Below are 55,375 nucleotides of genomic sequence, written 5' to 3' on the forward strand. Positions count from 1 at the left end.
CGAGCCGCAGATGATTGGAGGAGACATGATCGAGCAGGCGGCCGGGCGTCGCGACGAGAACGTCGAGCCCGCCGGCGAGCATGCGGATCTGCGGGCCATGGGCCACGCCGCCGACGATGACGCCGATGCTGATGCGGGCGAATTGCGCATAGGCGCGGAAGCTGTCGGCGATCTGCGCGGCCAGCTCGCGCGTCGGGGCGAGCACCAGAGTGCGCGTCGTGTTGGGGGCCGGGCGGCGGCGGTCCTCGAGCAGCCGTTGCAGGATCGGCAGAGCGAAGGCGGCGGTCTTGCCGGTGCCGGTCTGCGCGATGCCGAGCAGGTCGCGGCCTTGGAGGAGAGCGGGAATCGCCTGAGCCTGAATCGGCGTGGGCGTCGCATAATTTTCCTGCGCGAGCGCGCGCAGAATGACCTCGGCGAAGCCGAGATCGGCGAAATTGGTCACTGCGTAACTTTCGAAATAGGCCGCATGTGCGCGAGAATGTCTCCCGTGCGAGGCCATGCAGCGATGGATGGGAGACCTGCCCCGCGTATCGGGCCGTCATCGTGATGAGGACCCGCTCTACGGCTCCGATCCCCTGTGGGAAGCGATCCACGCGGCCGGAACGAGTCACGCTGCATTGCAGCAATAACGTAGGTAAAGAGAATTCAAGGCTCTGTCAATCGGCAATTGCGCCGTTTGCGTCATTGCCGCGGTTTGGCCGCGCTCGGCGGGCGGGGCCGCGGGCTATGCTTCGCGCGTTCGCCGCCATATAGAACGTAAGGATATTCCGAACCCTCGAAGGCCGCGATCATGCTCGAAGCCCTCCGCGCTTTTCTCGATGAGGTCGCCGCGCCGGCGCGCCCACGGCCGCTGGAGGCGTCCGATTATCGGCTCGCCGCGGTCGCGCTTCTGGTGCATCTCGCCTCCATAGACGGGGAGTTCGACGACGGCGAGCGGGCGCTGCTGCTTAAGCTCGTCGAGAGCCGCTTCGGCCTCGACCACGCCGCCGCCCGCGCGCTGATCGAGGCCGCGGCGGAGAGCGAGCGCGAGGCCGTCGATCTCTACCGTTTCACCCAGGTGCTGAAGCGCCGGCTCGACGAGGACGGCCGCCGCGTCGTCATCGGCATGTTGTGGGAAATGGCCTATGCCGATGGCGAGGTCCATGAATTCGAGGAGAATGTGATCTGGCGCGTCGCCGAGCTGCTCGGCGTCTCCACGCGCGATCGCGTCGCGCTCCGTCAGGCTGCGAAGGACGCGGATAAGCCGGTTCCGCCCGGCCCCTGGGGAGGCTGAAGACATGAGCGACGCCGCGACCACCACCATCGTCACCGGAGCCTCGGACGGCATCGGCCTGGAGCTGGCCAAGCTCTTCGCCCGCAAGGGCCATCATGTCACCCTGGTCGCCCGCCGCCGCGAGCGGCTGGAGGCTTTGGCCGGCGAGATCGAGGCGGCCGGCGCGCCGGAGCAGCCGCTGGTCGTCGATCTCGACCTCTGCGAGACGGGCGCCTGCGAGAGTCTGGCCGAAACTTTGAGCGCGGCCGGGCGCAAGCCCGAGATTCTCGTCAATAACGCCGGCTTCGGCCTCGTCGGCCGTGTGGCCGAGCTGGACGCCGCCGAGCAATTGGCGATCGTCGATCTCAATATTCGCGTGCTGACGGCGCTGACCTTGCGCTTCCTGCCCTCGGTCATAGAGACGCGCGGCGGAATCTTGAATGTCGCCTCCGTGGCCTCCTTCATGCCGGGGCCGGGCTTCGCCGTCTATTACGCCAGCAAGGCCTATGTCCGCTCCTTCAGCGAGGCCTTGGCCGAGGAGCTGAAGCCGCATGGGGTGCGCGTCACCGCGCTCTGTCCCGGTCCGGTGCAGACCGGTTTTCAGGCCCGCGCCGGCTTCGACTATAAAGGCGAGATGAAAGCGGTGAAGCCCGCGCTATTGCCGGCCGAGGAGGTCGCGCGGCAGGGCTATGAGGCGCTGTTCTCCGGCCGGCGCGTGGTGGTGCCGGGCTTGGTGAACAAATTCTTCGTCGCGGCGGGACGTGCGGCGCCGCGCGCGATTCTTCTGCCCCTGCTGGCCAAGGCGCAGCAGGCGCGCTGAAGATTGTCATCGTTGAAACGCCGCGAGCCCGACGGCGCTTTCGCGCGTCGGGCTCGCAAATTCCTGCCGGCTGAAAAGATCAGGCTTCCTGAGCCTTGACCTTCAGCACCTGCCGGCCGCGATAAATGCCGGTCTTGAGGTCGATGTGATGCGGACGGCGCAGCTCGCCCGAATCCTTGTCCTCGACATAGGTCGGCGCCTTGATCGCGTCGGCGGAGCGGCGGAACCCGCGCTTCATCGGGGAGGTTTTTCGCTTCGGAACGGCCATTTGTCTCGATCTCCAACTCCCCGCATCGGGGGCGGGGTGAAAACTCGTGCGGGCCGCATACACCAAATCCGCGTGCATGGCTAGCCTGGACCGGACTCCGCTTCGCCTCGCTCACGGCGACGATAGCGCTTCGCCGATCCGATCCGTGAGATTTTTCTCGATTGCGGCGAGGTCCGGCTCGTGATCGGCGTGGCGGAGCAGGAACAGCGACCGTCGCCCCGGAGCCTGCTCGAAAAAATCCTTCAGCAGGAGCTGAACATGGCGCTCGAGATGTCGGTCGCGAACGAGGCCTTCCTTCAAAAACAGCTGCTCCCACCAGCGTGGGCTCGCCCACACCAGATGACCGTGCATCGGCCATCCCTTGGCGTCGCAGTCCATGTGACGCCAGAAGGATTCGGCGCCGGCCTGTCGCCACTCCGGCAAATAGGGATCGAAGGCGAGGCCGAAGATATCGTCACTTCCGATCATCGGCGAATTGATCAGCGCGAAGCCTTCGGGGGCGACGATCTCGCGGATGCGGCGAACATATTTCGGCAGCTCGATCGGGTTCAGATGTTCCAGAATATCCATGCCGACGAAAACATCGAAGGCTCGATCGAAGGCGATGTCCAGAAGGTCGCCATATCTCAGCTTCCGCAGCACATTGGGGAAAGCGAGGATGAAGGCGATATGGCTGAGCTCGACGCCGCACACATCGACGCCGCGATCCGCGAGCACGCTGAGAACCGGACCGCTGAAGCAGCCGAGCTCCAAGCAACTCCTCGCGCGGAGGCCCAGGGCGATCGCGGCGGTCACGCGCTTGTCGCGGTCGATCGTCGGCGACCAGACTCCGAGATGATCGTAATATCGATTTTCATCGATCATGCGCGCCATCCAGGCGAAATCTTCGTCTCGGGAGGCGTGGAAGATCGTCCGCTCCCCTTGCGAGCGGACATATTTGCGCGGAGCGACTTTGGTGAGGTCCGGAAGCTCGATCGCGCCGACCCGCAGGAGGCTGTGACGGGAGAGAAATTCTGGGCTGTCGGCCACTCCTCGCGCGATCGAGGCGAGCGACTCGCCATTGCGCATCGCCAGCATATAGCCGTTGAAGCCAATCTCGTCCGGCTCGCGGCCGAGCAGGCCAGAATAGAGCGCGCGGAGCGCTTCGCCGCGGGTCAAGGAGCCCTCGACGCTCGCATCGGCGTCCGATCCGGCAGCGGTCTCTCTCGACACGGCTGCGTCCTCGCTCGCCGCGCTCTGAGCTAGGCCGAAAAGTCTTTGATGAAAACTGACTTTTTGCCTATCTTCATCTGGATATACGGTCATTCTATCCATCCTGTATCAAATATGATTTTCAAATATTTCAATGTTGAAACGGATAGGCTCGCCGCTTGCGCGAAGCAAGACTCGAATTTGACGGATAGCCACGCGCCGCCCCGCTTGATCGTGTCGAGCTTCGGCTCCATATACCGCCCCGAGGCGCCGACTCCGGGCCTCGCAGATTCTTCGCAAGAGAAGCGCCGCGAGGGCTTCGTTATGGCACGACTGCCGACGCTGAATTCCCCCTTCCTCCTGGGGTTCGACGAGATTGAACGCGCGCTGGATCGCGTCACACGCTCGGGCTCCGATGGTTATCCGCCCTATAATATCGAGAGGTTGCCGGGCGGCGATTCCTGCCCGGATCGGCTGCGGCTGACGCTGGCGGTCGCCGGCTTCACGCGCGAGCAGCTGGAGATTTCGCTCGAGGAGAGCCAGCTCGTCATTCGCGGCAAGCAGGTGGACGATCGCGAGCGCCAGTTCCTGCATCGCGGCATAGCCGCGCGGCAGTTTCAGCGCGCCTTTCTGCTCGCCGAGGGGATGCAGGTGCTGGGCGCCGATCTCGTCAACGGGCTCTTGTCCATCGATCTGGCGCGGCCGGAGCCGGAGCGCGTCATTCGCAAGATCGAGATAGCGACGCCGGAGGAGCCGGCCAAATGAAAAGGGGCGCCTCGCGGCGCCCCTTCGTCTTCGCAGGTCTTTTCGAGAGAGACCTCGGGGGGATGGCTCAGCCGGTCGTCTGCTCTTCCTGCTCGCGCACGGTCATGGCGTTGCCGTGCCAGACGAAATCGTCGAAGAGGCAGGCGTCCACGAACATCACCGGCAGCAGAATGTCGCGCGTCAGCAGAGTGACAGGCGTGCGCCAGGAGAGCCGCCAGCCGGCGATGCGGGCGAGGAGGCACTCGGCGCCATAGAGCGCGGCGAGAATCGCGCCCGCCGTCAGCGCCACATTGGCGTCGAGCAGATGCGCCGCATAGGCGCCTGTGATGACCGGCATGAAGCTGCCATTCATGAATTCCGGCGCGAAATAGGCGGGGAAGGTGACGCGGCGCAGACGCGCCCAGCGCACATGGCGGGAGTAGACCTCATGCGCCGTGCGATGGCCGAGCGGCTGCTCGAAGGGCATGTCCACGAGCCGCACCTTCATCTTTTGCGCGCGGATGATCTTGGTGGAGGCGGCGTCCTCGGCGATCTCGGCGCCCAGAGCGCGAATGCCGCCGGCGCGCTCCAGCACCTCGCGACGCCACATCATATTCTTGCCCTGCGCGAAGCCGATGCCGACCGCCTCCGCGCCATATTGCCAGCGCGCCTGGAAGGTGTTGAGGAAGGCGCATTCCACTTCCGCCCAAAAGCCCTTGGGGCGAGAGCCGATCGGCATGGAGATGGAGAGCGCCGTGTCGTCGCGGAAGGCGGCGAGCATGGTCTGAATATAGTCCGGCGGCAGCAGAGCGTTGGAGTCGGCGAGCACGACCCAGGAATGGCGCGCGGCGTCCCAGCCCTTCACGCAATTGTTGAGCTTGGGATTGACGCTCACATAATCGTCGCCGACGAGCAGCCGAGCGGAAATATGCGGATGCGCGGCGATGAGCCGCTCGACCAGCGGAATCACCGGATCATTGGCGCATTGCACGCAGAACAGCGCCTCATAGCTCGGATAGTCGAGCGCGAAGGTGGAGCCGATCGTCTCCTCGCTGAAGGTCTCGAGCCCGCGCAGCGGCCGCACGATGCTCACCGGCGGCGCATGGGCGGGAACGCGCAAATTGCGGGGGCGGGCTTTGCAGCGAAAGGCGGCGATTGCGATGCTGGCGAGGTTGAGCGAGAGCAGCGTCGCGCAAAAGGCGGCGCACACATAGGCGATGATCATGCGTGTTCCCTGCCTGTCACTTTCGGGATTCGAGACGGGCGGCGGCCTGCGCCTGCGCCAGCGGGCGGCGACGGCTGCGCAGCCCCGGAGCGGGCCAGACCGATATTCCGCCTGACAAGGAGCTCAGCTCTTGGCAAAAGGGGGGCGGCGCGAGAATCTTGTCGCGTCGCGCGGTCCTCGCACTCTCCTCCTGCCGAAGTTTGCTCATGACCACTCCGATCGTTCGCTTCGCGCCCTCGCCGACCGGCCGCATCCATATCGGCAATGCGCGTCCGGCCCTGCTGAACTATTTGTACGCCCTCTCCCACCATGGAAGATTCGTGCTGCGATTCGATGACACCGATTTGGCCCGCTCGAGCGAGGAGTTCGCGCAGGCGATCGAGGTCGATCTCGCTTGGCTCGGCGTGCGTCCGGATATGGTGGTGCGGCAGTCGCAGCGCGTCGCGCACTATGAAGCGGCGGCGGCGCGTCTCGAGGCGGCGGGCCTGCTCTATCCCTGCTACGAGACGCCGGAGGAATTGGAGAAGCGCCGCAAATTGCAGCAGGCGCGCGGCCTGCCGCCCGTCTATGACCGCGCCGCGCTGAAGCTTTCGGCGGAGGAGCGCGCGCGGCTCGCGGCGGAGGGACGCAAGCCGCATTGGCGTTTCAAGCTGCCGGCGGGCGTCGTGGAATGGCGCGATCTCGTGCGCGGCGATTGCGCGATCGACTGCGCCACATTGTCCGATCCGGTGCTGCTGCGCGAGGACGGCAGCTTTCTCTACACGCTCCCTTCAGTGGTGGACGACATAGAGCTCGGCGTCACCCATGTGATTCGCGGCGAGGATCATGTGACCAATACGGCGGTGCAGATTCGCCTGTTTCAGGCGCTGGCGCCGGGGCATGCGCATCCTGTTTTCGCGCATCACAATCTTCTCGTCGGCGGCGCGGGCGAGGCGCTGTCCAAGCGCACCGGCTCGCTCGCCATCGCCTCGCTACGCGAGGAGGGCTATGAGGCACTCGCCGTGGCGGCGCTGGCGGTGCTCACCGGCTCGTCGGACAGCGTCCATGCGGTGCGCTCGCTCGGCGATCTCGCGCATTCTTTCGATCTCGCGCATCTCTCGCGCAACGCCGCGCGCTTCGATCCCGCGGATCTCGGTCCGCTCACTCATCGCACTCTGGCGATATTGGAATATGACGATGTGCGCGAGCGCTTAGAGGCGCATGACATCGTCGGCTTCAAGGCCGAGCCCTTCTGGCGCGCCGTGCGGGGGAATGTGGCGAGCTTCGCCGATGTGCTCGACTGGTGGCGCGTCGTCGAGGGCGAGATCGGGCCGATCCGTGAGGATGCGGAATTTTTGGCCAAGGCGCAGGCGCTGCTGCCCGCCGAGCCCTGGGACGAGACCACATGGTCGGCCTGGACCAGCGCGGTGAAGGCGGGCACGGGCCGCAAGGGCAAGGCGCTGTTTCATCCATTGCGCGTCGCGCTCACGGGCGCGGAAAATGGACCGGAATTGTCGCTGCTGCTGCCGCTGATCGGCCATGCGCGGGCGGTCGCGCGACTCTCGGGGGCGTGAGGGCGCGCGCCCTCAGAAGCACCGCACCTGCGCTTCCGCCTGGGCGCGGCGCAACTCCTCCAGCGCCTCCTTGGCGAGGCGCGAGTTGCGGAACAGCGAGCCGATCTGCCCCGCCTGCTGATCCATGCTGGCGACCGTCTCGGCCGAGACATAGCGCTCATAGGGCAATATGGAGGCGACGATGTCGATGGAGCAGGAGCATTGCTCCAGCGCCTGCCGCGAATCGCCATTGGCCTTCATGCAGCCGAACACATAATCCGCCCGCGCCGATGTCGGATAATCATTGAGATCGGCGGCGCGCGCGGGAATCGTGGCGGCGAGGGCGAAGAGGCAAGCGACGGCGGCACGGAGCATAGGTCGATCCTGTGATGGGCGACGGCCCCGTTGGCCTAGCGCAAGCGCATGGCCAATCGCAAGCGTTCCTACGCTTGACAAAAATAAATAGGAGTCCTAATAAAACTCCATGACGCCCTTCGACGCCATCACCACGCCTCTTCCCCGCCGACTGCGCGAGGGGCTCGACCGAATCGCCGCCGCCATGCGCGCCGATGAATGGGGCGTCGCCGAGGAGGCCGGGCTCACCCCCACGCAATTGCATGCGCTCACCTTTATCGCCGGCCGCGGCGAGGCGGGGCTGCGCCTACGCGCGGTGGCGGAGCATTTGGGCGTCACCCAGCCCACCGCGACCGATTCCATCGCCGCGCTCACGCGCAAGGGCCTCGTCACCAAGCTCGCCGATCCCACCGACAAGCGCGCCATCGCTATTCGCGTGACGCCGGCAGGCTGCGACGTCGTTCGCGCCATCGGCCTCGCCATGACCTCCGCCGAAAGCGCGCTGGAGACGCTGACGCCGCAAGAGCAGCAGACGCTGCTCGATCTGGTCATCAAGACGATCCGCGCCTTGCAGCAGGCCAAAGCCATTCCGCCGCAGCGGCTCTGCGTCAGCTGCCGCCATTTCCGCCCGCACGCTCATGCCGACGCCGAGCTTCCGCATCATTGCGCGCTCGTCGACGCGGCTTTCGGCGGCCGCCATTTACGATTGGATTGCCCGGAGCACGATCCCGCGCCGCCCGCGGCGAGCGAGGAGGCTTGGAGCCTCTTCGCGCATCGCGACGCGCAGCAGGCCGGCGCCTGAGATGCGCAAATCTTCGAGCCGCTCCGAGAGGGCGCGCCCGAGCAAAAGAGAGGAGGACCAAGGCCATGGCGACGAAAGCGACTTTCTATCACGCCGGATGCCCGGTTTGCGCGGATGCGGAGACCGCCTTCGCCAAAGCGCTCGACCCCAAAGTCTTCGACGTCGAGATCGTGCATCTCGGCGAGGACAAGACGCGGCTCGGCGAGGCCGAGGCCGCCGGCGTCAAATCCGTGCCCGCCTTCGTCATCGACGGGCGCGCTTATCACATTAATTTCGGCGCCGATCTCTCCGCGCTGAAATAGACCACTGACGACCCCCGCCGTTGTCACTTCGGCGACTCCGAACTGCCTCGCCGAGCAATGCTCGCGCGAGGCCTTTTTTCAGCGAACTCTGTCCATGAACCTTATGATCGAAACCCTATTCGCGGCGCCGGCGCTCATCTCTCTGGGTCCGCGCGCGGCGCCGAGCGGCATCGCCAAAAGCGCAGCGCCGCCGCCTTGGCGCATATTGAGCGACGGTCTCTGCGGCGATTGTCAGGGCGATTTGCGCCACCATGGCGGGCCGGAGAAGGCGCTGCATCACTATCCGCGCGATCATTACGACGCCTGGGCGAAGGAGGAGCCGGAACTCGCCGATGCGCTCGCGGCGCCGCCGGCCTTCGGCGAGAATATTTCGACTCTGGGCGTGACCGAGCGCGACGTCTGCATCGGCGATGTCTTCACATTCGGCTCGGCGCTGCTGCAGGTGAGCCAGGGCCGCCAGCCCTGCTGGAAGCTGAATGTGCGTTTCGCGCGGCCGGATATGGCGCGGCGCGTTCAGACGAGCGGTCGCACTGGCTGGTATTACCGCGTGCTGCGCGAGGGCGTCGCCGAGCCGGGCGCGTCTCTCCAGCGCGTGGAGCGGCCGCTGCCCGATTGGCCTTTGTCGCGGCTCAATGAATTGCTCTATCTGCGCATGCTCGATCGCGATGCGCTGGCGCAAATGGCGGAGCTGGCGTCGCTGGCGCGCAATTGGCGAGAGCTGGCCGCGCGCCGTCTCGCGCGCGGCGCGGTGGAGGACTGGTCCACGCGCCTCGAAGGCGCGTGAGAGCCTCGCGCGGTTCTGAACGCAGGCGGCGCGTCAGGCCGGCAGCAGGCCCTTGCGCAAATTCTCGCCCGCGAGCGTGATGATGCGGCCGACGGCGGCGGGATCGGCGAGCCACGCCTCTATGCGCGGATGGGTGAGCTGCGCCGGCGTGCTGCGGCGATAGACCTTGTAACATTCGGACAGAAAATATTTCAGCGACACGAATTCGCCGACCTCGCTCGAGAGATGATAATTCTCGAGCTTGAATGTGTAGCTACCCTGCACGCCGAAATATTCGCCGATCGGCGGATAGATGGGGAATATCTCCGCGCGGCCGAGATCGTCGATCGCGTAATAGTCGCCATTGACGGGCGCCGGAGTCGGCAGGCCGGCATGGGCGAAAAATTTCTTGGCGAGATCGAAGAGCACGAATGGCCGCGGATGCACCAGCGAATACATGAACACGCCGCGGCGCGACCAATTGGCGATCTCGCCGGAGAGATCCATGCCGTATTTGCTCTTGCCGGTCTCGACCAGCTCGTTCACGGCGTCGTTCCAGACGTCGAAATAGCCGAGCGCCTCGAACACATTGCGATTGAACAGCGCATGCGCCTCCTCCACTGAGAGGCCGCGGCGAAAGGCGAAGACGGCGAGCGCCGAATGATAGGGGCCGACGGGGCCGAGGGTCGGCGCATGGCCGCGCGTCGCGTCGAGCAGATAGACGAGATCGGGATGGAAGGCGGAGAAGGTGATCGCCGGGATCATGATCACTTTGTCCAGCAGCTCGCACAGCTCCGCCGAGCCGCCGCCGCGCACATGCCCGTGCAGAAACTCGTGGCTGAACACATAGTCGTAGGTGGCGAGCGTCTTGGCGAGCAGCTTTATGTCGGCGCGCGTCTTGGCGATCGCCGAGAAATGCGAGACGCGCGCGGAAGGGTCGAGCAGCTTCATCGCATAGGCCAGACCGAAAGCCTGGCAATTGCCGATGACGGCGATGCGCGGCCCGGTGAGGCGTGGCCCTTTCGAATAGAAGGGCGCGAGCCGCGGCTCGACGAGATGATTGTACCAGGAGCGGATGATCTGCCGGTCGATCTGAGACAACATGCGCGCGTTATGCCATTTCGTCGCGGCCCGAAATCGAAGTCGGCGCCGAAGGATGACAAGCGCCCGGTCGCCGTTTATGCTCCCGGCCGCATCGATGAGGCCGCCGCATTCATCCCATTCCGGCGCGCTGTTCTCGCCTTTGTGAGGGCGGACCGCGCGTCTTAGATGAACCCGACTCGACGAGCCATACGGCCGGCGGCTTTCCAGGAGACCGACAATTGGCGGAACATCCCTATAGCTCCCTACCCGACCATCGCTTCTGGCGCAAGGCGGTGACGCAGACGCCGCCCTTCGCGATCGACCCCATTCTCTCCACGCCGTTCAAAATCTCGCTGAAAGACAAAGTGGCGACCGGCGGGAGTTGTTTCGCGCAAGAAATAGCCCAGAAACTAAAGGCCAGCGGGTACCACTATTATCTCGCCGAGCAGCCGCCGGAGGGCATGTCCGCCGCCGAGGCGGAGCGGCGCAATTATTCGATGTACTCCTGCCGCTACGGCAATCTCTACACCACGACGGCGCTGCTCCAGCTGTTCGACCGCGCCTATGGGAAGTTCCAGCCAGAGCTCGTGCATTGGGTGCGGCAGGAGGACGGCCGCATCGTCGATCCTTTCCGCCCGAGCATAGAGCCGGACGGCTATGACACGATCGACGACATGCTGGCCGAGCGCGAGCGGCATTTTGCCGCCGTGCGCAAAATGTTCGAGACGCTGGACGTCTTCGTCTTCACCTTCGGCCATACCGAATCCTGGCGCTGCCGCAGCGATGGCGCAGTGCTGCAGCAGGCGCCCGGCGTCGCCGGCGGCGTGTGGGATCCGTCCGTCTTCGCCTTCCACAATATGACCGTCTCGGAAGTGGTGCGCGACTTCCTCGCCTCCGTCGATCGCATTCGTTCCGTCAATGCGAATGCGCGCATCATTCTCACGGTCTCGCCGGTCGGCATCATCGCCACTTATGAGGATCGCCATGTGCTCGAGGCCAATTCGGCGATCAAGGCGATTTTGCGCGCGGCGGCGGACGAGGTGGTGCGCGCGCGGCCCAATATCGCTTATTTCCCCTCCTATGACGTCGCGACGGCGCCGCCCAATGTCGCGCGTTTCTATCGGGAGGATGTGCGGCGCATAAATCCCTTCGGCATCAGCCAGACGATGCGCCTCTTCTTCGACCATTTCACCGAGCGCGAGACGCAAACGGCCAAGATCGAGCCGCTGAAATTCGACGTGGCGGCGGAGGCGGAGAGCAATTCCCGCATCGTCTGCGACGAAGAGGCGATCGAAACCGCGTGACCTCGGCGCGTTTCCCGCCGCATCGGCGGGAAACGCGATCTTCGTTTCCCGAAACTAGAGCTTATATATCCTCTGTCGCAGTTCGAACGGAGGATCGCCTCATGGTCACGGGCTCGCTCGCGCTCGCCGTCGCCGGCGCTTTCACGGGGGCGTCTCTCTACGTCAATTTCGTCGAGCAGCCCGCGCGGCTGAAGCTCGACGACAAATCGCTCATGAAGGAGTGGGAGACGTCCGATCATCGCGGCTTCGCCTTGCTCGCCGGCCTCTCGCTCCTCTCGGCCGTTCTCGGCTTCATCGACTATAAGACTTCCGACGATGCGCGCTGGCTCGCCGGCGCCGCGGTGATCGTCGCCGCCTGGCCTTTCATGTTCTATGCGGTCTCGCCGCTCGACAACCGCATTCTCGCCTTGATCTCGGCCGAGGACGGCGCTGATGCGCGCAAGGCGATCGAGCTGTGGGGCAAGGTTCAGCTCGCGCTCACAGCGCTCGGCGCGCTCGCGGTCGCGCTCTTCGTCTTCGCCAACGGCTGAGGCGTCGCGGCCGAAGATTCGACATCATGCTCGTCGATCCTCCCTCTCCAACAGAAGGAGGATCGACATGACACGCTCTTTCGCCCTCGCGCTTCTCGCGCCTTCGGCGCTGCTGGCCGCGGCCGCTCTGGCGTGCGGTCCTGCGGCCGGCGCCTCGTCCAATGATCCGCGCGGCGTCTGGCTGCGGCCGGAAGGCGGCGTGCGGTTCAGCTTCTATGATTGTGAGAACGGCAAGCTGTGCGCCAAGGTCGTCGCCGCGCAAAACGCCGAGGATCGCTCCTCCATAGGCGCGGTGATTCTTCGCGGCGCCACGCAGACCGGCCCCAATCATTGGGCCGGCCAGATCTTCAATGTCGAGGACGGCAAGACCTATGACGGCTTCGTCACTGTCGACAGCCCGACGCGATTGACGCTGAAAGGTTGCCTCTGGGGCATGTTGTGCAGCGGCGAGACATGGACGCGCGTTTCCGCTCCGCCCGCCGCCCATGCGATGGTCGATGATGATCTGAGATAGGCGCCTCTCACGCGGAGCGATCACATCTCGTTGGAATAGACGCGGATCGATCGAATCTCGAAGCGCGCCGGCAGCGCGCTCTTGTCGATCGGTCCGCCCCAGGAGCCGCCGAGCGCGAGATTGATGCGAATACGCATCGGCTGGCGCAGCGGATCGTCGGGGCCGCGCGGCGCGACGGCGAGCACTTGCCGGCCGTCTATGGAGACGGCGATGGTCTCCGCGCTCCAATCCAGCCGATAGACGTGCCATTGCGAGGACAGAGTCGGCACATTGGTCTCGGCCGACCAATTGGTCAGCTCGTCCAGCGTTGGACCGGCATGGGCGCTGGTGAAGACGATGTTCGGATGCTTGCCGACCGCCTCCACTATATCGATCTCGCGATAGGGCGGGCCGTCGTCGCCGCCGAGCATCCAGATCGCCGGCCATGTGCCCGCGCCTTTCGGCGCGCGCGCGACCACCTCAACGGCGCCATAGCGCATCGAAAAGCGTGAGAAAATGCTGCCGGATGTGTATTCCGAAGTGAGCGTCGAGCGTGTCCAATCCTTGGAGGCGCCATCGTAGCGGGCGTTCAGCACGCCTTCCGCGCGGCCTTCCAGCGCCAGCGCGCCATTGGCGACGAAGACATTCTCGGGGCGATAATATTGCGCCTCGTGATTGCGGATGAAGCCGATCTCATAGGACCAGAAATTTTGATCGAGCCCGCCGGCGCGCGAGAAATCCTCCTCATGGACGAGACGCGGGGGCGCGCGTTTCGGCTCGGCGGCGAGGCTTCGCTCGGCGAAGGCGATCGTGGCGACGCCGAGCGCGCAGAGCAGCAGCGCGGCCATGCGCCGGCCGGCGCGCGTCGTGACGAAATCGAAGGACGGCGCGGCCTCGCGCGCATCGGCGCGACGCAGCAGGCGGCGACGCAGAACGGCGAGCAAAGGCTTCTCGATGAGGAGATGCACGACGACGCCCGCGGCGATGGAGAGCGTCAGCGTCGCAATGACGGCGATGACGCCGACGACCGGCCGCTCGACCGGCAGATGCAGCGCGCGCGTGGCGACGCGCGCCAGAGTCAGCACGATCGGATGCGCGAGATAGATGGAATAGGAGGCGTCGCCGAGCAGCATCAGCAGGGAGGAGCGCCCGAGCTTGCCGTGCGCTTCCGTCGCCAGCAGGCCCAGCAGCAGCCCGGCCGAGGCGAGACCCACCGTCTGCACGCGGGCGACATCATCCGCATCGAACATGGCGACGATGACGAAGAGGCCGCCGACGATGAGCGCCGCCGCCGTGGGCAGCGAGATCTTCGCTATGTTTCCGCTCACATAGAGATAGCCGACCGCGGCGCCGATGACGAATTCGAGCGCCATCGGATTGCAATAGATGTGCAGGAACGGATCGCGGGGCAGAAAGGCGAGATAGAAGGCCGTGGCCAGCGAGAAGAAGCCGGCGAGAATCGCCAGCCGCAGGCGCGGCGAGGGTATGACGAGCAGCGCCGCGAACACGAGATAGAAATAAATCTCGTAGTTCAGTGTCCAGCCCAGCTTGAAGAAGGGCGTGTAATTGCTCTCCAGCGGATTGAAATGCGGAATGAACAGCAGCGACAGCGCGACATGATCGAAGGTCACGAGATTATGCAGCATGGCCGTCGGCCAAGCCACGCAGACGGCGAGTATGGCGAGGGTGAAGATCCAATAGAGCGGCGCAACGCGAATGATGCGGCGCGCCAGAAACGCGCGCGGCGCGATCGGCCGCTCCGTGGTGACGACCATCATGATGAAGCCGCTGATGACGAAGAAGAGATCGACTCCGCCGGCGCCGAAGGCGCGCGGCGTCGGCCAATAGAATTGCTCGGTGTAGACGCCCGTATGAATGAAGACGACGAGGATCGCCGCGGCCGCCCGCAAATATTGGACGGCGCGGATTTCCGCGGTTCCGTTCACGCTGCTGCCGGACAACGCCGCTCCTTTCGAGACAATTCGACGCCGCGGCCGCGGGGGCCACGGATATGCTGTGCCAATCGGGGACGCTCCCGATAGCTCGCGAGATCGGTTGAAGGAAACATGCCAATCGGCCCCGCAGGCGATCGGCTTTTCGCGGGCTTTTAACGGCTGGCTTGGGCGGCGGCGCTTTCGGCGGCGGCGCGCGCGGTCTCGGCCGTGAGCGGGCCGATGAGGATGAAGGCGAAGCCGGCGGCGCGCCATTCCACCGCGGCGAGGCCGGGCAAGGTCTTGGGCGGAGCCGAGGGACGCTCGCCGCCGGCGCGCTCGAAATAGAGCGCCGCGCGGGCTCCGGCGGCGGACTGATAGATCAGCAGCCCCGCCGGCGAGATCACGCCCGGAACGAGCCTGCCGCCGATGAACTCGAGGCCCACATCGGCGAGGTCCGGCAGGCGGCCGAAGCCGGCGCGCTCGCCGAGCCAGGTCGCGAGCTCGGCCTTGCGATCGGCGCCGATCTCCACCGGCCGCGAATCCTGCGCGAAGGTCAGATAGGCGAGCTGGGCGTGGGCGACGAGCCCCGGCGGCTCGATCATGGCCCGTTGCGGGGCGGAGGGCGGCGAGGCGGGGCCGGTGAAGGCCAGCAGCGCCGCTCCCGCCACCACCGCGCCGGCGAGCAGCGTCAGCAGCGACATGATGATCGCCGGCCGGCGCGGCGGCCGGCGGCTGGTGTCTGAGCGTCGCATGGCGCGCAGCGAGGCGCCCTTGCTGGGGCTGAAGCGCGCCCAATTGACGCCGGAGCCGAAGCTGCGCGTTAGGCTCGTCACCGAGGCCGTCCGCAGCCCGGCGGGCACGGGCTCCTTCACCGTCTGGGCGAAGGCCGCGCGCAGCGCCGCATTCTGCCGGCGCCAGCCCTCGACCAGCGCGGCGTCCTCGGCGTGATTGTGCAGATGGTCCTCTATGCGCCGGCGATTCTCGGCGTCGAGCTCGCCATCGACGAAAGCATGCAGATCGGACTCGTCGACATGCTCCCGGGGGCTCGTCATTTGCGGCCTGTTTATTTCACGACGCGCAGATGCGGACCCGGCCGGCGGCCGGCGTCGGCCCCCGGCGAGGGGTGGCGGTCCAGCGCGGTCAGCGCCGAGCGCGCGCGCATCAGCCGCATCAGCGCCACTGGCCGATCGGTGCGGGTGATGCGGGCGACCTCCTCGTAAGTAAAGCCCTCCAGCACCACGAGCAGAAGCGTCTCCCGCTCCTCGAAGGGGAGATCGGCCAAGCGATGCATGATCGCCGGTTGCCGCAGGGAGGGACGATGCGGCGCGGCGGAGCGCAGCCGACGTTGCGCGGCATGGGTCAAGGATGCGTAGAGATCGACGCGAAGGTCGAGAACGGCGCCGGTCGACTCGCGCCCGGCTTCGTTGGCCGTGGTCTGCAGCGCGGTGTGGACCAGCTCGTCGGCGAGATCATTGGCGGCGCCGGAAAGCAGCGCGCGTGCATAGCGGCGCAGGCCCGGCGTGAGCCTTTCCAAGGTCTCGTCGAAATCCTCCGCCTGTCCCATCGCTCGGCCCGTTTCGCGCGGTCCTCGACGCCTCGTCCGCGCGGCGCTGGTTCGGTTTCTTTCCCCACGGATATTATGCCAGTCCGGCGCGATTGACTATCTCCGCGCCCTGAGATTTATCTGTTTTTGTATGTCGGGCCGCGAGCGACGCCAAAGGCGTCTCCGCTCGGGCGCCCCGCCTCACGTCCCGAGCCCGCGCGCCCAAATGCGCGCGCTGAAGCGCCCGATGTGCGCGCGCTGAGCGCGCATGTTGCGCGTAGCCCTCCAACGGCGTTGCCGACAGGCGGCGGAACCCCGCCTCTCGATCGCAGATTTATGGACCATTGCTCCCATGTCGCAACCGGAACCGACGTCGAACGGCAATATTTTCAGCGGCGTTCTCGCAGGCAAGCGGGGCCTCGTGCTCGGCGTCGCCAATAATAAATCCATCGCCTGGGGCATAGCCAAGGCCGCGGCCGACGCCGGCGCGCAGCTCGCCCTCACCTTCCAGGTCGAGGCGCTGGAAAAGCGCGTGCGCCCGCTCGCGGCGGAGATCGGCGCGACCGTCGTCGGCCGCTGCGACGTCTCCGAGCCGGAGACGATCGACGCCGTCTTCGCCGAGGTCGAGAAGCTGTGGGGCAAGATCGATTTCGTCGTCCATTGTCTCGCCTTCTCGGACAAGGATCAGCTCGACGGCCGCTATGTCGACACGACGGCGGAGAATTTCACGCAGTCGCTGATGATCTCCTGCTTTTCCTTCACGGCCGTCGCACAGCGCGCCGAGAAGCTGATGAAGGACGGCGGCTCGCTGCTCACCCTCACCTATTACGGCGCCGAGAAATGGATGCCGCATTACAATGTGATGGGCGTCGCCAAGGCCGCGCTGGAGGCCTCCGTGCGCTATCTCGCCGCCGATCTCGGCGAGAAGAACATTCGCGTCAACGCCATTTCCGCCGGGCCGATCAAGACTTTGGCGGCCTCGGGCATCGGCGACTTCCGCTATATTCTGCGCTGGAACGAATATAACGCCCCGCTGCGCCGCGTGGTGACGATCGAGGAAGTGGGCGAGACGGCGGTCTATCTGCTCTCGCCCATGGCGCGCGGCGTCACCGGCGAGGTGCTGCATGTGGACGCCGGCTATCATGTCGTCGGCATGATGAATCCGGGCGCCGCTCCAAAAATGGCCTCGCTGCTGGCCCTGCTGCCGCAGCACACGACAGAGGCGAAATAAGAGGCTCCGCGGCCTCGATCCCGACGCGCGCAGAGCGCGTCGGGATTCGAATGTTTCAGCGGAACTTTACGGTGAGATCGGTGCCGACGGCGCCGGTCTCAGAGCTCGGGCCTTGATCGGAGATGATGATCGAGCCGCCGAGCCATAGGCGATCGGCGATCTGCTGGCGCACATCGTCCGAGAGCTCGAGACGGTCCAGCGCCTCGGCGGCGCTGGAGGCCGCGCCCAGCGGGGCGGCGCTGCGCTCCTCCACCAATCCTTTCTTCTTATGCGCGGCGCGCGCCTCGGCGATGCGCGGCGGCATGGACAGCACCGACCATTTCAGCGCGCCATTCTCGCCGGTCGCAGTCGCGATATAGAGATGCGAGCCCAGCGGGCGTTCCGGCTCGCGGATCGTCGCCGGCGCCTCGAAGATCGGCGTCAGCCCCTGGCGCACATAGATGCGCTGATTCTTCTTGCTCACCAGAATGGAGATCGGCGCGGCGCGCAATTGCGCGTCCTTCTCCGCCTTGGCGGCGGCGGCCGAGGCTTCCGCCGCCTCGCGGGAGCGGCGGCCCGCCTCCACGACTTCCGCGTCGCTGGCGTTATAGGCGGTCTTGGCGGCTTCGAGCCGGGCCTTGGCCTCGGTGAGGGCGGCGTCCGCTTTGGCCTTGGCGGCCTCGGCTGGGCTGGCGCCGTCATTGGTGGGCAGGTCCGGCTTGGCGGTCGCCACATCCTGACGCTTGGCGGCGGCGGCCTCGGCGGCCTTGGCGGCGGTCTCCGCCTTGGTCCGGGCGCTCGCCTCGGCCGCTTCGGCCGATCTCAGCTCGGCGGAGGCGCGGGCGGCCTCCTGCCGCTTGGCGTTGAGAGCGAGCGAGGCCTCCGTCGCCGCTTTGGAGGCGGCTGCGGCGTCGGCTGCGGATTTCGTCTTCAGCTGCTCGGCGTAGCGCCGCGGATTGAGCAGCGGCGCCGCGCCGGCGTCGGCGAAGCCGTCGCGCAGTCCGGCGTCGGCGAGCGTCGCGGCCGAGGCTTCCGTCGGCGAGCGCATCTTGGGCGCGGGCAAAGCGGGATGCGAGATTTCCGTGGGCGAAAGATCATAAGGCGCGATGACGACGCGCTCGCCGATGCGGGTCATGCCCCACAGCTTCTGCGCGAAGCCGCCCGGCAGGCGGATGCAGCCATGCGAGGCGGGATGGCCGGTCACATGGCCCGTATGCATGGCGACGCCGGACCAGGTGATGCGCTGCATGAAGGGCATGGGCGCGCCGGAATAGAGATTGGAGCGGTGGAAGCGCTCGCGCCCGAGAATGGTGAACATGCCTTCCGGCGTCGAATGGCCGGGCACGCCGGTGGAGACGACCGAGCGATCGACGAGGCCATTGTGATTATAGATGGAGATGTGCTGGCCGCTGAGCGACACCACCGCGAATAGCGGCCGCGCGAGGCTCACATTCTCGGCCGGCTTGGCCTCGGAGGAGGTTCCGCGCTTTGCACGCTTGCGCGGCGCCTTGGGGGCCTCTGCTTCGGGAGATTCGGCGGAATAGCCGAGTGCGGCTGCGGGCCGCGCCTCGAGGGCGAGAACCGAGGCGGCGACGCTTGCGGCGCAGGCCGCGGAAAAGGCGCGAAGGCAGACCCTGCGGCTGCGGGCTACAGCAGCGACTTCCGACATGACGCGAAAACTCCTGACACACACGAACACATTGCTCGAGCACATAACGCTCTGGTCCGAACTGGACAGAGCCTCGCCCTCGCCTGCATTGCTCTTATTGGTTAATGTCGGCTGAAATCTATGCGCTCGCGCACGTCGAGAAGAATTGCGGGGAATTTTCCCATTCGCCGCCATAATGCCTCGAGGCCGTTCGCCGCTTTTCGCCCGCGGCGCGCGCCCTCGCCTTTCGGCCGCCTATCTCTTCCGAGAAGAATCAATCGGAGAGGAAGATGGCTGCAATGTCTTTTCGTCGTGCATTGGGGCGGCTCGCGCTCGCGCCGCTCGCTCTGGCTCTCGCGCTCGCGCCGGCGGGGGCCTGCACGAGCTTTCTCTTGAAGGCCGCCGATGGCGCGCGCGTCTATGGCCGCACGCTGGAGTTCGGCTTTCCACTCGAATCGGAGGCGATCGTCATTCCGCGCAACTACGCCGCGCGGGCGACGGGGCCGGAGGGCAAGCCCGGCTGGGGGTGGAAATCCCGCTATGCGATCGCCGGGCTCAACGCCTTCGGCCTGCCGGTCGTCGTCGACGGCATGAATGAAAAAGGCCTCGCCGGCGGCATTCTCTATTTTCCGGGCTTTGCCGGCTACGCCGATTCCAAGACCGCCGATCCCGGCCATGCGCTGGCCCCTTGGGATTTCCTCACCTGGGCGCTGGGCAATTTCGCCAGTGTCGAGGAGCTGCGCGCGGCGCTGGACACGATCGCCATCGTCGATGTCGTGCAGCCGACCCTCGGAATCGTTCCGCCTTTTCATTACACGCTGCATGACGCCAGCGGCGCCTCTCTGGTCGTCGAGCCGATCGGCGGGCGGCTGAAAATCTATGAGAATCCGCTCGGCGTCGTCACCAACGCCCCCTCCTTCGATTGGCACCTCACCAATCTGCGCAATTATGTGAAGCTCTCGCCGGTGGATGCGCCGCCGCTGAAGATCGCGGGGGAGAGCTTCGCCCCGCTGGGCGCCGGCTCCGGCCTCATCGGCGTGCCGGGCGACCCCACCCCGCCGTCGCGATTCGTGCGCGCCGTGGGCATGACCCTCTCCGCCGAGCCGCAGAAGGACGCCGCCGGCACGGTGCGCCTCGCCGAGCACATCCTCAATAATTTCGACATTCCCATGGGCCTGGTGCGCGTCGCCCCGCAGGAGACCTCGCGCTTCGAGTTCACGCAATGGTCGTCGATCGCGGATCTTTCCAGCCGCGTCTATTATGTGAAGAGCTATGACAATCAGACCCTGCGCAGCATCGATCTCAACAGGTCGGAGCTCGAGGGCCGCAGTGTCCGGGCGGCCCCCTTGCGGCCCTCTTCCCGGGTCGCGCCTGTCGAATTTCCAAAACATTGAGGCGAAGCGCCTTGTCATGGGGGAGGGTTTTTGTTAGACGGGCCGCCTGCCGGCGCTTTGGTTTCGATCAGCGCCCCGGCGCGGTCGTGGCGGAATTGGTAGACGCGCTAGCTTGAGGTGCTAGTTGGGCAACCAGTGGAGGTTCGAGTCCTCTCGACCGCACCAAGCCTCTCGAAGTCGAGGCTCCTGACAGATCGGCTTTCGCCTCGGGCGGCCTGCCGAAAGCCCTCCCCCGATCCGAAGTTCGCCTCGCGCGAGCCGTCGCTTGCCGCCGCCCGAAGAGGGTAGGAGCGCGCGGCCGGCAAAAATTCGGACAATTCCTGTTTCTCGCTCGCTGCTAAGATAGAGTCTCTGGGCGTCGGCGTCGAAAGACGGCGGGCGCTCGAGCGGGCATGGAAACGAAAAATGTCGGGTCGCGGATTCGGTTTGGACAGATTGCTGAAATTATTCGAGCGCAAGGAGCGGACTTTCGATCGCTATGTCGACGCGCTCCCCACGCATCAGAACGCCATAGACGCCATTCCCGGCTGGAGCACCGCATTTCCCGAGGCCTGCGCGGTGAAGGCCGGCATCGTGCCGACCTATTATGATTCGCGAATTTTCTGGGCCGTCGAATGTTTCGGCGCGCTCGAGGGCCGCGAGGTGCTGGAGCTCGGCCCGCTGGAGGCCGGCCACACCTATATGCTGGAGAATGCGGGCGCGGTGGTGGACGCCGTGGAGGCCAATCAGCTCGCCTTCATGCGCTGCCTCGTCGCCAAGGAGATCCTGCGGCTGCAGAAGGCGCGCTTCTGGCTCGGCGATTTCGTCAAATGGCTGGAGCAGACCGACAAGAGCTATGATCTCATCGTCGCCTCCGGCGTGCTCTATCATCAGCATGATCCGCTGCGGCTGCTGGAGCTGATCGCGCAGCGCGCCTCGGCCGTGTTCATCTGGACGCATGTCGTCTCGGACGCCATGCCGCTCTCCGATCCGCGGCGCAGCGTCATGGCGAAGGAGCCGGAAATCCTCTCCTTTCACGGCGTCGAGGTGCGCGCCTATCCGCGCAGCTATGTGAAGGCGCAGGCCAATCCGGCCTTTTGCGGCGGCATGCGCGACGATCATCGCTGGCTGGACAGGGACGATCTTCTCGCCGCGCTGCGGGCGCTCGGCTTCGACGACATTCGGACCAATCACGACGATCCAGACCATTTCTTCGGCCCGGCCATATCGATCTTCGCGCGGAAGTCATCGTAAGTGGTGGGCCGACGGCCGGAGCGGGAAGGCGATATGAGAGTTATGCTGCTCGGCGGCTCCAACGCCGGGGTCCATTTCGGCTGGGCCGCCCAATTGCAGGGGCTCATGCCGGAGCATGAGATCACCAACCGCTTTCTCGGCGCCGTCGGCTCACTCTATGGCCTCGCGCGGCTCATCGAGGCGGAGCGGCGCGGCGAGGCGGCGCCCGATCTCGTCGTTTTCGAATATGCGCTCAACGACGTCATTCTGCTGGACGCCGGCTTCACCACCGCCGCGCTGGTTCACGATGCGCTGGCCAGCGTCGCGCAGCATTGCGCAGAGCGCGGAGTCCCCTTGCTGTTCCTGTGCCTGCGTCCGCGCCCGACGGGCGGACGGCGGGTCTCCGCCTGCGTGCGGCGCATCGACCGCATCTATCGCCGCATCGCGAAGGCGCATGGCGTGGCCCCCTGCGTGACGCATGCGACGATCTTCGGCGAGGAGCGAGCCGAGCAATTCGTCGATCCGCATCATCTCACCGCGGAAGCCTCGGTGCGGTGCGCGAAGGTCGTGGCCGATCTCATTTCCGGCGGCGCCATTCCGGTTCCGCGGGCGAGCCGGCTTCACGCGCCCATTTTCGATTATGTCTCCGCGTCGCAGGCCGAGCCGCAGGGACGCTGCCGCAGAGTGGAGATCGCATCCACGGTCTTCGCGGGGAGCTTTCTGGAGATTGCCCGGCCGGGGGCCAGCCGCTGGCCCGGCCGTGGCCGTCTCGCCGGCCTGCTGCTGCGCTCGACCCATGAGAGCGGCGTCTATCGCATCACGGCGGGCGCGCGCGCTTTCGCCCGGACGGCGCAATCGAGCATGCGCGAGATCGTGCCCAATCTCATTCTCCTCCATTATTCGCGCAGGCGTCCGCGCGCCGATTTCGATCTCGAGATCGCCATGCCGGACGATGAGAGCGCCCTCGCCGCTCTGCCTCAGGAGAAAACGCTGCTGCCGGCCGAGCCGGGCGCGCCTTTCGCGGAGCAGAGGCTGCAGATCGCCGCCGTCATGTTCTGGAGCCCGTCTTTCTGGCGGCGCTGGCTGGCCCTGCTCTCGCTACGCTTTCGCCAGGAAAAGCGAAGCTTTCGCTAGAACAAGGCGCTCGAGGCGTTCGGCCAAGCCGCGACCACAATTGGGCGGCAGTGTCCGCCGCAACCGATGCGACAAACCAGAGGTTCCGCCATATCATGACCGACGAGACGAGCGATCATACGGTCGATCTGAGTGACCCTTCCGAATATGAGGACATCGTCTCTCAGCGCGCCATCGCCTTCTGCCACCTCGCCAAAGTCGCCGACTCCGTCCGCGACGAGCAGGTCAAGGAGCAGTGCCTCATCATGCTGCGCAAGCTCAACGCCAGCATAAGGGCGCCCTCGACCGCGGAGGTGCGATCGATCGATGGCGGCCAGCTCTGACGCCTCACCGACCGAGCCGGGACGCGATCGCCAGCTGCGCCTCGGCCAGCCGCGCGCCCAGCGCCCGCCGCCGCTCTGGCTCCGTCAGGGCGGACTCATAATCTTCGGCCGCGTCGCCGAGCGCAAAGGCGCCGATGGCGCGCGCCGCGCCCTTGAGCGTATGGGCGAGGTCCAGGCGCGCCTTGTCGGAGGCCGCCGCCGCCAGCCTGCCGTCGAACTCGCCCGCCTGGGTGAGGAACAGCGCCAGCAGCTCGGCTTCGAGCTCCGTGTCGCCCATCGTCTGGCGCGAGAGATACGCCCAATCGATCGCGTCGGGCGCGCCTTCGGTGTTTCCGCCATCCGTCATTCTACGTCTCCGATCGGCCCTTCGCGGAAAAGTCTCGCTTTTCCTGTGGATTGCGCCGAGAGCCTGCGCGTGGCCTCGGCGATTGCGCTCGCCGGGTCGAATCAGGCGTCGTATTCTTATTCGAATCAATCTTATGTAAGCATTGCTTCGGATTCGCGGCCAAGCTGCAGGTCGCCCCTTTTGCTCCGCTCCGGGCGGAGCGCCGAGCATCTTCCCCCAGTCGCGTTAACGACGATTTCGATTGGCGGTCCGCGCCCGTTTCATTTGCGGGCCGACGGCGGTAATATTTGGTTAATCTTTTCTGCTCGATGTGAACGGCGAAAAAGCGTGAGCGGCGTCATAAAGCGGAACTATGACCGCTCGGAGAGGTGACGATGGCGAAATCGGGCAAGCCCCAGGACGCGGCTATCGCTGCGCTGTCGGCGGTCGAAGAGGCGTTGAATCTGGGCTTGGAGCCCACCGCCGAGGCCGCGACGGAAGCGGGCGAGAAAGCCGCGTCGCCGGCCGATGCGGGCGCCAAGCCCGCCGATAAGGCCGAGGGCAAGGGCCAGGCCAAGACGGCCCCCGGCTTCAACTTCAGCCTTCCCTCCTCGCGGCGCCAAGATGCGCGCGATGCGGCGCGGGATTCTGCGCGCCCCACGGAAGGCGCCGCGCCCGTGGCCGGCCGCTCGGCGGCCAAGCCGCAGGTGGCCCCCGCCGGCGCGCCGGCCAATGACGATCGCCAGACCGTCGGCGAGCTGCGCGCCGCGCTGCAGGTCCGTCCCAACACCGCCATTCTCGGCTACACTTTCCTGTCCATCGCCGCCTGGGCGGTGCTGTGGACTCTGTTCGTCTATTTCAATCAGGGCGAGATTCTCGACCACGAGAACGGCTCGTTCCTCGCGCCCAAGCCGGTGCTGACGCTGCTGGCGCTGCTCGCCCCCATCGTCTTCATCTTCGTGACCGGCGTGATGGCGCGCCGCGCGCATGAGATGAAGCAGGTCGCCAATTCCATGGCGGAAGTGGCGATAAGGCTGATCGAGCCGGAGGCCATCGCCACCGAGCAGATGGTGACGCTCTCGCAGGCCATTCGCCGCGAGGCCGCCTCAATGGGCGACGGCATAGAGCGCGCGCTGGCGCGGGCCAGCGAGCTCGAGATCATCGTGCGCACCGAGGTCTCCAATCTCGAGCGCTCCTATTCCGAGAATGAGCGCCGCATTCGCGTGCTCATCGATGAGCTGACGCGCGAGCGCGAGGCGATCCTCGTCAACGCCGACAACGCCCGCACGGCGCTGCTCGGCGCGCGCGAGTCGCTGTCGGCGGAGCTGCAGACCAGCTCCTCCCATCTCGCCGAGACGGTGAGCGAGGCCGGCGGCCGCGTGACCGCCGCGCTCGGCTCCAAGGGCGAGGAGATTCGTCTGGCGCTGGAGCGCGTCGGCGACGGCTTCAATTCCACGCTCTCGACGCGTGGCGAAGACATGGTGCAGCGTCTCTCCGTCGCCGGGGAGACGATCGCCGTCAGCCTCACTCTGGCCTCGGAGGAGGTCACGCGGCGCTTCTCCGACGGCATAGCCGAGGCGGATCGCAAGCTTCAGGAGCGCGGCGACGCGCTGGCGACCGATTTCGAATCGCGCGGAGCCTTCGTCGTCGATCGGCTCGATTCCATCGGCGGCCATCTCGTGCAGGCGGTGGGCGAGCGCGGCGAGAGCTTCGTCGATCGTCTCGCGGAAACCAGCGGCCGCGTCGATGACGCGATCGAGACGCATGGCGGCGCGATCGAGCGCTCGCTGCTCTCGGCTTCTGAAAATCTCGCGACGCAGCTCGCCGAGAAAGTGGCGGCGACCGAATCGGCCTTCCGCACCGCCGGCGACCGCCTCGCCGAGCTGCTCGAGGAAACGCGCGAGCGCGCCCGCACCGAGCTGGAGGCGCATGGCGGCGGCCTCAACGAGCGTTTCGCGCAGACGCTCGCCGAAAGCGCCAGCGCCTTCACCGAGCAGGCCGACGCTCTGCACGAGCGTTTCGCCGCCGTGGCCGGCGAGGCCATCGCCGCCATCGCCTCGCATGGCGATCGCGTCACCGACACGCTCGCCGATCGTCTCGGGGCCTTCGAGGAGAATGTCGTCGTCCAGGGCGGCGAGATCGCCTCGCGTTTCGCTGAGCAGAGCGAGCGCATCGGCGCCGCGCTGACGCAGGGCGTCGCGGAATTCGAGCAGAGCGTCGCGCAGCGCAGCGCCGAAGCGACGGCGCGCCTCGCCGAAGAGGGCGCGCGTCTCGGCCAGACGGTGGCCGAAGGACTTGTCGCCTTCGAGGAGCGTGTGACCGGCCACAGCGACGAGGTCGCGGCGCGTCTCGTTCTGCATGGCGACGCCATCGGCTCGGCCGTGGCGGAAGGTCTCGCGGCCTTCGAGGAGCGCGTCACCGGCCGTAGCGACGAAGTGGCGATACGCCTGCTGATGCAAGGCGACGAGATCGGTTCGGCCGTGGCCGCCGGCCTCGCCTCTTTCGAGGAGCGCGTCGTGGGCCGCAGCGAGGCGGCGGCGGAGCGTCTTTCGGTCCAGGGCGAGACGATCGGCTCTGCGGTGGCCGCGGGTCTCGCAGCCTTCGAGGAACGCGTCACCGGCCACAGCGAGGAAGTCGCGGCGCGTCTGGTTCTCCATGGCGACGCCGTCGGCTCCGCCGTGGCGGAAGGTCTCGCGGCTTTCGAGGAGCGCGTCCTCGGCCACAGCGAGGAAGTGGCGACGCGTCTCGTCACCCATGGCGACGCGATCGGCTCCGCGGTGGCGGAAGGCCTCGCCGCTTTCGAGGACCGCGTCGCCGGTCGCAGCGAGGATGCGGCCGCGCGTCTTTCGACGCAGGGCGACGCCATCGGCGCCGCATTGGCGGCCAGCCTCGCAGCTTTCGAGGAGCGCGTCACCGGCCAGAGCGAGGATGTCGCGGCGCGGCTCTCGGCGCATGGCGACGTCATCGGCTCGGCGGTCGCGGAAGGCCTCTCGGCCTTCGAGGAGCGCGTCATCGGCCATAGCGAGGATGTCGCCAATCGTCTCGTGTCGCATGGCGACGCGATCGGCTCCGCCGTCACCGAGGGCCTCGCGGCCTTCGAGGAGCGCGTCGCGGGTCAGAGCGAGGATGTCGCGGCCCGGCTCGCGGCCCATGCCGACGCGGTCGGCGCGGCCGTCAATGACGGGCTCGCGGCTTTCGAGGAGCGTGTCGCCGGCCAGGGCGCCGCGGCCGCCGAGCGCCTCATCGAGGAAGGCGCGCGCATCGGCCTCTCCGTGTCGGAAGGCGTCGCCGCTTTCGAGGCGCGTGTGCTCGGCCACAGCGAGGTGGTCGCCGATCGTCTCGTCGCGCAGGGCGACGCGATCGGTACCGCGGTCTCGGAAGGCCTCGCGGCCTTCGAGGAGCGCGTGACCGGCCACAGCGCCGAGGTGACGGAACGTCTCGTCGCTCATGCGGAGCAGATCGGCTCCACGGTTTCCGGCAGTCTCGCCGTCTTCGAGGAGCGGGTCCTCGGCCAGAGCGAGCAGGCGGCCGAACGTCTCGTCGCCCATGGCGACGCGATCGGGGTCGCGGTCGCCGAGGGCCTCGCGGCCTTCGAGGCGCGCATTGTCGGCCATGGCGAGGATGTGGCGCAGCGCCTCGTCGCCCATGGCGAAACGATCGGCGGCGTCGTCACCGATGGCCTCGCCAAATTCGAGACGCGCGTGCTCGGCCAGAGCGAGGAGGCCGCGGCGCGGCTCACCGCTCATGGCGACGCCCTCGGCCTCGCCGTGGCGGAAGGCATCGCCGCATTCGAGGATCGGCTTTCGCAGCAGCATGAGGCGACGCTGTCGAGCCTCGAGGAGCAGAGCGAGCGCGCCACGACGGCCGTCGCCGGAGGGCTCGAGGCCTTCCGCGAGGCTGTCGTGCAGCAGAGCGAGGAAACTGCATCGCGCTTCCTGCAGCAGGGCGAGCGCGTCGGCCAGGCCATCGCCGAAGGGCTCGCATCCTTCGAGGAGCGCATCGCCGGCCGCAGCGACGAGACCGTCCTGCGTCTGGTCGAGCGCGGCGACGAGATCGGCGCCTATCTCTCCCAGGGCCTCGCGGCCTTCGAGGAGACGGTGGTGCGCCATGGCGACGAGGTGGCGACGCGCGTCACCGAGCATTCGGATCGCATCGCTTCCGTGCTCTCCGAGCGGCTCACCGCTTTCGAGGAGCAGGTGGTGCGGCAGAGCGGCGACGTCGTCGCCCGCGTCACCGAGCAGGCGGAATGGGTCGACGGCGTGCTGGTCAATCGGCTGGACGCGCTGGAGGAGGCGACCGCGCAGGTGTCCCGCACGCTCGAGGACACGCAGAGCCGCGCCGAGCAGGCCTTCACGGTCGGCGGCGCCGCGCTCGAGGCGGGCCTCGCCGCGAGCGTCGCCGATGTCGCAGCGACCCTCGCCGAGCAATCCGCCTCGCTGCAGGAGCGTTTCGCGGTCACGGCCAGCGAGGCGGCGCTCGCCATCGCCACGCAGGGCGAACGTATCGAGGAAGCGCTCGCCGGTCGCATCGCCGCTTTCGAGGCCATGGCGCTCGATCAGGGCGGCGCGCTGGCCTCGGCGCTGGCGGCGAGCGGCGAAGGTCTCGCGCGCGACGTCGCCGAGCGCCTCGCTTCTCTCGACGAGACTTTGCGTGGCCATTCCGCGCGTTTCGCGGCGCAGATCGACGAGCATTCGCAGCAGCTGGCGGCCGAGCTCACCGAGCGCCTCACGGCGGTCGATTCGGCCATTGTCGAGGAAGGCGCCGCGCTGGTCTCGGCCATCGCCGCCAATGGCGAAGGATTCACGCGCGAGATCGGCGATCAGCTCGCCGCTTTCGACGAGGCGCTGCGCAATCGCGGCGGCGAGCTCAACGCGCAGATCGGCGAGCATTCGCAACGGCTTTCGGCCGAGCTCTCCGAGCGGCTGGCGGCCGTCGATTCGACGATCGTCAACGAAGGCGCGGCGCTGGTCGCGGCCATCGCCGCCAATGGCGAAGGCTTCACCCGCGACATCGGCGATCAGCTCGCGGCCTTCGACGAGGCGCTGCGCAACCGCGGCGACGAGTTCGGCGCCAAGATCGGCGAGCATTCCGAGCAGCTCGCGGCCGAGCTCACCCAGCGTCTGACGGCGGTCGATTCGGCCATCGTCAACGAGGGCGCGGCTCTGGTGGCGGCCATCGCCGCCAATGGCGAGGGCTTCTCCCGCGACGTCGGCGAGCAGCTCGCCGCCTTCGACGAGGCGCTGCGCAATCGCAGCAATCTCATGGCGGCGCAGATCGGCGAGCATTCCGATCAGCTCGCGGCCGCGCTCACCGAGCGGCTCGCGGCGGTCGATACGACCATCATCGACCAGGGCGGCGCGCTGGTCGCGGCTCTGGCGGCGAGCGGCGACGGCGTCGCCCGCGGCGTCGAGCAGCAGCTCGCCGCTTTCGACGAGCGCCTGCGCCATCACGGCGGCGAGCTCGCCACGCAGATCGGGGAGCGCTCGCAGCAGCTCGCCTCGGCGCTGGCCGAGGGGCTTTCGGCGGTGGATACGTCGATCGTCGATCGCGGCGGCGCGCTGGTCGCGGCGCTGGCGGCGAGCGGCGAGGGGGTCACGCGCGGGGTAGAGCAGCAGCTCGTGGCTTTCGACGAGCGGCTGCGCCATCAGGGCGGCCAGATCGCGGCGCAGATCGGCGAGCATTCGCAGCAGCTCGCGGCGACCTTGGCCGAGCGTCTGGCCGCGGTCGACGCCGCCATCGTCCAGGAGGGCGGGGCGCTGGCCGATCGTCTGGCGGAGCGCGCCGACGAGATCGCGGCGCGCATCGGCGATCAGTCGCAGCGCCTGTCGGAGGATGTCGGCCAGCGGCTGGCGGCCATAGACAAGACGATTTCCGGCGACGGCACCGCGCTGGTCGAATTGCTCGGCGCGCGCGCCGAGGAGATCGCCGCGGTCATGTCGTCGAAGATCGAGAGCTTCGAGACCGTCTCCAACGCCCGCACGCGTCAGGCGGCGGACCGCATAGACGCGCTGGTCGGGCGCGTCGATTCCGGGCTCGATTCGGCCGGCAAGGCCTTTCAGGACACGCTCGCCCGCCATGCGGTGGAGGTTGCGCGCGCCATGGGCGAGGGCGGCCGCGAGGTCATTCGCTCGCTGGACGAGAAGGTCAAGGATATCGATGCGGTGCTGCTCGCCCGCTCGACCCAGCTCACCGAGACGCTCTCCTCCAAGGCGGAGGAGATCAATTCCACGCTCGGCGGCCGCGCGGAAGAGATCGCCGGCACGCTGGACGGGCGCATTGGCGTCTTCGAGAACAATGTCGTCGGCCGCCTGGACGCGGTCTCCGGCGAGATCGGCGAGCGCAGCCGCGTCGTCGTCGAGACGATCAACGCCCGCATCGAGGAGATCAACGCCACGCTGGCCTCGGCGCGGCGCGATCTCGACACCACTCTGCACGCCCGCACCGGCGATCTCGGTCAGGCGCTGACCGAGCGCGTCGGCGAGATCAGCTCGACGCTGGAGCAGCGCCTCACGCAGATCCAGACGACGCTCGGCGATCGTGGCGGCGAGGTGACGCGCGAATTGGCCAATGTCGGCGAGCTGGTCGCCCATGCGATCGAGAGCCGCGGCTCCACCATCGTGCAGCATCTCGGCGAGAAGCGCGTCGAGCTGGCGGCGGCGATCGACCAATCGGCCGAGGAGCTGAAGAAAGCGCTCACCGAGGGCGCCGAAGGCTCCGTGCGGGCGCTGCTCGACGTCAATGAGAAGCTGCGCTCCGAGCTGCCCGAGGTGCTCGACCGGCTGGGCGAGACCAATTCCTCGCTGCAGACGATCATCTCGGCGGCGGGCGGCAATCTCTCCAATCTCGACAAGGAGCTCGGCGGCAAGCTGCGCGAGTTCCAGGGCGCGATCGAGACGGTCGGACAGCATATCGCGCAGATCGGCGAAGTGTCCGGCGGCGTGATGCGCGACGCCGGCTCGATGGTCGGCGCGATGGAGACGCATCAGCAGAGCCTGACGCAGAGCGCCGAGCGGCTGGCGCAGAGCCAGTCCGAGCTCGACGCGGCGCTCGACGCGCGCCGCCGCTCGCTGGAAAATCTCGTGCTGCTGGTCGAGGACAAGCGCAGGGATTTCGAGGACACGGTCGCCAATTTCTCCGGCCTGGTCGAGGAGAATTTCCGCCGGGTCGAGGAGCGCGCGCGCGATGTCGGCGGCTTCATCACGCAATCGACGCAGGAAACAGCGGAGCTGGTCGACGAGCGCTTCGCCGCCGTGCGCGACGCCGCCTCGCGCGAGCGTGAGGAGACCGCCGCGGCGCTGCGCGCGGCCTATGATCAGGCCAATGACGAGCTGGCCGATATCTTCGGCCGGGCGACCGAGAAATTCGCCGCCGCCGCGACCGAGATTCGCGGCATGTCGGCGGAGATTCAGAGCGAGCTGGAGCAGACCCGCGCCGAGCTGCGTCGCGGCGCCCAGGAATTGCCGCGCGAGACGGCCGAGCAGGCCGCTGCGCTCCGCCGTGTCGTCGGCGAGCAGGTGAAGGCGCTCAACGAGCTGACCGACATCGTCGCGCGCTCGGGCCGGGCCTATGATATCGCCGAGACGGTTCCGGCGGCGGCCCCGGCCGCTCCCGCGCGTCGCGGCTTCGAGGCCCAGCCGCAGCCCGCGCCTGCGCCGGTCGCGCCGCCGCCCCCGCCGCCGCCGGTGGCTCCGCCCGCCCCGCGCGCGCAAGAGCCGAGCTGGACCAGCCGCGCCCCGCGCGAGGAGCCGCAGCGCGCCGCCCGGGCGATCCAGCCTGCGCCGCCCCCGCCGCCGCCGGCTCCTCCGGCGCGGCCCGTCGCCTCGGCGACGGAGGATGGTTGGCTCACCGATCTATTGGCGCGCGCCTCCCGCGATGAGGCTCCCGCCGCCGCTGCGCCGCCGCGCGCCAATACGGCGGCCGGCCGGGCCAAGGCCGCCGGGGCTCTGGATAATCTCACGCTCGATATCGCCCGCATGGTCGATCATGCCGCGGTCGGCGAGTTCTGGGATCGCTTCCAGCGCGGCGAGAAGGGCCTGTTCACCCGCCGGCTCTACAGCGCCCAGGGCCAGCAGACCTTCGAGGAGATTCGTCGCCGCTACCGCGTCGATCCGGATTTCCACGCCACGGTCGATCATTATGTTCAGGAGTTCGAGCGGCTCGTCGCCGAGACCAGCCGCAATGATCGCGAGGGCGCGCTGACGCGCGGCTATCTCACCTCCGACGCCGGCAAGGTCTACACCATGCTCGGCCATGCGGCGGGCCGTTTCGAGTGAGGCTTCCCGCCCCGGCGCCGCAAAAGCAGGCGCCGGGGTGGGCCATGGCGTCGTGATCGGTACCCCGTAACCTGTAATCCGTGTCCGCTTTCCGCCGGGTCGCCTCAGGGCCGGACAAGACGCGCCTTTTTCTTGTTCCAAATCGACAAAAATTGTCGGTTTGCGTACTCGATTGTGACATTTTCGCCACTCTCCAAAGAGAAAAAGCGCCGAAACCCGGATTCTGCTCGAGATCTAGGCAATTGCTTCCCTGTTCCGCTTGAGTGCCTACGCGCTTTATCGCAACAATCGCGACGAGAACGATTCCAGTATCGGGGAGCCTAAGACTATGAAATCCGTCCTGTTTGCCGGCGTCGCCGCGCTCGCGCTCTTTGCGAATGGCGCCTATGCCGCCGATGATGCGAAGACCGCCAAGCCCGAGCCCGCCAAGCCGCTGGTCGCTTGGCCGGAACCGAATCTCGACGTTTTCGACGCCGGCTTCGACTACGCCTATGGCGCGAAATTCATGTCGGACTATATTGTCCGCGGCATTTCCAATAGCGCCCACCGCCCGGCCGGCAGCGTCTATGAGGAGCTGCGCTACGGCTGGTTCTACACGGGCCTCGCCGCCACCAATGTGACGCTGGCCACGAGCCCGCTCGCCGAGATCGACATCACCGCCGGCATCCGCCCCACCTGGGGTCCGCTGACGCTGGACTTCGGCGCGATCTACTACGCCTATCCGAGCAACCATCAGCAGTGGTTCATCGGCGGCGCGATCCCGGTCACGACGTTCAAGAACTCCTACACCGCCCTCCCCACCACGGCTTTCGACCCGAGCTATGTCGAGATCTACTTCAAGCCGAGCTGGGCGGTGAACGACTATCTGACGCTCGGCGGCCAGATCGCCTATGCTCCGAACTGGAACAATTATAGCGCCCACGCGCTGTATTCCGAGATCAACGCCAAGGTCGTTCCCTTCGCCAACACCGATTATTCGGGGCTGTCGCTCTCGGGCGCCTTCGGCCACTACTACATCGGCAATTCGAGCCCGGCCTATGGCGGCAGCTATATCGATCCGGACTATGCCTTCCTGGCGACCGGCATTCTGGGCACCAAGGGCTTCAAATTCGCCAGCTACAACACCTGGAACGTCGGCGCGTCCTATAATTGGAACGTGGTGACGCTCGACCTGCGCTACTACGACTCCAATCTGACCCGCGCGGGCTGCTTCCTGAACACGTCCGACCCGGCCGGCAATTACGTGGCCTCGGTGAACACGCTCACCGGCCAGAGCTCGTCGAGCTGGTGCGGCGCGCGCTTCGTCGCCTCGCTGTCCATCGACTTCAGCTCGGCGACCTTCAAGTAAGGCCGTCGAACTCTTTCGACTTCATCCTTCGAAAGACGGACCCGCGGCCACGCGGGTCCGTTTTTTTGTCAGTCATTGCGTGAGGATTTCGACGTCGCGATCCTGCGTCGAGGTCACTTTGAACGTCGTCTGAAAGGTCTTGCCTTCGCGGCGGGCGATGGCGACATATTCGCCCTCGGCCAGCACCAGCGACGGAAAGGCGCCGATCAATTCGCGGATCACGTCGCCGCCCGGCGTCAGCACGGAGAAGGAGGTGTTGGCCAGCGCCTCGCCGCCCGGCGCCTTCACCAGCTTCAGCGTCATCGTCGCGGCGTGATGGCGCAGCGTCGCCTCCGTGACCTTGCCGGCGGGAACGCGCAAATCGGCGGTGACGACGGAATTGGTCGTATTGTTGTCGCCCTGCGACCCCTGGCTCACATCGAGCAGCGTCGAGACGATGTGATAGGCGCCCTCGGGCAGGCACAGCACCTCGCCGGATCGGGCATTGGCGAGCACCAGCTTGGCCTCGGAGTTACCCCGTTCCGGCACATAGATGGAGATGGCGAGACGCTGCGCCGGCAGCTGATTGTCGCCCAGAGTGTCGATGAGCTTCAGGCCGCCGGCGTTGAGCGCCAGCCTCTCGCTGACATTGCGGCCTTCCATGACGACCCGGCGCGTCGCCCCGGCGAGGCCGAAGGCGACATGGACGATATAGGCGCCATCGGGCAATTGCTCGGAAAAGCTCGCCTCGCGCGATTCCGCGACGAGCTTGCGGGAGCCGTCCGGCTGCGCGGCGTCCTCGAAAATCCGCCAGACCAGTCCGCTGCGCAGCGCGGCGGAATCGCTCTGCGTCAGCACGGCGGAGAGGCGCAGCGTCGCGCCAGCAGCCGGCTTCTCCTCCTCCGCCGGGGTGGATGAGGGTGCGGGCGCGGCGGGCTTGGCCGAGCGGCCCTTCTGCTGGGCGGGCGGAGCGGCGGTCTGCGCGGCGGCGCAGCCGGCGCCGGCGACGAGCATCGTCGAGGCGAGCAGCAACCTCGAGGTGTGGAGGATGAGAAGCTTCATGCGCCGCAAATTGGAGGGGGCGAGACGCCCGGATTCGACGGGCTATTGTGACGTCCGCCGTCCGCCCTGTCACTCCTCACGATGATCGAGCAGGGTGGAGGCGGCGGAGGCGAGATTGGCGAGGGAAAACGGCCGAAATAGGAATTCCACCCGATGGCGTCCCTTCGCTGTCGGCACGCCGCGGAACAGAATATTCGCCTTCACGATCGGCGCCGGCGCGCCGTCCACCCGCGCCTCCCAGCCCGGATAATAGAGATCGTGGAGGACGAGCAATCCGTCCTTTTCCGATTCGACGTCGATGAGAATGCGCTCGCTTTCATAGGAGACGATGGTCGCATGGCCCTCCGGCCCGCCGGCCGCCGCCGGATCGGCGAGGGCCGGATCGAGCTTGGGGAGATCGCCCTGATCGACCAGCGCCTCGCGGGCGCCTTCGAAATCGGGAATATTGTCATCGGCGATCGCCGCATCGGAGTCGACGCCCATCACGCGGGTCGCGAAATAGGCGCGCGGCGCGGCGCGGCCGAGCTTGTAGACATAGATCTGGTCGGAGACGAAGATCGGCAGGGCGTTGGGTCGCGGCATATGCCGCGGCATGCGCGTCAGGGGGCGGCCGAGCACGAGATAATCGAGGCCGAGCAGCCGCGCCAGCTTGCATCGATAGCCGCGGAACGTGCCCGGATAATGCCGCAGATTGGGGTCGACGGCATTGTCGCCCGGCCCCACGGCGCGCTCATAATCGGCGATGCGCAGCGGATTATAGCCGAGCGTGTCCTCGAGGCCGAGAATCATGGAGGCGTTCTGCCAGCCGCCCGGCAGGCCGAGAATTTCCACGCGCGGGCGCTCGCCCTTGGCGGCGCGCTCGGAAATATCCTTGCGCAGCGCGGCTATGGCGCCGCGCTCGGCGGGCGAGGCCTCGTTGAGAATGGAGTAGCGCGTTGCCGGCTCCGCGTTCAGCGGATCGGCGGCGTTGCGCCACAAGAGCTCGCCCCCGGTCGCGGCGACGAGAAGAATGGCGACGAGGCTGCGCTTGTCGAATTTGTCGCCGAGCTGCAGAGCCGCCGCCGCAGCGCCGGCGGTGGCGAGCGACGCCGCCACGGCGATGAGCGACTCCATGCCATGGCCATGGGCGAAGGAGAAGGCCAGCCCGCCGAGGATCAGCGCGAGGGTGACGCCCACCGCCGCGGCGGCGAGCCCATGGGCGAGAGCGCGCGGCATTTTCTGAAAGGGCCGCGGCGCGCCATGGGCGACATAGCGATGCAGCAGATAGGCGGCGCTGAGCGCGAAGCCGGCGTTGAGCAGAAAGGCCGCGTCTGCCGGCCGGCGATACAGCGACACGCCGGGGAAGAAATCATAGATGGCGGAGAAAACCGGCGTCCAGCGGCCGAGCGTGTAGATCAGCGCGGCGGCGAGCATGTAATGGAAAAAGCGCATCTCCTTGGCGAAGATGCGCCCGCCGGCGAGGCCATGCCAGAAGCCGAGAACGACGGGCGCGGCGCCGATGAAGAGATAGTTGATGGCGCGGTCGGTCCAGTCCGGCGCGGCGATCGTGTCATAGCCGGGACCCCAATAATCATAGCTCTTGTCCAGCGAGCCGAAGATATCGGGCGCGAGCAGAGTGGCGAGATTGACGGGCGCCAGCGAGCCGGCCGCCGCGACGCCGAAGGCGATGCCCGGCCGGTTGGAGGTCGCCAGAAATTGCAGCGTCAGCAGCACGGGAACGGCGAGAATCGCGCCGCCCGTCGCGCCCGCGGCCAGCAGCGCCGGCCAGCGGCCGAGCAGATAGTCCAGCGGCCGGCGGGAGACGGCGGCGGCGTAGAGCAGGCGGGCGATCAGCACGAGGCAGAAGAGATAGGCGACCTGATCGCGCCCCAGCGCCATGAGGCTGGCGAGAATTCCAAAGCCGACGCCGTTGAGAAGGCGCGGGCGCTCCAGCATGACTTCCAGCATCAGCAGCGCGAGCGGGAAGAAGCTGTAGGAGATGATCATCCCCGTATGCTGGAGCCGCGCTGCGGCGACCCCGCCCAGCATGAAGATCATTCCCGCCAGCACGGAGGCCGAGGGGACGAAGCCGCGCCGTGCGCAGAGCGCCAATATTCCGGCGCCGCCCATCAGCAGATGCGCCAGCACGAAGAGATCGAACTCCTGCATCGTCGCGGCGGGACGCAGCAGCGCCAGGAGGAAGAATGTCGGCGCGAAGATCAGCGATTGCGGATCGGCGACGGCGGGATGTCCAGCGAAATGATAGGGATTCCAGAGCGGCGCGTCGCCCCGGCGCAGCGCCTCGCCGAGAAAGCGGAACATGGGATAGAAGTGATTTTTGGAGTCCCAGGGCACCACCGCACCGCTCGCCGCCCATAGGCCGGCGGCCAGCGCCATGAAGAGGGCGACGCCCGCAAAGGCGAGGAGGGCGTCTCGGCGCGTCCATATATGGGCGTGGGCGGAATCGGGTCCGGCGAGCGCCCGACGCGTCTCCATGAGCGCGAGCGGGGTGTCCTCGGCGGTCAATGCGCCGAGCGGGCGGTCGCTGATCGACATTTTCGAACCTGTCTCGACTATCGCGAGCGCTCTGGCGGCGCCGGCGGGCGGCGTCGCGCGATGGCGGCTCGCCTCTCACGCGGGACGTCCGGGCAGGCGCTCGTCGCCACGGCGACGAAGAATGCTCGGGCTCTGATGAAAAAAGCAGGATCTGTTGAAAACCCGTTCCCGCCCTTTCCGAATGGCTCAGATTGATTTCACCTTCATGAACTCGTGATGAACGTTCGGGCCCCGCCTTCTATAACGCAGGCGCGTCCGCGGCGAAAGTCTGGTTTATCGGTGGGATTTGTGCGGGATTGAGGGCGAGCTTCGCGGCAAATCCGTCCCGCCGGGCGGCGCGGCATTCGGCGGCGAGGCCGGCCGCGTCGGCGAGATCGGCGAAAGGCGCGTCGATCGCCGCGACGCCGGCCGCCGCGGCGCCCAGCAGCAGCAGAGAGCGGGCGATGGCCAGCGGCGCGGCCGCGCCATCCGGCGCGGCTCGAAGGGCGCGACGCAGCGGCTCCGTATCGAAGGCCAGCGCCTCGAGGCGGGAGGAGGAGCCGCCATAGCTCGAAAGCGCGAATATGGCGGCGGGCGTCTGCGTCGCCAGGGCGATGATGCGCGTGGCGCCGTCCGCGCGGCCGCATTCGGCCTCCGCCACGGCGAGCTTGGCGGAAAGATGCTGCACGCTCGCTCCGCCGCAGGCCTGCGGAAGAAATACGCCGTCCACGCCCGCTGCGACGAGCGCCGCGAGATCGGCGTCTATGGCGGCGCCGAGCGGCGCGATCAGCGCATAGAGGCGCAGCCCCGGCGGGCGCGGCCGCTCGATGAGCGCGGCCGCCCGCCGCCGCATCGACTCACGGGCAGGGTCCGCGGGATCGCCGAGATCGAGCGCCAGCGCATCGGCGCCGCTGGCGAGAGCGGCGGAAAAGGCCTCCTCGCGCGGTGGGACGAGAAGAAAGGACCGCATCTTCGCTGCTTCCGCCATTCGCCGCCGTGATCTTAAGCGGGCATTTACCATAAGTCGCGATTCTGCCCAGGATCGCGTCAAGTCAGGTCGAGCACCTAGGGCGTTTCCAGCCGAAGTGGACGCCGGTTCGGCGTTGGAAACGCGTCAAAACAAAAGCAGAGAGTCTTTTCAGGTTTCAGGGAAACACGAAAAGACTCTAGGGCGGAGCCCAGAGCGCCGATGATCGTGAGAAATTTTCTGCAATGGGCGCAAAGCGCGCCGACGGCCCTCAGAGTGGAAGGCGCAGCCGCCCTGGCGCGCGCCTATCTGGTGAGCGATCTCGACGCCGCGATGAAGCGCGAGGCGGAGACGGCGCTCGCCGCTCTGCTCGACGATCCCTCGCCGCTGGTGCGCCGCGCGCTCGCCAAGGCCTTCGCCGGCGCGCCCAACGCGCCGCATTCCATCGTCTCGGCGTTGGCCAATGATCAGTCGGACATTGCGGCCATGGTGCTGTCGCGCTCGCCGCTGCTCACGGAGAGCGAGCTGATCGATTGCGCCGCGATCGGCGACGTCTTCTCGCAGAGCGCCATTGCGCTGCGCGCCCATGTGCCGACCGGCCTCGCCTCGGCCATCGCCGAGATCGGCGCCTGCGAGGCGCTGATCTCGCTCGCTGTCAATCCCGGCGCAGAGCTTCCCGCCTTCGCCATGCGCCGCATGATCGAGCGTTTCGGCGATGACGCCCAGCTGCGCGAGGCGCTGCTCGGTCGGCCGTTTCTGCCGGCGGCGGTGCGCGTCGATCTCGTCGAGGCGACGGCGGCGAGCCTCGCTTCCTTCGTGCTGGATCGCGATTGGCTGTCGCCCGAGCGCACCCGCCGCATCATGCAGGAGGCGCGCGACAAGGCCAATGTCGTCATCGCCGCCTCGGCCGACGATAGCGAGGGCCGCAGAGGCGTGCGCATGCTGGTCGGCCATTTGCGCCGCAAGGCGCGGCTGACGCCGAGCCTCGCTCTGCGCGCGCTGCTCTCCGGCAATCGCGCGCTGTTCGAGGCGACGCTCGCCGAATTGTCCGGTGTGGACGAGGAGAAGGTCGCCGGCCTGACGCGGGATTACGACGGCGCCGGCTTCGCGGCGCTCTATGCGCGCGCGGGGATGCCGGCCAATCTCCTGCCGGCCTATCGCGCCGCGCTGGAGGCGCAGCGCGCCTTTGGTTACGCGGGCGTTCCTTCCGGCGCGCGTCTGTCGCTGGCGATGGTGCAGCGCGTGCTGACATCTTGCGACCATGTCAATTCCGGCGAGCTCGATCGGCTGATGGCGCTGCTGCGCCGTTTCGAGGCCGAGGCGCTGCGCGAGGACGCGCGCGAAGCGGCCGCCGCGCTGACGCAAGAGTCGCTCGTCGATATGGCGGCGCTGGAGGCGCAGCTGCTCGCAGCCTAGCGAAGTCGCGCGGGGCCTGCCCGTCACGCGCGCGAATGTCGCGGATAGCGTCGCCAGCGGGATTTCGAAGGGGCCCCGCCGATCGATCGAGCTGCCTTCCCCTATCGCCTCCGCTTCGGCCTCAAGGTCCGAAGCGATAGCTCACGCCCACCGTCGCGGCGCCGGCGCCGGCTTCGTGACGCACCAGCGTCGATGGCAGGATGCGCGACGTTTCTCGCGGGGCGCCGACGCCGCTCACGCGATATTCCAGCCGTCCGCTCCAGCGGTCGGTGAAGGCGTATTCGACGCCGACGCCGACGGTCGGCGCGGCGACGAGGAAATGACGGGAGTCGCTCGCCCAGGGCGCGCGGTAGTCGTGGCGTGCATCCGCGACATTCAATCCGCCGGTGGCGTAGATCAGCAGCCGGTCGAAAGCATAGCCGACCCGCGCGCGCAGGGAACCCTGCGCGCCGAGCTGGTCGCGAATGGCGACGCCGAAGGGCTCGAATGCGTTGCCGACGGCCCGCGCGCCCGATACATCGCCGACGAGGCCGAGGACCAGCGGACCGACGCGCCAGTCATAGCCGGCGTGAACGCCGCCGACGAAGCCGCCGCCGCGCGCCGTGACGCGCGCCAATGACACGTCGTTCGGCGCGAAAACATGGGCGCGGTCGGCGTAGCCGAGCCAGCCGGCCTGTGCGCCGACGTAAAATCCGCTGTACAGAAAGGCCGGCGGTGGAGCGAGGGCAGGCGGCGCCGAGCGGCGAGCGCCGAGATCGGCGGCGCGGGCGGTGGAAAAGGACAGCAACGCGGCGGCGAGAATGGGCAGGTATTTCATTGGGAAAAGCTCCGTTGTGGAAGCATGGGGAGGGCGTTCGACGAAGCGTCCGCTTCGACGTCGAGAGGATGGAGACGGTTCTGGGGAGCGCGTCAGCGCGGCGGCGCGCGAATGGGCTTTTGCGAGATCATCGCGCGGACGCCGCGTCGACGCGGTTGGCGAATTTCGCGCAAGGGGGCGCAAGCTCGTCCAAGCTCTTGTCCGCTCCCACAGCCGCGCGCAGATCGACGCCGTCGAGCAGAGTCAGATAGTCGCGCTCGACGCCCGCGCGGATGAAGGTGGTCATCATCACGGGACCTTCGGGGAGGTCGCCGCGCCGGCACGCTTCGGCGCCGATGCCGAGCGTTCCATGGGTCTTGCCGCCGCCTTTCGCCATTTCCGCGCGCGTTTCGGTCTGAAGGGCGCGAATCTTCTCGATATCGGCCGGATCGACGCGAAATGCGTGGATGCGCGTCCCTGCCTTTCGCTCGCCCGCGAGCGGCTCGACGTCAGCGGACGACTTGGTCTCCCGCAGGACGAATTTCACTGTGCGCTTTTCGCTTTCCCGGCCGTCCCGCCACCAGCCGATCTCCAGCGTCACGCCGTCGGGGCGCGGCTCGAGCGCGTCGGGAACGCGCACCGCGGCGCGCAGCCGTTCGGGCGAGAGCGTCGAGGCATCGAGACCGCGCAGCGCCCATAGCGTCGACACGGGAATATGGCCGCAGCCGCCGAGCATGGCGAGGAGCGCCGGGGCAAGGAAAGCATTGCGCATCATCGGTCTCATCTAAATCGTCTATAATTTAATGTTTCACATTAAAAACTGAGTGTTTCAATTATATTTTATCGCGCGTTGCGATGGCGCGCTCGCGACCGCGAGACGGGCGCCGAAGATCGACCTGAGCGGCGATATCTCGATCGAGCGGTTCACGGGCGCATCGCATGAGGCGACGCCCGCCCTTGCGCGCCGACGAATTTGCGCAATTCGTCCGGCGACCGTGGAGCGGCAAGACCGCTCGGCCCATTGACGATCTCGATGGTCGCGCGCCAGACGCGCTGGGACGAGTCGACGGAGTTCTCGCGAGTCGGCCAGGTTGAGGCGTCTTGGACTACCGCGAGGAGGCGCGGTCGAATCGCGAAGCCGCGCGTCCTCGACGCGGGAGCGTCGCGCCGTGAGTCCTCAATAGCCGAACTGCTCGCGAAGAATGCGCTCTTCCAGAGAATGCCCGGCGTCGTGCAGGAGGATGAGATCGGCGCCGTGATCCATCTCGATGTCGACTTGCAGCGCGTCGCGGAATTCGTCGTGATCGGCGACGACGGAGACGGGGCGTTTCTCCGCCTCGAGCACTTCCAGCCGCACCTTGGCGGCATCCGGCAGCAGCGCGCCGCGCCAGCGCCGCGGGCGAAAGGCGGAAATCGGCGTCAGCGCCATCAAAGGCGCGTCCAGCGGCAATATGGGGCCATTGGCGGAAAGATTATAGGCGGTGGAGCCGGCCGGCGTCGCCACCAGCACGCCATCGGTGATGAGCTCCGGCAGGCGCTCCTTGCCATTCACCAAAATGCGCAGCTTGGCGATCTGCGAGCTCTGGCGAAGCAGCGAGACCTCATTGATCGCATGGGCGGCGAATTCGTCGCCATGCGTGTTGGTCGCGCGCATCAGCAGCGGATGGATGATCGAGGGCTTGGATTCGGCGATGCGCTTGCGCAGCCCGCTCTCGCGATATTCATTCATCAGAAAGCCGACGGAGCCGCGGTTCATTCCGTAGATCGGCTTGCCGGCGCCCATGAAGCGATGCAGCGTGCGCAGCATCAGCCCATCGCCGCCGAGCGCGACGATGCAATCGGCCTCCTCCGGCGGAACCTCGCCATATTTGGCGACGAGCCGCGCCCTCGCCTCATCGGCCTCCGGCGTGCCGGAGGAGAGAAAGGCGAGATGCTTGTGATTGTTCGGCGTTTCGCCGGACACGGACATGGGTGGACCTGGCTCGGCGGGCCGCGCTGACGGCGGCGAAGGCCGAACTCCATACACCCGGCAAGGTCGGAAGGAAACGGGACGGGAGGCCGCGCCGCAGGCGATCGCGTGAACGAGAAGTGGCGCCGGGAGAGGCGTTTCCACCTTCCCCTCGAGGGGGAGGTCGAGCGCCGTAGGCGATCGGGAGGGGGCGCCGCCGAGTCTTTGCCGGTGAACCCCACCCCGTCCGGCCATAGGGCCTTCTAAGAGAACGCCCGTCGCAAGCGCCGGGCTACCCGCCGGCCGACCCTCCCCCTAAAGGGGAGGGTAAAAGCGCAGCGCGACCTTCGCGTCAGAGCTTGCGCGTCGCCTGCGCCAGCCATTTGCGCGTCTTAGCGTCGAGATGCGGCGACAATTCCGCGCGCACCCGCGCATGATAGGCGTTGAGCCAGCGCGTCTCCTCGACGCTCAAGAGCTTCGGATCGACGAGAGCGAGATCGAAAGGCGCGAGGGTGAGCGTCTCGAAGCCGAGCATCTCGCGCTCGGCGCCGAGGATTTCGCGCTTCTCGACGACGATCAGATTCTCGAGGCGAATGCCATATTCGCCGGCGCGATAATATCCCGGCTCGTCGGAGAGGATCATGCCCGGCTGCAAGGGCGTCGTCCCGAGCTTCGAAATGCGCTGCGGCCCCTCGTGCACGGAGAGATAGGCGCCGACGCCATGGCCCGTGCCATGATCGAAATCGAGCCCCGCCTCCCATAGGCTGCGGCGCGCGAAAGCGTCGAGCTGCGCGCCGCTGACGCCCACCGGAAACACGGCGCGGGCGACGCCGATATGGCCCTGCAGCACGCGGGTGAAATGCTCGCGCAATTGCCGCGAGGGCCGGCCGACGCCGATGGTGCGCGTCACATCCGTGGTGCCGTCGAGATATTGCGCGCCGGAATCGACGAGATAGCAGCCGCGCGAGATGCGCAGATCGCTCGCCTCGGTCACGCGATAATGCGGAATGGCGGCGTGCGGGCCGAAGGCGGAGATGGTGGGGAAGGAGAGATCGCGCAGCTCGCCGCTCTCGCGACGGAAGGTCTCGAGCGCCTGAGCGGCGGAGATTTCCGTGAGCTTTCCTTTGGGCGCCGTCTCCGCGAACCAGGCGAGAAAGCGCGTCAGCGCCACGCCGTCGCGCAAATGCGCGGTGCGCGCGCCCTCGAGCTCTATGTCGTTTTTGATCGCCTTCAGCAGCGCGATCGGATCGTCGCCGAGCTTGGGCTTGCCGCCTTTCGCGCGGAAGAGCTCGACGAGCTTCGCCGGCGCGGTGCCGGAGTCGAACAAGATCGTCAAGCCGCGCGCGCCAGCGTCAGCGAGATCCTCGACGACATCCGCAGACTCGTAAATGTCGACGAGTCCTTCGAGGCTGTTTCTCGTCTTGGCCGAGAGCTTGGCGGGGTCGACATAGAGCAGCGGCTTGCCTTCCCTGGGAAGGACGGCGAAGGCGAGCGCGATCGGCGTATACGCGACATCGGCGCCGCGCAGATTGAACAGCCAGGCGAGCGCATGCGGATCGGAGACGAGCAGCGCATCCGCCTCGCCGAGCGCCTTGCGCACGCGCGCGATCTTCGTCTTGGCGGCGACGCCGGCGAGCCGCGGCGGATAGAGCGAGATGGCGCCCTGCGGCGGCTCCGGCCGATCGGTCCAAACAGCGTCGATCGGGTTGCGCTCGAGCGGAACCAGCGTGACGCCTCTGCCCTCCAGCGCTTTGGCGTAGCGGTCGATCTGCGCGGGCGTATGCACCCAGGGGTCATAGCCGATGCGCGCGCCTTGCTTCGCGGTCTCGGCCAGCCAGCGCGAGGGCGCCGTCTTGGCGATGTCGAGAACGGCGACGCGTTTCGTGTCCACCTGCTCGGGCGCTTGCAGCGTATAGCGCCCATCGACGAACAGCGCGGCTTTGTCGGCGAGCACGACGACGACTCCGGCCGAGCCGGTGAAGCCGGTGAGCCAGGCGAGGCGCTCCGCCGATTTCGGCACATATTCGTTCTGATGCTCATCTGCGCGCGGGGCGATGAAGCCGTCGATCTCGAGGCGGGCGAGCTCGGCGCGCAGGGCCGCGAGGCGCTCCGCGCTGTCCTGCCCGCTGGCGTCGTCGGCAAAGCTCTGGAATCTGCTCTCGAACATGTCTCGAACCTATGCCCTTCCCCGCTCTGCGGCAATATCGCGGCGACTGCATGTTCCCGAAAAGCGCCAAGCGGTTTTCGGAAAGGAACATGCAATTCGATCACGGCTTCGGCATGTTCCCGAAAAGCGCCAAGCGGTTTTCGGAAAAGAACATGCAATTCAAATAGCGCTAGAGGCGAGCCGCAACGCCATCAGCGCTTCATCGAGATAGGCGCCCTCCGCCGTCTTCACAGACGCCGGCTCGACGCCATAGATCGTAAATCCCCAACGCGCGTAGAAACGCAGCGCTCTCGCATTGTCGCGCATCACGGTCAGCGTGATGATCTCATAAGTCGCGCGCGCATGTTCGATCAGCGCGGCCATCAGCGCGTCGGCGCCGCCCGCGCCTCTGTGGCGCTCGCGCAGATACATGCCCCATAGCAGCGCCTTGTGCTTCGTCTTGGCGCCGGCGAAGCCCGCGAGACCGGCGACGCCTTGCAGCGTTTCGCCCTCGAAAGCGCCGACGACGAAATCGCGCGCCAGCCGCGCCGCGACATCCTCGAGCGTGAGATGCGCCTCATCCTCCGGCGCGAAGCGAAACTCCCGCTCGTGCAGGCGAAATCCCTCCTGCCGCAGAGCGTGGAACTCGGCGGCGTCGGCAGTCGTGAGCCGGCGGATCGTCAGCGCCATGGTCGCGGTCGCATCCCTCTTTCGTCCCGTCTCGCGTAGCAAGGCGCGCGCCGATTTGTGAATCGAAGCCGCTTCCTGCGCTTCGCGCTAGAATAGTTTTTTGTGACCAAACTTCTCGACGAGGCCGTCGCGGCGGTCGCGGTGAATTCGCCACCGAGGAGCAAATCCGCGCCATCTGGTCGAAGCACGGACTGTGATGCTGCGTTTCACGCTTCGCGCCGCAGCCGAACTCGAGCGTAGACGTATCCATGGGCAATCGAACGAACGCCGGAAAATGCGCGTCCACCCTGCCCTTCAGGGGGAGGGTCGGCCGGCGATAGCCGGACGGGGTGGGGTTCAACTGCAAAGACTCGGGGCGTCACGCCCTCCCGAGCGCATTCGCGCTCGACCTCCTCCCTCGAGGGGGAGGTGAAAACGCCTCTTCCGGCGATTGCGCGCCGAAGGTCCTTCAATCCTCGTCGTCCTCGTCGTCGGGCAGGCGCCATTCCGGCCGGGGCGCGGCGCCGCCGCTGCGCAGCAGCAGGGTCGCCCAACCGTCTATGTCGCGGCGCTTCGCCAGCGAAAAGCCCTGCGCGCGATAGGCCGAGAGCACGCCCGGCACATCGCGCGCCAGCAGGCCGGAGAGCACGAGCTCGGCGCCCGGCGCGGCGACGGCGGCGATCTTGGGTGCGAGCAGACGCAGCGGCTTGGCGAGAATATTGGCGAAGATCAGGTCATAACGGTCCGGCGCCAGCGCAGGATGGCGCACGCCCACGGCGACGACAGGCCGCACCAGATCGCCGACGCCGTTGAAGCGCGCGTTGACGCCCGCCGTCTCCACCGCCACAGGATCGATATCGCCGCAGGCGATGGGCTGTCGCAGCAGGCGTGCGGCGGCGATGGCGAGCACGCCGGTGCCTGTCCCCACATCCAGCACATTCTGCGGGCGCCGCTGCTTGCAGATTTCGGCCAGCGTCAGCAGGCAGCCGAGCGTGGTGCCGTGATGGCCGGTGCCGAAGGCCAGCGCCGCCTCTATCTCTATGCCGATGTCGCTCGCGCCCACGCGGCCGCGATCATGCGAGCCATGAACGAGGAAGCGCCCGGCGCGCACCGGCCGCAGCCCCTCGAGCGAGGCCCCGACCCAATCCTTCTGCGAAATCTCGAAAAATTGCGCGGCCCCGGCCGCCTCCGCGCCCGCGGCGGCCTCGATCAGCGCGCGGATCTGCGCTTCGTCGGGCGGATCGCCGAAATAGACTTCGACGGCCCAGCTTTTTTCATCCGGCTCCTCGAAAGCCGTGGCCGCGGTCTCGGCCGGGTCGAAGGTCTCGACCACGAGATCGGCGATGGCGCGCGCGGATGTTTGGTCGCAGACGAGGCGCAGGCCGTGGCTGGCGCCATTGGGGGGAAGTCCTTCGAGCATGCGCGCGCTTAGCACGCCCACGCCGCGCCGTCACCCGGCGCGCGCCTCGACGCGCCAGCAGGCGGCGGGAAATCGCGCCTCGCCGGCTGTGACATAAGGGTCGTAGGCGCGCCGCGCCGCCTCGTAGATTTGGGCGCGCGTCGCCTCGTCGAGGTCGGGCGGCAATTGGCCGAGCTTGCCCATGCGCGTGGCGTAGACGTCGAGCTCCTGCTCTTTCAGCGTGCAGGCGACGTCGAGCGGGGCGATCTCTATCCGCTCCCATCCGGCGTCCGCGAGAATCTCGCGCACGCGCTGCGCATCGGCGAAGGCGAAGCGGCCGGGCGCTTCGGGATCGAAGGACGAAAGCTCGGGGAGAAAAGCGGAAGCCGCGCGCTCGCCGGCGAGCATGAAAGAATTATCCTGCGGCCCCCGCCAGGCGATGAAGACGAGCCGGCAGCCGGGCGCCGCCGCGCGCCGCAGATTGGCGAAGGCCGCCCGCGGATCGGCGAAGAACATTACGCCGAAGCGCGAGATGATCGCGTCGAATTGCGCGGGCTCGAAATCATAGGTCTGGGCGTCGGCGACGACAAAGCCGATATTGCCGAGGCCGGCGGCCTTGGCCCGCCGCCGGGCGGCCTCGATCATGGTGGATGAGATATCGAGGCCGACGCATTGTCCGCCGTCCAGACGCTCGGCCGCCGACAGCGTCGTGGACCCTGCGCCGCAACCTATGTCCAGCACGCGACGGGCGCCGGCGGCTTTCACCGTCTCGGCCAATAGGTCCGCAAAGGGATGAAACAGCCGGTCGAGCATGGGCTGCTGCTCGACCCATATTTCCCCGCCGCGTTTGTTCCACAATGCGGATTGCGCCTCGTTCGGCTCGCTCACGCCCGCTCTCCCCTGCCTTTTGGATCGCTCGATCTACGACGTGAAGTCGGTCGAAGGTCAAGCGGAAGGGAAATGTCTGTTCCGCTCGACTCCTGCTAGAATGCTAGTATGCTAGCATTCATGGCGGATGACGAGGTCAAGCAGTTCAACGTGTATTTGCCGCTGGGACTGATCCGGCGGGTCAAGCACCATGCCATCGAGACGGAGCAATCCCTCTCGGCCTTGGTCGCCGCCGCGCTGCGCGCCTATCTCGACGCGCGCGAGCAGCCTGCACAGTCACCGAAGGAGGAGAGCCGAGATGACGACAAAGGGCGTTGAAGCCATTTTCCTGACCACCCACAATTGGGGCAAAGCGGCGAAATTCTTCCAGTCTCTCGGCTACACTCTGGAGTTCGAGACGGATCACAGCTCCGGCCAGCTCCACAACGGCGCCGGACCATATCTCTTCATCGCCGAAATCCCGGAGAGCGAGACGCCGCAGACGCGCCTAGTCCTGAATGTCGCCGACGAGGAGGCGTTTCGCCTCGACCCGTCGATCGACATCGTCTCGCCCTTTGCGGATACGCATTGGGGAACGCGGGAAATGACCATCCGCGATCCCGATGGGCGGATATGGAGCCTGCAGGCGCCAGCCAGACGCTGACGCCGGCGAGACGCCATGAGCGAAGAGCCGAAGGCGCGCCCGTCAGCTCTTCGGCTTCGCTTCAATTTCCTTCTTGCTGAAATTGGACAGCTCGCCCTCGGCGGCGGCCGCCTTGCGCCAGGATCTGGCAATGGCCGGATATTTGATCTCGACGCAGATCTTGGCGACCTGCTGCTGCAATTTCTCGCTTCCACAGGACGGGCAGACGGGCGTGTCCGAAGCGCTGATCAGCAGTTCGAACTCCGCATGGCAATCTTGGCATTCATAGGAGTAGAGCGGCATTCGTTCCCTCGTCCATTCCTCTCGTCGGCGGATAGGCGCCTATTTTTGAAGCAATAACCGTACCGGCGACGCGCGGACGAAAACGCCGATTGGAACATCTTTCGCTTCGCTTAGATTGTGCAGCTCTCTCCAAAACCGCGGGCGCCATGTCTTCCGATCATTCGAGGTCCTCCGATCATTCGACGTCCTCCACTCGTCTGACGGCCCGTTTCATCCCCTCGCTCGAGCAGATCGACGCCGCGGCCTGGGACGCGCTCGCCAATCCGCCCGGGCTCACCGCCGAGGAGGCCGGGGGCGAGCGGCATAATCCCTTTATTTCCAGCGCCTTCCTGCTGGCGCTCGAGCGTTCGAAATCGGTCGGTGGGCGCAGCGGCTGGACGCCGCTCTACACGATATTGGAAGACGCCGAAGGCCGCCTCGTCGCGGCCGCGCCCTCCTATGTGAAGATGCACAGCATGGGCGAATATGTCTTCGATTTCGGCTGGGCTCAGGCCTATGAGAACGCCGGCGGGCGCTATTATCCCAAGGTGCAGGTGGCGGTTCCCTTCACCCCGGCGACAGGGCGGCGGCTGCTCATCGCCCGCGATGCGCCGGAGGGCGCGCTGCCGGGCCTGATCCATGCGCTGCGCGCGCTGCGTCAGGCGGCGGAGGCCTCCTCCATCCATGTCACCTTCGCGACAGAGGGCGAGGTCGGCGCGCTGGCGGCCGAGGGCTTCGCGCCGCGCGCCGGCGAGCAGTTCCATTTCTTCAACGAAGGCTACCAGAATTTCGACGATTTCCTCGCCGCGCTCTCCTCGCGCAAGCGCAAGACGATCAAGCGCGAGCGCCGCGACGCGCTGGGCGACGACGTCTCGATCGATCTTCTGACCGGGGCGGACATACAGCCCGCGCATTGGGAGAAATTCTACGCCTTCTATATGGACACGGGCGCGCGCAAATGGGGACGGCCCTATCTGACGCGCGATTTCTTCGATCGCATCGGCGAGACGATGGCGGACCGCATCCTCCTGATAATGGCGCGGCGCGATGGGCATTACATCGCCGGGGCGATCAATTTTCTCGGCGACGACGCGATTTACGGCCGCAATTGGGGCGCGCTGGAGGAGCGGCCCTTCCTGCATTTCGAGGTCTGCTATTATCAGGCGATCGAATACGCCATTCGCCATGGCTATAAGCGCGTGGAGGCCGGCGCGCAGGGCGAGCACAAGCTGGCGCGCGGCTATCGGCCCGTCGCCACCCATTCGGCGCATGATTTCGCCGATCCGCGGCTGCGGACCGCGATCGTCGAATTTCTCTCGCGCGAGAAAGTGGCGGTCGACGAGTCGATCGCCGATTATGAGGCGAGCCTGCCCTTCCGCCGCGACGAGGCGGGCGACGCCGAATCGTGAGGCGTCGGATCAGCCTGAAGGCGCCGTCTTCGGCGTCGGTCCGTTCTCACCCTCGCTGGGCGATTGCGCGGCCGCCTTGCGTCGGCGCAAATTGGCCCTGAGCGCGGTGGCCAGCGCCGCGGCGTTCTTCTTGGGCGGCGGCGGCTGGCGGTTTTTCTTTCCTTCCTCGGTCATGGCGGGGCTCGATCTTACGGCTCTATGTCGGTTTCTGCCTCTTCCTCGCGCTCATGGGCGTGGCAGGCTGGGCGCGGCGGGAATAGCACTGCGTTTAGTTCTACGCCCCGCCGCCCGCGCCGGACAGCGGAGAAATGCCGCTCGCCTTTGGATTCAGCATGCTTTAGGCGGAGCTCGCGGCGGCTCTTTGTCTCGGCGGGCTGGTCAGCGTGGCGTTGGTGCGGCTGATCCGGCGCCGGCGCTAGCCGGCACGAAACTTGCTGCCATTTTGCGCGAAGTTCAACCCAGCACGAGTGGCGACGACAATGCAAACGACTTTCATCAGAAATACCGACGATGGCCACAAAGTCGAAGTCATCGGTCCTTATGTCTGTGTGGACGGCAAGCCGGTCGCCGATCGCGTCGTCGAGGTCAAGGACCATCCCAATCGCTTGAGGATTCTGCACACGCTGCCCAACGCAGCCTTCATGGCCGGCCCGGTGGTTCTGACGGCCGAGGAGGCCTCCCTGGTGCGTGGCGCGCTGCTGCAGGCCAAGCCTTCGCCGACCGATCCGGTCGCGATCAACGAGCAGCTGCGCAACGCCATCAACATGCGCAATCGCGAGGCGGGTATCGAGTAAGTCGGAGAGGCGCTCAATAATCCACAGCGACGAGATAGAGCCCATGCGGCGGGGCGACCTGACCGCAGCGGGTTCTGTCCTTCGCCTCGAGCGCCGCGCGCAGATCTTCTGCGCTCCATCTGCCGGAGCCCACATGCTCCAGCGAGCCGGCCAGCGAGCGCACCTGATTGTGCAGGAATGACCTCGCCGAGGTGACGATCTCTATGACGTCGTCCATGCGCCGCACGTCGAGCTGCTCCAGCGTCCGCACCGGCGAGTTGGCCTGACATTCGGTCGAGCGAAACGTCGTGAAATCATGCCGGCCGACCAGCGCCTGCGCGGCCTCGTGCATGGCCTGCGCGTCCAGCGGGCGCTTCACATGCCAGGCGCGGCCGAGCTGCAGCGTCAGCGGCGCGCGGCGATTGTCGATCACATAGCGATAATGCCGGCGGATCGCCGAAAAGCGCGCCTCGAATGTCGGCGCGACGCGGCGCGTCTCCAGCACAGCGATCGGCGACGGCCGCAAATGAGCGTTGAGCGCGTCGCGCAGCCGATCCTCGCGCCACTCGCGCGAGAGATCGACATGGCCGACCTGCCCCAGCGCATGCACGCCGGCGTCGGTGCGTCCGGCCCCATGCAGCACGCGCCGCTTGCCGGCTTCGAGCGCCGAAACCGCCTCCTCGAGCCGCTGCTGCACGGAGACGCCATTCTCCTGCCGCTGCCAGCCGACGAAGGGCGAGCCGTCATATTCGATGGTGAGAGCGTAGCGGAATGTCGCGCGTTCACCCTCCCCTTCCGCGGGAGGTGGGGAACCCGCCTCGATTGTGGCCGTCATTGTCAGGTCGCCAGCGTCATGCCCGGCGCGAGCGGGCGGCCGCGTAGAAATTCGGCAATGGCCATCGGCGCCTTGCCGCCGCGCTGTACCTCGACGAGCCGGAGCGCGCCCTCGCCGCAGGCGATGAGGCCTTTGTCGTCGAGCGCTGCGCCGGGCGCGCCTTCACCTGTCTCGAGCTTGGTCCGCAGCACTTTCACGCGCTCGACGCCGTGGCCGAGATCGCTCTCGAAGAAAGCGCCGGGAAAAGGCGAGAGCCCGCGCACGAGATTGTGAATCTCACGCGCCGGGCGCCGCCAGTCGATGCGACTCTCGCTCTTCTCGATCTTTTGCGCGTAAGTCACGCCTTCTTCCGCCTGCGGCGTGAAGGCGAGGGCGCCCACTGAGAGATCGCGCAGCGATTTGGCCATCAGCTCGGCGCCGGCGGCGGCGAGCGCGTCGTGCAATTCGCCCGTCGTCATATCCTCGCCGATTGTGACGCGCGCCGTCGCGGCGACGGGGCCGGTGTCGAGCCCGGCCTCCATCTTCATCACCATCACGCCCGTCTCGGCGTCTCCGGCCATCACCGCGCGCTGGATCGGCGCCGCGCCGCGCCAGCGCGGCAGCAGCGAGCCATGCAGATTGAGGCAGCCGAAACGCGGCGCATCCAGCGCCGCCTGCGGCAGGATGAGCCCATAGGCCGCGACCACCGCCACATCGGCGTGGAGATCGGCGAAGGCGCCGATGGTCTCGGCGTTCTTGAAGCTCTTGGGCGTGAAGACGGGAATGGAGAGCGTCTCGGCCAGACGATGGACGGGCGAGAGCTTCAGCTCCATGCCGCGGCCGGCCGGCGCCGGCGCGCGCGTGTAGACGGCCGCGATCTCATGGCCGTCGGCGATGATTTTTTCGAGCAGAGGCGCGGCGAAATCGGGCGTGCCCATGAAGACGACGCGCATGAGGGCGTTACGCCTCGACCTTGTCGGCGACGGGGGCGGCGCGCGCCGCGGCCTTGGCGAATTTCTTCACCACGCGCTCGCGCTTCAGCCGGGAGAGATGGTCGATGAAGAGGCCGCCCTCGAGATGGTCGATCTCGTGCTGGAGCACGGTGGCGAGCAGCCCATCGGCCTCGATCTCCTGCGTCGCGCCGGTGCGGTCGAGATAGCGCACGCGCACGCGCGCCGGGCGCTGCACATCCTCGAAATAATCGGGGACCGAGAGGCAGCCCTCCTGATAGACGAACAGCTCCTCGGAGACCCAGACGATCTCGGGATTGATGAAGAACATGGGATTCTTCGGCTCGTCGCCGCGCGTTGCGTCGGCGACCACGATGCGCTTGGGTACGGCGATCTGAATCGCCGCCAAGCCCACGCCTGGGGCCTCGTACATGGTCTCGAGCATATCGTCGAGCAGAAGCTGAAGCTCGCCGTCGAAGGTCGCGACGGGCTCGGAGACGAGCCGCAGCCGCGGATCGGGCAGGGTGATGATGGGACGAATGGCCATTGCTGTCGCGCCTGAAGGTCTCGCGGTCGAAGGTCTCTCGCGGTCGAGGTCTCTCGACGTCGAAATAGGGATGCGCCCCGTCTCCGTCAAATGGACGCCGGCGCGGCTTTGCCGCAGATTATATTCCGCTTCGCTCCGCAATGTAAGTGATCGGAGGAGGGCGCCGACGCCGAGCGGCAGAGCCCGGACGCGCCGTGTTCCGCTCCCCTAGGCGGCTAAATTTCCTCATTTTCTCGAGGGTTGCAGACAGGGTCGTCGGACCCCTGTCCTCTGATCGACCGAACGATCCACTTTGATGAGCGCTCTAGCCGAGGATTTTGTTGACAGCGCATCATCGCGCTGAATCTATGACGGCGCAGGAGGCGCTCATGGAAAATCTCATAGGCGTGGGGTTGTACACCCCGGCGGAGGCGGGCCGTCTCCTCGCGATCGCTCCTGGAAAGCTGGCGCGGTGGCTGCGCGGCCATCAGGTCGGCGAGCATGAATATGCTCCGCTTTGGAAATCGCAAATCGACCTCGACAATGGCCATGTCTATTTGGGATTTCGCGATCTCATGGAAGCGCGAATTGCCGACAAGTTCATGCGTTGCGGAGTCTCGTCCCGACGCGTGCGCGCGGCGATCCAGATCGCGCGCGAGATCATCGGCGATGAGCGGCCGCTGTCGACCGATCGATTTCGGACAGACGGTCGAGACATTTTTCTGCGCGTCGCCGAAACCGACGAGCATGGTGAAGAGCGCGAAGGATTGTTGAACCTGTTCCGGCGTCAATACGAGTTCAAGCAGATCATCGAGCCATTGCTGAAGTCGGTCGATTTCGATGATAAAGGGGCGCCTTTCCAATGGTGGCCGGCCGGGCGCCGCACGAGCATCGTCGTCGATCCAGGGAGGTCGTTCGGCCAGCCGATCGATGCTTCGACGAGCGTGCCGACCGCAGTCTTGGCCGTGGCGGCAAATCGAGACGGGGTCGAGACGGCCGCCTTGGCGTTTGACGTCCCCGAGACCTCGGTCAGACGCGCTGTCGAGTTCGAGGCCGAGCTAGAGCGGCGGCTTGCGGCGTGAAGGTGCTGTTCGACAACTGCACAGCGCCGGTCATGGCGTCGACTTTAGACGGCTTTGTTTCATCATTTGGACATCGCGCATTTCATATCAAAGACGCGCCGGGGTTGCCCAATGGCCGTCATGCCTCCGATTTCGAATGGATCGACTTTCTGCGGAAAAGTCCCGACGCTTGGATGTTCGTTTCGGGAGACGGCCGCATCCTGAAAAATGCAGCCGAACGCGCTGCGTTGCGCTCGGCCGGTCTTCACGGCTTCGTTCTTGCGCCCGCATATCAGAAGACGCCGCTGCATCAGGTGGCGGCCACGATCGTCTGGAAGTGGCCAGAAATCGAGGCCGTCACCAAATTGATCGCGCCGCCTTCGATGCATGAAATTCCGATCGGCAAGAATGTCAGGCTTCGTTCTTTGCCCCTATGAGGCTTTCGGCAGATTTGCGCTCGACAGTTGGGTCTCGCTCCATTGTGCGTCGGCGCACTTTCGCGGGTCGCGAAAGCCGGATACGACTTGCGCATTCCGCCGCTGGCGTGCGGCGGGAAGATCAAGGAGCCCCAAATGACCGCTCTCGTCCTTCTCGGCGTATTGGTTCTCGCCGTCCTCTGGCTCATCGGCTCCTATAACGGCTTGGTGACTCTGCGCCAGCGCTGCCGTCAGGCTTTCTCGGACATAGACGTGCAGCTCAAGCAGCGTCACGATCTCATCCCCAATCTGGTGGAGACGGTGAAGGGCTACGCCGCCCATGAGCGCGGCACGCTCGAGGAGGTCGTCGCGGCCCGCAATAAGGCGGTGGCGGCCAATGGCCCGCAGGCGCAGGCCGCAGCCGAGAGCGCGCTGAACGGCGTGCTCGGCCGGCTGTTCGCCTTGGCGGAGAATTACCCCGATTTGAAAGCCAATCAGAATTTCCAGCAGCTGCAGAGCGAGCTGTCCGACGTGGAGAACAAGATCGCGGCGTCGCGGCGCTTCTTCAACAACGCCTCGGCCGAATACAACGCCGCCCGCGAGAGCGTTCCAGCCGCTTTCTTTGCCGGCTCCTTCGGCTTTGTCCCGCAGGAGTTCTTCAATCTCGAGGAGGGCGAGCGCAAGGCCGTCCAGGAAACCCCCAAGGTGCAGTTCTAAGGCGCGCCTCCCCCACGGCCGTTCCGCCCCGCCGCTCCCGCGCAGCGCCGGGGGGCTCGGGCCGCGGCCCGGAGCTTCGGCATATTGTCGTCGCAAACCTCTTGCTAAGTGCCCCCGGCAATCCGATGATTCGGACCGAGAGGGGGAAAAATGGCGGAAAAGCCTCCGAAGCGCGAACGTCCTGTCTTCACCGACAAGGAGGCTCTGCTCTACCACTCACGCGGGCGCCCCGGCAAAATCGCCGTCGTGCCCACGAAACCCATGGCGACGCAGCGAGATCTCTCGCTCGCCTATTCGCCGGGCGTCGCCGCCCCCGTGCTGGCGATCGCGGAAAACCCGTCCCTCGCCTATGACTATACCGTCAAGGGCAATCTGGTCGCCGTCATCACCAATGGCACGGCCATCCTCGGCCTCGGCAATCTCGGCGCGCTGGCGGCCAAGCCCGTGATGGAAGGCAAGGCGACGCTGTTCAAGCGCTTCGCCGATATCGACTCCATCGACCTCGAGATCGACACGCAGGAGGTGGAGGCCTTCATCGCCGCCGTGCGTTATCTCGGTCCCTCCTTCGGCGGCATAAATCTCGAGGATATCAAAGCGCCGGAATGCTTCATCATCGAGGAGCGCCTGCGCGAATTGATGGACATTCCCGTCTTTCACGACGATCAGCACGGCACCGCGATCATCTCCAGCGCCGGCCTGTTGAATGCGCTGCATCTCACCGGCCGCGACATCAAGAACACGCGCCTCGTCTGCAATGGCGCGGGCGCCGCGGGCATCGCCTGTCTCGATCTCGCCAAGGCGATGGGATTCGCGCCGCAGAATGTCACGCTCTGCGACACCAAGGGCGTCGTCTATCGCGGCCGCGTCGAAGGCATGAATCAATGGAAGAGCGCGCATGCGGTGGACACCGACGCGCGCACGCTCGCCGAGGCGCTGGACGGCGCCGACATATTCTTCGGTCTCTCGGTGAAAGGCGCGTTGACGCCCGACATGCTGAAGACGATGGCGCCCGAT

General features: G+C 66.7%; 52 protein-coding genes and 1 tRNA gene (2 of these 53 cut by a window edge). 27 read left to right on the forward strand and 26 right to left on the reverse strand.

Features of this window, described 5'->3' with window-relative positions; translation table 11 throughout:
- A protein-coding gene (locus METLW3_RS0101085; RefSeq protein WP_024878180.1) for a DEAD/DEAH box helicase crosses the window boundary here: on the reverse strand, positions 1–442 show its 5' portion. Its footprint begins 893 nt before the window's first position; the window shows 442 of its 1,335 coding nt (coding positions 1–442); the start codon lies at positions 440–442; the stop codon falls past the left edge of the window.
- Between the two features lie 348 nt (positions 443–790).
- Here METLW3_RS0101085 and METLW3_RS0101095 point away from each other — a divergent pair, with 348 nt between their 5' ends.
- On the forward strand, positions 791–1,273 hold the full coding sequence (locus tag METLW3_RS0101095) for a TerB family tellurite resistance protein (protein WP_024878181.1): 483 nt from the start codon (positions 791–793) through the stop codon (positions 1,271–1,273).
- A gap of 4 nt (positions 1,274–1,277) precedes the next feature.
- Positions 1,278–2,072, forward strand: a complete 795-nt coding sequence (locus METLW3_RS0101100; RefSeq protein WP_024878182.1) for an SDR family oxidoreductase — start codon at positions 1,278–1,280, stop codon at positions 2,070–2,072.
- Between the two features lie 79 nt (positions 2,073–2,151).
- Here the strand turns inward: METLW3_RS0101100 and rpmF are convergent, their stop codons facing one another.
- Positions 2,152–2,340 carry a 50S ribosomal protein L32 gene (gene rpmF, locus METLW3_RS0101105; protein ID WP_024878183.1) on the reverse strand — a complete coding sequence of 63 codons (189 nt, stop codon included), beginning with the start codon at positions 2,338–2,340 and terminating at the stop codon, positions 2,152–2,154.
- Between the two features lie 111 nt (positions 2,341–2,451).
- Complete coding sequence (locus METLW3_RS0101110; protein ID WP_024878184.1) at positions 2,452–3,552, reverse strand: methyltransferase domain-containing protein; 1,101 nt, start codon at positions 3,550–3,552, stop codon at positions 2,452–2,454.
- Between the two features lie 303 nt (positions 3,553–3,855).
- Here METLW3_RS0101110 and METLW3_RS0101115 point away from each other — a divergent pair, with 303 nt between their 5' ends.
- A complete protein-coding gene (locus tag METLW3_RS0101115) occupies positions 3,856–4,296 on the forward strand; it encodes an Hsp20 family protein (RefSeq protein ID WP_024878185.1) in 441 nt (146 codons plus the stop codon).
- A 67-nt stretch (positions 4,297–4,363) separates the two neighbouring features.
- Here METLW3_RS0101115 and METLW3_RS0101120 read toward each other — a convergent pair whose 3' ends face one another.
- On the reverse strand, positions 4,364–5,500 hold the full coding sequence (locus tag METLW3_RS0101120) for a ceramide glucosyltransferase (RefSeq protein WP_024878186.1): 1,137 nt from the start codon (positions 5,498–5,500) through the stop codon (positions 4,364–4,366).
- A gap of 206 nt (positions 5,501–5,706) precedes the next feature.
- On the opposite strand from METLW3_RS0101120, the gene METLW3_RS0101130 reads away from it, so the two are divergent.
- Entirely contained in the window at positions 5,707–7,053 is a 1,347-nt protein-coding gene (locus METLW3_RS0101130; RefSeq protein ID WP_024878188.1) for a glutamate--tRNA ligase, read from the forward strand.
- A gap of 12 nt (positions 7,054–7,065) precedes the next feature.
- On the opposite strand, the gene METLW3_RS0101135 is transcribed toward METLW3_RS0101130, so the two are convergent.
- The gene (locus tag METLW3_RS0101135; RefSeq protein ID WP_024878189.1) at positions 7,066–7,407 is read right to left on the reverse strand and encodes a hypothetical protein; all 342 of its coding nucleotides are present in this window, start codon (positions 7,405–7,407) and stop codon (positions 7,066–7,068) included.
- Between the two features lie 109 nt (positions 7,408–7,516).
- Between METLW3_RS0101135 and METLW3_RS0101140 the strand changes: the two genes are divergently transcribed.
- The 3 genes from METLW3_RS0101140 to METLW3_RS0101150 all read left to right on the forward strand — a co-directional run bounded on the left by METLW3_RS0101140 (position 7,517) and on the right by METLW3_RS0101150 (position 9,274).
- Entirely contained in the window at positions 7,517–8,188 is a 672-nt protein-coding gene (locus METLW3_RS0101140) for a MarR family winged helix-turn-helix transcriptional regulator (protein ID WP_024878190.1), read from the forward strand.
- Positions 8,189–8,253: 65 nt separating this feature from the next.
- Positions 8,254–8,490: a thioredoxin family protein gene (locus METLW3_RS0101145; RefSeq protein WP_024878191.1), complete on the forward strand. Its 237-nt coding sequence runs from the start codon at positions 8,254–8,256 to the stop codon at positions 8,488–8,490.
- Between the two features lie 94 nt (positions 8,491–8,584).
- A complete protein-coding gene (locus tag METLW3_RS0101150; RefSeq protein ID WP_024878192.1) occupies positions 8,585–9,274 on the forward strand; it encodes an MOSC domain-containing protein in 690 nt (229 codons plus the stop codon).
- Positions 9,275–9,307: 33 nt separating this feature from the next.
- Here METLW3_RS0101150 and METLW3_RS0101155 read toward each other — a convergent pair whose 3' ends face one another.
- Complete coding sequence (locus METLW3_RS0101155) at positions 9,308–10,357, reverse strand: WcbI family polysaccharide biosynthesis putative acetyltransferase (protein ID WP_024878193.1); 1,050 nt, start codon at positions 10,355–10,357, stop codon at positions 9,308–9,310.
- 218 nt (positions 10,358–10,575) lie between these two features.
- Here METLW3_RS0101155 and METLW3_RS0101165 point away from each other — a divergent pair, with 218 nt between their 5' ends.
- The 3 genes from METLW3_RS0101165 (at position 10,576) to METLW3_RS0101175 (ending at position 12,684) form a co-directional block, all read left to right on the forward strand.
- Positions 10,576–11,640: a GSCFA domain-containing protein gene (locus METLW3_RS0101165; protein WP_024878194.1), complete on the forward strand. Its 1,065-nt coding sequence runs from the start codon at positions 10,576–10,578 to the stop codon at positions 11,638–11,640.
- A 101-nt stretch (positions 11,641–11,741) separates the two neighbouring features.
- Positions 11,742–12,170: a DUF1772 domain-containing protein gene (locus METLW3_RS0101170; protein ID WP_024878195.1), complete on the forward strand. Its 429-nt coding sequence runs from the start codon at positions 11,742–11,744 to the stop codon at positions 12,168–12,170.
- Between the two features lie 67 nt (positions 12,171–12,237).
- Positions 12,238–12,684: a DUF2147 domain-containing protein gene (locus METLW3_RS0101175; RefSeq protein WP_024878196.1), complete on the forward strand. Its 447-nt coding sequence runs from the start codon at positions 12,238–12,240 to the stop codon at positions 12,682–12,684.
- A gap of 20 nt (positions 12,685–12,704) precedes the next feature.
- Here METLW3_RS0101175 and METLW3_RS0101180 read toward each other — a convergent pair whose 3' ends face one another.
- The 3 genes from METLW3_RS0101180 to METLW3_RS0101190 form a co-directional block, all read right to left on the reverse strand.
- Positions 12,705–14,624 carry an acyltransferase family protein gene (locus METLW3_RS0101180; protein WP_024878197.1) on the reverse strand — a complete coding sequence of 640 codons (1,920 nt, stop codon included), beginning with the start codon at positions 14,622–14,624 and terminating at the stop codon, positions 12,705–12,707.
- Positions 14,625–14,770: 146 nt separating this feature from the next.
- Entirely contained in the window at positions 14,771–15,649 is an 879-nt protein-coding gene (locus tag METLW3_RS0101185; RefSeq protein ID WP_024878198.1) for a zf-HC2 domain-containing protein, read from the reverse strand.
- A gap of 11 nt (positions 15,650–15,660) precedes the next feature.
- A complete protein-coding gene (locus tag METLW3_RS0101190) occupies positions 15,661–16,161 on the reverse strand; it encodes a sigma factor-like helix-turn-helix DNA-binding protein (RefSeq protein WP_024878199.1) in 501 nt (166 codons plus the stop codon).
- A 331-nt stretch (positions 16,162–16,492) separates the two neighbouring features.
- Here METLW3_RS0101190 and fabI point away from each other — a divergent pair, with 331 nt between their 5' ends.
- Positions 16,493–17,371, forward strand: a complete 879-nt coding sequence (gene fabI / locus METLW3_RS0101195) for an enoyl-ACP reductase FabI (protein WP_024878200.1) — start codon at positions 16,493–16,495, stop codon at positions 17,369–17,371.
- A 55-nt stretch (positions 17,372–17,426) separates the two neighbouring features.
- On the opposite strand, the gene METLW3_RS0101200 is transcribed toward fabI, so the two are convergent.
- Complete coding sequence (locus tag METLW3_RS0101200) at positions 17,427–19,019, reverse strand: L,D-transpeptidase family protein (RefSeq protein ID WP_024878201.1); 1,593 nt, start codon at positions 19,017–19,019, stop codon at positions 17,427–17,429.
- Positions 19,020–19,297: 278 nt separating this feature from the next.
- On the opposite strand from METLW3_RS0101200, the gene METLW3_RS0101210 reads away from it, so the two are divergent.
- The 5 genes from METLW3_RS0101210 to METLW3_RS0101230 all read left to right on the forward strand — a co-directional run bounded on the left by METLW3_RS0101210 (position 19,298) and on the right by METLW3_RS0101230 (position 23,061).
- Entirely contained in the window at positions 19,298–20,392 is a 1,095-nt protein-coding gene (locus tag METLW3_RS0101210) for a choloylglycine hydrolase family protein (protein WP_036308538.1), read from the forward strand.
- Positions 20,393–20,472: 80 nt separating this feature from the next.
- Positions 20,473–20,557 (forward strand) — tRNA-Leu (locus tag METLW3_RS0101215).
- 240 nt (positions 20,558–20,797) lie between these two features.
- Positions 20,798–21,625 carry a class I SAM-dependent methyltransferase gene (locus METLW3_RS0101220; RefSeq protein WP_024878203.1) on the forward strand — a complete coding sequence of 276 codons (828 nt, stop codon included), beginning with the start codon at positions 20,798–20,800 and terminating at the stop codon, positions 21,623–21,625.
- A 33-nt stretch (positions 21,626–21,658) separates the two neighbouring features.
- Positions 21,659–22,738 carry a hypothetical protein gene (locus tag METLW3_RS0101225; RefSeq protein WP_157516503.1) on the forward strand — a complete coding sequence of 360 codons (1,080 nt, stop codon included), beginning with the start codon at positions 21,659–21,661 and terminating at the stop codon, positions 22,736–22,738.
- A gap of 95 nt (positions 22,739–22,833) precedes the next feature.
- Complete coding sequence (locus METLW3_RS0101230) at positions 22,834–23,061, forward strand: hypothetical protein (RefSeq protein ID WP_018267247.1); 228 nt, start codon at positions 22,834–22,836, stop codon at positions 23,059–23,061.
- 4 nt (positions 23,062–23,065) lie between these two features.
- Here the strand turns inward: METLW3_RS0101230 and METLW3_RS0101235 are convergent, their stop codons facing one another.
- On the reverse strand, positions 23,066–23,407 hold the full coding sequence (locus METLW3_RS0101235; protein WP_024878205.1) for an Hpt domain-containing protein: 342 nt from the start codon (positions 23,405–23,407) through the stop codon (positions 23,066–23,068).
- Positions 23,408–23,781: 374 nt separating this feature from the next.
- Here METLW3_RS0101235 and METLW3_RS0101240 point away from each other — a divergent pair, with 374 nt between their 5' ends.
- Positions 23,782–31,659, forward strand: a complete 7,878-nt coding sequence (locus tag METLW3_RS0101240) for an Apolipoprotein A1/A4/E (protein ID WP_024878206.1) — start codon at positions 23,782–23,784, stop codon at positions 31,657–31,659.
- Between the two features lie 328 nt (positions 31,660–31,987).
- Positions 31,988–33,007, forward strand: a complete 1,020-nt coding sequence (locus METLW3_RS0101245; protein ID WP_024878207.1) for a TorF family putative porin — start codon at positions 31,988–31,990, stop codon at positions 33,005–33,007.
- A 72-nt stretch (positions 33,008–33,079) separates the two neighbouring features.
- Here the strand turns inward: METLW3_RS0101245 and METLW3_RS0101250 are convergent, their stop codons facing one another.
- The 3 genes from METLW3_RS0101250 to METLW3_RS0101260 all read right to left on the reverse strand — a co-directional run bounded on the left by METLW3_RS0101250 (position 33,080) and on the right by METLW3_RS0101260 (position 37,532).
- Positions 33,080–34,048 carry a hypothetical protein gene (locus METLW3_RS0101250; RefSeq protein ID WP_024878208.1) on the reverse strand — a complete coding sequence of 323 codons (969 nt, stop codon included), beginning with the start codon at positions 34,046–34,048 and terminating at the stop codon, positions 33,080–33,082.
- Positions 34,049–34,117: 69 nt separating this feature from the next.
- Positions 34,118–36,583, reverse strand: coding sequence for a YfhO family protein (locus METLW3_RS0101255; protein WP_024878209.1), 2,466 nt, complete (start codon positions 36,581–36,583; stop codon positions 34,118–34,120).
- 238 nt (positions 36,584–36,821) lie between these two features.
- The gene (locus tag METLW3_RS0101260) at positions 36,822–37,532 is read right to left on the reverse strand and encodes an aldolase/citrate lyase family protein (protein WP_024878210.1); all 711 of its coding nucleotides are present in this window, start codon (positions 37,530–37,532) and stop codon (positions 36,822–36,824) included.
- 219 nt (positions 37,533–37,751) lie between these two features.
- Here METLW3_RS0101260 and METLW3_RS0101265 point away from each other — a divergent pair, with 219 nt between their 5' ends.
- A complete protein-coding gene (locus METLW3_RS0101265) occupies positions 37,752–38,945 on the forward strand; it encodes a DUF2336 domain-containing protein (protein ID WP_024878211.1) in 1,194 nt (397 codons plus the stop codon).
- 121 nt (positions 38,946–39,066) lie between these two features.
- Here METLW3_RS0101265 and METLW3_RS0101270 read toward each other — a convergent pair whose 3' ends face one another.
- From METLW3_RS0101270 to METLW3_RS0101310, 7 genes are all read right to left on the reverse strand, one after another.
- Positions 39,067–39,762: an outer membrane beta-barrel protein gene (locus METLW3_RS0101270; RefSeq protein ID WP_024878212.1), complete on the reverse strand. Its 696-nt coding sequence runs from the start codon at positions 39,760–39,762 to the stop codon at positions 39,067–39,069.
- 127 nt (positions 39,763–39,889) lie between these two features.
- Positions 39,890–40,516 (reverse strand): hypothetical protein, encoded by a 627-nt coding sequence (locus METLW3_RS0101275; RefSeq protein WP_024878213.1) that lies wholly within the window; start codon positions 40,514–40,516, stop codon positions 39,890–39,892.
- A gap of 402 nt (positions 40,517–40,918) precedes the next feature.
- Positions 40,919–41,710, reverse strand: a complete 792-nt coding sequence (locus METLW3_RS0101285; protein WP_024878215.1) for an NAD kinase — start codon at positions 41,708–41,710, stop codon at positions 40,919–40,921.
- 331 nt (positions 41,711–42,041) lie between these two features.
- Positions 42,042–43,856: an aminopeptidase P family protein gene (locus METLW3_RS0101290; RefSeq protein ID WP_024878216.1), complete on the reverse strand. Its 1,815-nt coding sequence runs from the start codon at positions 43,854–43,856 to the stop codon at positions 42,042–42,044.
- Between the two features lie 159 nt (positions 43,857–44,015).
- Entirely contained in the window at positions 44,016–44,525 is a 510-nt protein-coding gene (locus tag METLW3_RS0101300; protein ID WP_024878217.1) for a GNAT family N-acetyltransferase, read from the reverse strand.
- A 448-nt stretch (positions 44,526–44,973) separates the two neighbouring features.
- Complete coding sequence (locus tag METLW3_RS0101305) at positions 44,974–45,924, reverse strand: 50S ribosomal protein L11 methyltransferase (RefSeq protein ID WP_024878218.1); 951 nt, start codon at positions 45,922–45,924, stop codon at positions 44,974–44,976.
- A 30-nt stretch (positions 45,925–45,954) separates the two neighbouring features.
- Complete coding sequence (locus tag METLW3_RS0101310; protein ID WP_024878219.1) at positions 45,955–46,791, reverse strand: class I SAM-dependent methyltransferase; 837 nt, start codon at positions 46,789–46,791, stop codon at positions 45,955–45,957.
- 120 nt (positions 46,792–46,911) lie between these two features.
- Between METLW3_RS0101310 and METLW3_RS0101315 the strand changes: the two genes are divergently transcribed.
- Positions 46,912–47,109 carry a ribbon-helix-helix protein, CopG family gene (locus tag METLW3_RS0101315; protein WP_024878220.1) on the forward strand — a complete coding sequence of 66 codons (198 nt, stop codon included), beginning with the start codon at positions 46,912–46,914 and terminating at the stop codon, positions 47,107–47,109.
- Positions 47,090–47,434: a glyoxalase/bleomycin resistance/dioxygenase family protein gene (locus METLW3_RS0101320; RefSeq protein WP_024878221.1), complete on the forward strand. Its 345-nt coding sequence runs from the start codon at positions 47,090–47,092 to the stop codon at positions 47,432–47,434. The genes METLW3_RS0101315 and METLW3_RS0101320 overlap by 20 nt, the downstream gene beginning before the upstream one ends.
- A 42-nt stretch (positions 47,435–47,476) precedes the next feature.
- Here the strand turns inward: METLW3_RS0101320 and METLW3_RS0101325 are convergent, their stop codons facing one another.
- Entirely contained in the window at positions 47,477–47,716 is a 240-nt protein-coding gene (locus tag METLW3_RS0101325) for a zinc ribbon domain-containing protein (protein WP_024878222.1), read from the reverse strand.
- Positions 47,717–47,862: 146 nt separating this feature from the next.
- Between METLW3_RS0101325 and METLW3_RS0101330 the strand changes: the two genes are divergently transcribed.
- Complete coding sequence (locus METLW3_RS0101330) at positions 47,863–49,104, forward strand: GNAT family N-acetyltransferase (RefSeq protein ID WP_024878223.1); 1,242 nt, start codon at positions 47,863–47,865, stop codon at positions 49,102–49,104.
- Between the two features lie 9 nt (positions 49,105–49,113).
- Here METLW3_RS0101330 and METLW3_RS28685 read toward each other — a convergent pair whose 3' ends face one another.
- Positions 49,114–49,278 carry a hypothetical protein gene (locus METLW3_RS28685; protein WP_198022728.1) on the reverse strand — a complete coding sequence of 55 codons (165 nt, stop codon included), beginning with the start codon at positions 49,276–49,278 and terminating at the stop codon, positions 49,114–49,116.
- Between the two features lie 305 nt (positions 49,279–49,583).
- Between METLW3_RS28685 and METLW3_RS0101340 the strand changes: the two genes are divergently transcribed.
- On the forward strand, positions 49,584–49,898 hold the full coding sequence (locus tag METLW3_RS0101340) for a hypothetical protein (RefSeq protein WP_018267229.1): 315 nt from the start codon (positions 49,584–49,586) through the stop codon (positions 49,896–49,898).
- Between the two features lie 13 nt (positions 49,899–49,911).
- On the opposite strand, the gene truA is transcribed toward METLW3_RS0101340, so the two are convergent.
- Genes truA through def form a run of 3 tightly spaced genes read right to left on the reverse strand, consistent with a single transcriptional unit; the run spans position 49,912 to position 52,188 of the window.
- Positions 49,912–50,712, reverse strand: coding sequence for a tRNA pseudouridine(38-40) synthase TruA (gene truA, locus METLW3_RS0101345; RefSeq protein ID WP_024878224.1), 801 nt, complete (start codon positions 50,710–50,712; stop codon positions 49,912–49,914).
- A 2-nt stretch (positions 50,713–50,714) separates the two neighbouring features.
- The gene (fmt, locus tag METLW3_RS0101350; protein WP_024878225.1) at positions 50,715–51,644 is read right to left on the reverse strand and encodes a methionyl-tRNA formyltransferase; all 930 of its coding nucleotides are present in this window, start codon (positions 51,642–51,644) and stop codon (positions 50,715–50,717) included.
- A gap of 7 nt (positions 51,645–51,651) precedes the next feature.
- Complete coding sequence (gene def / locus METLW3_RS0101355) at positions 51,652–52,188, reverse strand: peptide deformylase (RefSeq protein WP_024878226.1); 537 nt, start codon at positions 52,186–52,188, stop codon at positions 51,652–51,654.
- A 608-nt stretch (positions 52,189–52,796) separates the two neighbouring features.
- On the opposite strand from def, the gene METLW3_RS0101360 reads away from it, so the two are divergent.
- The 4 genes from METLW3_RS0101360 to METLW3_RS0101375 form a co-directional block, all read left to right on the forward strand.
- A complete protein-coding gene (locus METLW3_RS0101360) occupies positions 52,797–53,249 on the forward strand; it encodes a hypothetical protein (protein ID WP_245267200.1) in 453 nt (150 codons plus the stop codon).
- Positions 53,246–53,665, forward strand: a complete 420-nt coding sequence (locus METLW3_RS0101365; protein WP_024878228.1) for a hypothetical protein — start codon at positions 53,246–53,248, stop codon at positions 53,663–53,665. Before METLW3_RS0101360 ends, METLW3_RS0101365 begins: the two co-directional genes overlap by 4 nt.
- A gap of 135 nt (positions 53,666–53,800) precedes the next feature.
- Entirely contained in the window at positions 53,801–54,361 is a 561-nt protein-coding gene (locus tag METLW3_RS0101370; protein WP_024878229.1) for a LemA family protein, read from the forward strand.
- Between the two features lie 150 nt (positions 54,362–54,511).
- Positions 54,512–55,375, forward strand: partial view of an NADP-dependent malic enzyme gene (locus METLW3_RS0101375; protein WP_024878230.1) — the 5' portion only. Its footprint extends 1,416 nt past the window's final position; the window shows 864 of its 2,280 coding nt (coding positions 1–864); its start codon is at positions 54,512–54,514; the stop codon falls past the right edge of the window.

This window comes from Methylosinus sp. LW3, from assembly GCF_000527115.1.
Taxonomy (GTDB): domain Bacteria; phylum Pseudomonadota; class Alphaproteobacteria; order Rhizobiales; family Beijerinckiaceae; genus Methylosinus.

What these genes read in the sequence shown, in the direction of transcription:
- METLW3_RS0101255 (WP_024878209.1), bottom strand. Translation starts at nt 36,583, where the DNA reads ATGTCGATCAGCGACCGCCCGCTCGGCGCATTGACCGCCGAGGACACC.
- METLW3_RS0101340 (WP_018267229.1), top strand. Translation starts at nt 49,584, where the DNA reads ATGCAAACGACTTTCATCAGAAATACCGACGATGGCCACAAAGTCGAA.
- METLW3_RS0101095 (WP_024878181.1), top strand. Translation starts at nt 791, where the DNA reads ATGCTCGAAGCCCTCCGCGCTTTTCTCGATGAGGTCGCCGCGCCGGCG.
- METLW3_RS0101300 (WP_024878217.1), bottom strand. Translation starts at nt 44,525, where the DNA reads ATGGCGCTGACGATCCGCCGGCTCACGACTGCCGACGCCGCCGAGTTC.
- METLW3_RS0101320 (WP_024878221.1), top strand. Translation starts at nt 47,090, where the DNA reads ATGACGACAAAGGGCGTTGAAGCCATTTTCCTGACCACCCACAATTGG.
- METLW3_RS0101210 (WP_036308538.1), top strand. Translation starts at nt 19,298, where the DNA reads ATGTCTTTTCGTCGTGCATTGGGGCGGCTCGCGCTCGCGCCGCTCGCT.
- METLW3_RS0101240 (WP_024878206.1), top strand. Translation starts at nt 23,782, where the DNA reads ATGGCGAAATCGGGCAAGCCCCAGGACGCGGCTATCGCTGCGCTGTCG.
- METLW3_RS0101330 (WP_024878223.1), top strand. Translation starts at nt 47,863, where the DNA reads ATGTCTTCCGATCATTCGAGGTCCTCCGATCATTCGACGTCCTCCACT.
- METLW3_RS0101100 (WP_024878182.1), top strand. Translation starts at nt 1,278, where the DNA reads ATGAGCGACGCCGCGACCACCACCATCGTCACCGGAGCCTCGGACGGC.
- METLW3_RS0101285 (WP_024878215.1), bottom strand. Translation starts at nt 41,710, where the DNA reads ATGTCCGTGTCCGGCGAAACGCCGAACAATCACAAGCATCTCGCCTTT.
- METLW3_RS0101325 (WP_024878222.1), bottom strand. Translation starts at nt 47,716, where the DNA reads ATGCCGCTCTACTCCTATGAATGCCAAGATTGCCATGCGGAGTTCGAA.
- METLW3_RS0101290 (WP_024878216.1), bottom strand. Translation starts at nt 43,856, where the DNA reads ATGTTCGAGAGCAGATTCCAGAGCTTTGCCGACGACGCCAGCGGGCAG.
- METLW3_RS0101265 (WP_024878211.1), top strand. Translation starts at nt 37,752, where the DNA reads ATGATCGTGAGAAATTTTCTGCAATGGGCGCAAAGCGCGCCGACGGCC.
- METLW3_RS0101270 (WP_024878212.1), bottom strand. Translation starts at nt 39,762, where the DNA reads ATGAAATACCTGCCCATTCTCGCCGCCGCGTTGCTGTCCTTTTCCACC.
- METLW3_RS0101250 (WP_024878208.1), bottom strand. Translation starts at nt 34,048, where the DNA reads ATGAAGCTTCTCATCCTCCACACCTCGAGGTTGCTGCTCGCCTCGACG.
- METLW3_RS0101235 (WP_024878205.1), bottom strand. Translation starts at nt 23,407, where the DNA reads ATGACGGATGGCGGAAACACCGAAGGCGCGCCCGACGCGATCGATTGG.
- METLW3_RS0101275 (WP_024878213.1), bottom strand. Translation starts at nt 40,516, where the DNA reads ATGATGCGCAATGCTTTCCTTGCCCCGGCGCTCCTCGCCATGCTCGGC.
- fmt (WP_024878225.1), bottom strand. Translation starts at nt 51,644, where the DNA reads ATGCGCGTCGTCTTCATGGGCACGCCCGATTTCGCCGCGCCTCTGCTC.
- METLW3_RS0101370 (WP_024878229.1), top strand. Translation starts at nt 53,801, where the DNA reads ATGACCGCTCTCGTCCTTCTCGGCGTATTGGTTCTCGCCGTCCTCTGG.
- METLW3_RS0101190 (WP_024878199.1), bottom strand. Translation starts at nt 16,161, where the DNA reads ATGGGACAGGCGGAGGATTTCGACGAGACCTTGGAAAGGCTCACGCCG.
- METLW3_RS0101115 (WP_024878185.1), top strand. Translation starts at nt 3,856, where the DNA reads ATGGCACGACTGCCGACGCTGAATTCCCCCTTCCTCCTGGGGTTCGAC.
- METLW3_RS0101220 (WP_024878203.1), top strand. Translation starts at nt 20,798, where the DNA reads ATGTCGGGTCGCGGATTCGGTTTGGACAGATTGCTGAAATTATTCGAG.
- METLW3_RS0101305 (WP_024878218.1), bottom strand. Translation starts at nt 45,924, where the DNA reads ATGCTCGAAGGACTTCCCCCCAATGGCGCCAGCCACGGCCTGCGCCTC.
- METLW3_RS0101245 (WP_024878207.1), top strand. Translation starts at nt 31,988, where the DNA reads ATGAAATCCGTCCTGTTTGCCGGCGTCGCCGCGCTCGCGCTCTTTGCG.
- METLW3_RS0101200 (WP_024878201.1), bottom strand. Translation starts at nt 19,019, where the DNA reads ATGTCGGAAGTCGCTGCTGTAGCCCGCAGCCGCAGGGTCTGCCTTCGC.
- METLW3_RS28685 (WP_198022728.1), bottom strand. Translation starts at nt 49,278, where the DNA reads ATGACCGAGGAAGGAAAGAAAAACCGCCAGCCGCCGCCGCCCAAGAAG.
- METLW3_RS0101150 (WP_024878192.1), top strand. Translation starts at nt 8,585, where the DNA reads ATGAACCTTATGATCGAAACCCTATTCGCGGCGCCGGCGCTCATCTCT.
- METLW3_RS0101120 (WP_024878186.1), bottom strand. Translation starts at nt 5,500, where the DNA reads ATGATCATCGCCTATGTGTGCGCCGCCTTTTGCGCGACGCTGCTCTCG.
- fabI (WP_024878200.1), top strand. Translation starts at nt 16,493, where the DNA reads ATGTCGCAACCGGAACCGACGTCGAACGGCAATATTTTCAGCGGCGTT.
- METLW3_RS0101155 (WP_024878193.1), bottom strand. Translation starts at nt 10,357, where the DNA reads ATGTTGTCTCAGATCGACCGGCAGATCATCCGCTCCTGGTACAATCAT.
- METLW3_RS0101175 (WP_024878196.1), top strand. Translation starts at nt 12,238, where the DNA reads ATGACACGCTCTTTCGCCCTCGCGCTTCTCGCGCCTTCGGCGCTGCTG.
- METLW3_RS0101230 (WP_018267247.1), top strand. Translation starts at nt 22,834, where the DNA reads ATGACCGACGAGACGAGCGATCATACGGTCGATCTGAGTGACCCTTCC.
- METLW3_RS0101130 (WP_024878188.1), top strand. Translation starts at nt 5,707, where the DNA reads ATGACCACTCCGATCGTTCGCTTCGCGCCCTCGCCGACCGGCCGCATC.
- METLW3_RS0101185 (WP_024878198.1), bottom strand. Translation starts at nt 15,649, where the DNA reads ATGACGAGCCCCCGGGAGCATGTCGACGAGTCCGATCTGCATGCTTTC.
- truA (WP_024878224.1), bottom strand. Translation starts at nt 50,712, where the DNA reads ATGACGGCCACAATCGAGGCGGGTTCCCCACCTCCCGCGGAAGGGGAG.
- METLW3_RS0101170 (WP_024878195.1), top strand. Translation starts at nt 11,742, where the DNA reads ATGGTCACGGGCTCGCTCGCGCTCGCCGTCGCCGGCGCTTTCACGGGG.
- rpmF (WP_024878183.1), bottom strand. Translation starts at nt 2,340, where the DNA reads ATGGCCGTTCCGAAGCGAAAAACCTCCCCGATGAAGCGCGGGTTCCGC.
- METLW3_RS0101225 (WP_157516503.1), top strand. Translation starts at nt 21,659, where the DNA reads ATGAGAGTTATGCTGCTCGGCGGCTCCAACGCCGGGGTCCATTTCGGC.
- METLW3_RS0101140 (WP_024878190.1), top strand. Translation starts at nt 7,517, where the DNA reads ATGACGCCCTTCGACGCCATCACCACGCCTCTTCCCCGCCGACTGCGC.
- def (WP_024878226.1), bottom strand. Translation starts at nt 52,188, where the DNA reads ATGGCCATTCGTCCCATCATCACCCTGCCCGATCCGCGGCTGCGGCTC.
- METLW3_RS0101145 (WP_024878191.1), top strand. Translation starts at nt 8,254, where the DNA reads ATGGCGACGAAAGCGACTTTCTATCACGCCGGATGCCCGGTTTGCGCG.
- METLW3_RS0101315 (WP_024878220.1), top strand. Translation starts at nt 46,912, where the DNA reads ATGGCGGATGACGAGGTCAAGCAGTTCAACGTGTATTTGCCGCTGGGA.
- METLW3_RS0101260 (WP_024878210.1), bottom strand. Translation starts at nt 37,532, where the DNA reads ATGCGGTCCTTTCTTCTCGTCCCACCGCGCGAGGAGGCCTTTTCCGCC.
- METLW3_RS0101135 (WP_024878189.1), bottom strand. Translation starts at nt 7,407, where the DNA reads ATGCTCCGTGCCGCCGTCGCTTGCCTCTTCGCCCTCGCCGCCACGATT.